This is a genomic window from Vibrio sp. Hal054 (assembly GCF_037162405.1).
GTDB lineage: Bacteria > Pseudomonadota > Gammaproteobacteria > Enterobacterales > Vibrionaceae > Vibrio > Vibrio diazotrophicus.
Genome location: NZ_JARLUT010000001.1, coordinates 1,845,486 through 1,903,156 on the forward strand (window position 1 = coordinate 1,845,486; position 57,671 = coordinate 1,903,156).

Genomic DNA, 57,671 nt, shown 5'->3' on the forward strand with positions numbered 1-57,671 from the left:
TTAACTGCTGAGGAGAAATGCCGCCAACCGCACTAATCGCTTCACAGCCACAATCATTGATGAACGACTGACTAATAAAACTCGAACAGCCAGAGTGCATGCATGCCTTTCTGATTTGTTCCTGACCAGCTTTAAATCCGATTTGAGATATTTGGTTTAGTTTGACACTGCCGGGCATGTTAATCGTAAAGCTCACGATGGGCAGAGAATGGGTCGAAACCCATTCTCTTTGCCGTTCAGCTCGAAGCTCTCGATTCTCTAAGACCTGCTCTAGGGTGATTGCTGGTCCTCGATACACGATTTACTCCTTAACCTGACGAATCACATCAATGACAGAACCGTCACGGTAACGAACATAACCAACGACTTTGTCTAAGTACTCAATCGGCTTTGGTTTGCCTGTTAACGACTCAGCTCGTTGCTGCAACTCATGGATATCGGTGGTCTGAATACCTGCGTTTACTAAACGAGCCTTAACTTCTTCTCTATTTGGATTTACAGCAATGCCATGGTCGGTGACCAATACGTCAATTTGTGTCCCTGGAGTCACAACATTCAATACCGAATGCACAACGGTTGGAATTCGACCACGAATTAGCGGAGCGACAACGATAGTCAAGTTTGCTGCCGCAGCAGTATCACTATGACCGCCAGAAGCGCCTCGGATTACACCGTCTGAACCAGTGATAACGTTGACGTTAAAGTCGGTATCAATTTCTAGCGCACTGAGGACGACAACATCCAATCGATCAACCATCGCACCTTTAGATGAAGGGTTTGCGTATTGATTAGCAGAGATTTCAATGTGATTGGGATTGCGAGCTAACGAATCAGCGGCAACGGAATCGAATGACTGCACATCAAGCAGTGTTTTAATCAACCCTTTTTCGTGCAGAGCAACCATAGTGGCCGTAATACCACCCAGGCCAAAATTCGCCGTGATATTACCTCTAACCATCTTATCTTCTAAAAAGCGTGTTACCGCTAGAGATGCACCGCCAGAACCGGTTTGCAAGTTGAAACCATCTTTGAAATAACCCGAATGCTCAATAACGTCAGCAGCTTTGCGAGCAATTAACAATTCGCGAGGATTGGTTGTCATACGCGTTGCATCACCGCCAATCTTAGAAGCGTCACCCACCTCTACCACTTTCACAATCGCATCGACTTGGTCTTGGGCGATTGACGCTGGAGTATTTGGGAAATCCACAAGAGACTCCGTAAGCACAACCGTCTTTCTCGCATACTGAGCATCAATTTGAGCATACCCAAGAGAACCACAACGAGACTGACCTTTTACAGCATTGGCATTACCAAACTCGTCGCTACTTGAGACACCGACAAACGCGACATCGATATTCAGTTCACCACTTTGAACTAAGTGAACACGTCCGCCATGGGAGTGAATATGAACAGGCTCAGCCAGCAGACCACGAGACACTTCTTCGGCCAATTGCCCACGCATTCCGGATGTGTATATTTTTTTCACTACGCCATTTTTAATATGTTCAACAAGCGGTGAATGAATATCAGAGAGTGAACTTGACGCTAAAGTGAGGTCTTTAAAGCCCATCGTAGCAATCACATTCATTACCATGTTGATGGTTTTGTCTCCTCCTCGAAATGAGTGGTGAAACGAAATAGTCATACCATCAGCAAGACCTACGCCTTTGATTGCCTCTTCTAAGGTTTCAAAGAGTTTACGACTTCTCTTGGTATCTCTGTTTAGTAGATAAGAAGTCAGTTGATGCGCACCAGAATATGGCAACAGTGTTGGACATGTCTCAACATCAATATCTAGTTCACGATCAATTGCATTAGTTATAGTTGTCATCATATTGCCCTACTGTCTGATTCCTGATTTCGCACGTTGTAGTGTCCACCGAGCACGCTCTATGATTGGTGCGTCGACCATCTTGCCGTTTAGTGACACAACGCCTGAGCCTTGGGCTTCTGCCTCTGCCGCCACTTCAATAACGGCATTTGCGTAATCAACTTCTTTTTGGGTTGGAGCAAAGATGTTGTGAATAATTTCGATTTGGCGAGGGTTAATCAGTGACTTACCGTCAAAGCCGAGAGATTTGATGTGCTCAGCTTCGTGAATGAAGCCTTCTTCATTGTTTGCATCGGAATAGACGGTATCAAATGCCATAATACCGGCAGCTCTTGCCGCTTGAAGAATAGAACATCGCGCAAACAAGAGTTCCACGCCTTCAGCCGTGCGTTGAGTTCTAAGGTCGCGAACATAGTCTTCTGCACCCAAAGCGATACCAATCAATCGACTGGATGCTTTTGCAATTTCGACTGCATTATTGATACCCATAGCAGATTCAATAGCAGCAAGCATTTTGGTACTGCCAATTTCACGACCAAACTCCATCTCAGCTTCCGTGATGAGTTCTTCCATATTGTGAACATCTTGAGCACTGTCCGTTTTAGCGAGACGCACAGCATTCACGCCTGCTTTCACCACCGCTTTTACATCGAGTGGACCAAAGTCAGTATCCAAACCGTTAACACGAACAATGGTTTCAATGTTCTTATACATAGGATGTTGAAGGGCATTGAAAACGAGCATTCTTGCCGTGTCTTTCTCACGAATTGAAACAGAGTCTTCCAAATCAAACATGATGGCGTCTGGATTATAGATAAAAGAGTTGCTCAACATCGCGGCATTAGAACCAGGGACAAACAACATACTTCTGCGTAATTTGCTCATTTCAATCTCCCCCAGACAATATCGCTGCCGGCGGTTGCTCGAATTACAGCGGCTTGAACTCTTGCTTTAATGACGCAATCTAAAGCACCTTTGTCGTTGATCTTGACCAACGCAGACTGAACCCCCATTTCTGACAAAGTGCTGATGACCGTATTTTTGATTAACTCTCCAAATTGCTTTTCAACGGAACTGGTAATTTCTATATCCAAACTCTTTGTGGCTGACGGGACTATTTCGACTAGTAAGTCGCTAGATTCCAATGTTCCAGCGTATGATCGCTGATTGATTATCATGTATGCACCTCATGAATCCCATTTCGGATGGCGGAAAATTGAATAAAGGCAAAGAATGCTCAATGCCGAATAACTAACGCCTATTCTCTTTGCTATCCGCTATGTTTTTGGCGATGCTAATCATGTTTAGTCGGAAGCTAAAAACCATTAATGATTTAAATGGTTTAAATTGTTCCGTTTGGTAGGAAACAAAAAAGCGGCTAAAGATATCCTTAGCCGCTTTTCAAATTAAGAAATGATTAATTAGACTTTACATAGACTCGTTCAGGACGGCCCACTCTGCCATGCTCATTTTCAGCATCTAAAAAACCATTAGCTGAACAATACTCTAAATAACGTCTTGCTGTTGTTTTACTTATTCCGACCTGTTCACCTAGTCTTTCAGCTGTATATTTAATCCCAGTATTTTCAATAAAAGTCTGTTTTATTTTATCTAAAGTCAATTCACCAATGCCCTTTGGTAACGTATTGGCAGACTTCTCTCTAGCCTGAATATTAAAAAGGTCATCGACGTGGCGCTGACTAATATTATCATAAGCATTCATTGCACTATGATATTGAACGTAGCGGTTTAATGTATCCTTTAAGCGAACATACGACACTGGTTTCAATAAATAATCAAAACATCCACAGTGCATTGCCTCTTTAACCGTTTCCATTTCGCTTGAAGCGGTGATCAATATAACATCAGGTTTTGAGTCAGACTTGTCTGCAACAATACTTCTTAATAAGTCGATGCCTAAACCATCAGGGAGAAAGTTGTCTAATATAATTAAGTTCGGTTTATTAACCTTCAGCATTGTTTTAGCCATGCTAATAGTATTTGCGATACCAACAGGTCTAAAACGCATCATCTGTCTTAAAAACTGAGCATGTAATTCAGCAATTCCAACTTCATCTTCAACGATTAAAACATCTATAGAGTCCATCATCGGTTACCGTTCTTAGGAATAAAAATAGAAAAAATAGTGCCCTTAGGCTCTGCGTTGTCGACCAAGATGACGCCACCCGCGTTAGTTACATAACGGTTAATCAGATACAGGCCAATACCATGACCTTTATCATCATTTTTACTTGTAACTCCTCGGTTGAAAATGGTCCCTGCTATTTCGGGATCAATACCGCAACCATTATCCCCAATTTCAATAACTAATTCTTTACCTGCATCTGTAATAAGTAACGTTATTACTTTATCGCTCTCAGGGTTTTTAAGCGTTGCTTCAAATGCGTTATCGATCAAGTTACCTATAATTGCAGATAATTCATCATCATCAATATTGTCCGGCAAATTATATAACTGACAGGTAGGATCAAACTGTAACTGAAGTCCCAGTTCTTGAGATCGAGCATATTTCCCAAGTAGAATTCCAGCCACTTGTTTGCATTTTATTCTTGAACGTATGAAATCAATAAGTTGTTGTTTCTTCGTATTTTCATTATTGATTAATGAGAGCGCTGATTCATATTCACCGATTTCAATCAACCCCGATATTGTTGATAGTTTGTTAGCATGTTCATGCCTCATCACTCTTAAATTATCTGTATATTGTTTGATTTGAGTCAATTCTGCCGTTAGCGAATTTATATCATTTTTATGTCTAAAACTAATGACCCAGCCAATTAACAAGTCTCTATCAAAGATAGCTACTCTATTAGCTATGAGTGTTTTCCCGTTAATAGATACGATCTCATCCTTTATATTTTCTTCATAAGGAGTTTGAAAAAAGAATTGGGTATGATTTAGGTATTCCAATATGCTTCTATTCTTTATTTCACTCACTTCTTTATCTGTTCCTAACAAATCGATCGCACTTTTATTAACCGCGAGAATCTTGCCAGTTTTATCGATAGCGATAATCCCTTCATAAACGGATTGAAGAATAGAGCGCTGTAAATAGAGTGCTAACGCAATTTCTGCTGGTTCCATTCCGTTCATTTTCTTTTTGATGTGACTGGAAAAAAGCCAGGCACCGATCAGCGTCAAAAGCAGAATAGCACCCAGCTCAAACGAAACCGGTTTGGCATAAAATACCAGCCATTGGTCAAATCGGTTAAACAGGTAACCAACTGAGACAACCCCAATAATTTCACCATCGAAGTCAACAATGGCACTTTTACCACGAACGCCATATCCCAAAGAGCCCTTGCTAACCGAAATATAGGATTCTCCGTTTTCCAATGCCGCCGCGTTATCCCCTCCTTGCATTGGTAAGCCAATCTTCTCCTTAACCGGATGAGATAATCGAGTGCCGTCATCATCGCCAATAACAATAAAGCTCGCGTCCGATATTTTCGTTAAGCGATTAATAATTCGCTCTATAGCAGGGATGTTTTTGATCCTCACTTCCTGAATTAAGTTCGGGTCGCTAGCAATTTCCTTTGCTTGAATTAACGCTCTTGTTCCAACTTGATGTTCCAACGTATCTAGTAAGGACTGATGAAAGTTCACACCCATGAAAATCATCTGAAGGCTCATAAGAGCAAAAATAAGAAGAAAAACTTTGACGCGAAAAGAAGCTCCAGTCTTCATCTTTTCCATCATATTCATACATTTATTTCCTTATTATTAAGTAGTGCGAACTTATAAAGTGCTCAATTCAGATACGAATGTTAGCCCGTTTCGCCAGCCAAGTTAGTAATGTGTATCAAAAGACAATAAAAACGCAGAGAGGGAGAACTCAGTCTCCCTCCTTAGTTATTGATTTTCGGAAATATTAACCAAGCACATATTTAATCATTACACCGGCGGCAACCGCTGATCCAATAACGCCCGCAACATTGGGACCCATTGCATGCATAAGCAGGAAGTTTTGCGAGTTCGCTTCTAAACCAAGTTTGTTTGAGACGCGAGCTGCCATTGGAACTGCTGAAACACCTGCGGATCCTATGAGTGGGTTAACTTTTTCAACACAAAGTCTGTTCATAAGTTTCGCCATCAATAGACCTGCTGCGGTTCCCACACAGAAAGCAACAATCCCCAGAGCCAATATGCCTAGTGTTTGTGGTTGTAAGAACTTATCTGCCATAAGTTTCGAACCCACAGACAACCCAAGGAAAATGGTCACAATGTTGATAAGTGCATTTTGTGCCGTGTCAGAAAGGCGCTCAACCACGCCGCATTCGCGCATCAAGTTACCAAAACAGAACATACCCATCAGTGGTGTCGCAGAAGGCAGCAACATTGCAATAAGAACCAGCAACATTAGCGGGAAGCATACTTTCTCGATCTTTCCGATTTTGCGCAGTTGCTTCATTTCGATTTTGCGTTCCGCTTCCGTAGTCAACGCACGCATGATTGGTGGCTGAATCATAGGAACCAGTGCCATATACGAATATGCCGCTACCGCTATTGCACCTAAGAGTTCAGGAGCGAGCAGGCTCGATACATAAATAGCCGTAGGTCCGTCTGCGCCACCGATGATGCCAATCGCTGCAGCTTGAGCTACTGTGAAATCCATTATACCCAACTGACTCAGTCCAAGAGCGCCTAATACCGTTGCAAAAATGCCGAATTGCGCGGCGGCACCCAGTAATAGAGTTTTAGGATTGGCCAGCAACGGACCGAAGTCTGTCATCGCGCCAACGCCCATAAATATCACTAAAGGCCCAACCCCAGACGCAATGGCGACATGGTAAAAGGTATACAACATGCCGTCAGAGTATTGATATTGCTCCGCAAGCAAACCCAAATGCATCTTTTGCTCAGGTGTAGCCATTTGCAATGCATGCTTAATAGCATCCGGTGTTGACTCAACAACGTTGAGTATCTGCGCGAATGCTTGCATTACATCTGCTTTACCTGCATGAATGGCGGTATCTACCGCATTAATGGCAAGATTCGCATCAGGCAAGTTTGAAAGAATGCCACCCAACCCGATAGGCACGAGCAACAATGGCTCGAAACCTTTCACGATTGCCAGATAGAGCAAAATCATACCAATGACGATCATCAGAAATTGGCCCCATTGCAGGTGTAGAATGCCAAAATCACTGATTAAGCCGATTACACTGTCCATTTCAGATCCTTATGCCAATGCAAATAGTTCATCACCGACCTGAACCGCATCGCCTTCTGATACAGCCATTGACTCGACTTTGCCGTCACGGAACGCTTTAATCTCGGTTTCCATTTTCATTGCTTCGAGAATTAACAGTGTTTCGCCTTCTTTTACCATATCGCCGATTTTCTTGTGGATCTTCCAGATGTTACCCGCTAGCGGAGCGGAAACTGGTTCAGCCGAACCCGATGAAACAACTGGTTGAGCTGCGGCAACAGGAGCACTCGTTGATGCGGCCAAAACTTCAGGATCAGCACCTTCGTTGATTTGAACCACGTAAGCCTGATTGTTCACGTTGACTGTATATACAGCTTTGTCTGATGGTTTTGCTGCTTTTGCAGGGGCTGCCACTTCAGCAACCGTTGGAACTGGTTCAAAAGCTTCTGGATTATTACGATTAGCCAAAAACTTCCACGCGACTTGGTCAAAAAGAGCAACCGTAAGTACGTCATCAATGGTGTTTTCAGCCAGTTCGATACCTTTTTCCTGCGCCTGATTAACCACCGATTCCATTAGCTGGTCGATTTCAGGTTCAATGAGATCTGCTGGTCGGCAAGTGATCACTTCAGCGCCATCAAGTACACGTTTCTGCAACTCTGAATCAACGGGTGCTGGTGTTTTACCGTACTCCCCTTTTAATACCCCAGCCGTTTCTTTGGTGATGGTTTTATAACGTTCACCCATCATGACGTTGATTACGGCTTGTGTACCAACGATTTGCGAAGTTGGTGTTACTAAAGGGATATAACCGAGATCTTTTCTGACTCTTGGAATTTCAGTCAGTACTTCATCAATACGATCCAGCGCGTTCTGTTGCTTTAACTGACCTTCCATATTGGTAAGCATGCCACCCGGAACTTGAGCAACGAGAATACGTGAATCTGAGCCTTTTAATTGGCCTTCAAAAGCATGATATTTCTTACGAACATCTCTAAAGTAAGCCGCAATACTTTCCAACTTCTCAATATCTAGCCCAGTATCACGCTCAGTTCCTTTCAATGCTGCCACAATCGATTCAGTCGATGGATGACCATAAGTACCGCTCATCGAAGAAATTGCGGTATCAACACGGTCAACACCAGCTTCAATCGCTTTAAGCAACGTCATATCCGCCATGCCCGCAGTGGAGTGGCAGTGAAGATGAAGCTCAACATCCACGAGTTTCTTCAGATTGGTTACTAGCTCGTACGCTTCGTACGGAGACATAACCCCAGACATATCTTTAATCGCAATCGAACTTACGCCACATTCCAGAAGCTGTTCTGCTACATCAACCCAAGATTGCATGGTATGAACAGGACTGGTTGTATAACAGATGGTGCCTTGCGCATGTGCGCCTTGGTTGTTTACCGCTTGGATAGCTCGTTTCATATTACGAGTGTCATTTAATGCATCAAAGATACGGAAAACATCCATGCCATTTACAACGGCGCGTTCAACAAACTTATCAACAACATCATCAGCATAGTGGCGATAACCTAGGATATTTTGACCACGCAATAACATTTGTTGTTTGGTGTTTGGCATCGCCTTTTTTAACTCTCTTAGGCGTGCCCAAGGGTCTTCACCCAAGAATCGAATGCAAGAGTCAAAAGTCGCACCACCCCAAGATTCCAGTGACCAATAGCCAATTTCATCGAGCTTAGATGCTATGGGTAACATATCATCCAATCTCATTCGCGTAGCGAGTAGTGATTGATGTGCGTCACGCAATGCAACGTCAGTAATACCGAGTGGTTTAGCTATTTTAGACATATTAAATTCCTCTAACCTCAAGCCTGAACTTGCTTATTAATTTTTTGATTGTGGTGGTGTAGTACTGCGGAAATCGCGGCTACCAAATTGTCGTCCTGCGCCCCTGCAGAAACCGTTTGTTTCGCAGAGCCAACGGTTTTCTCGGGGGTGAAAACTTAATCGATAAAGTGGACAGCAGGCGGGTTGCAGCGACTAGGAGCGCCAGAAAGCAAAAAACGAATCCCATGCCTAGAAGCATAAGATTGACGCCTTCAAGAATAATTGGACCTTCGTTCATCTTTCGAACCTTTGGATATTGAAAGTCCAAATAGTCTAACGAAATAAGAGGAATGGACTTCGTGAAGCACATCATTCAATTGGAACCATTAAACGTATTAAATGGCGTAAATAAATTTAATTGGTTGCACCTGAATTTCTATTTGAAATTGAAGTAACCATTCGAAGAAATAAATTCATTTAATCCATTAACAACACAAGATTTACCGCAATTTGTATTTCACTCCTCAGTTCCGAGGCAAACCTGTCATTAGCATTAGTGGGATATTGGTCTGAAGAGGAAAACTCATTATGGGGAGTGCTATGTCTCTGTACGATGTTCATCAAATTTCTTTAAATAATCTAAAGCGACAATCTCAATTGACAAGAAAATATGAACTTCCTTTAATTATCGTCAAAACTAATATTTCCAATGAGCTTAATGAAAATGAACAGGCTCGTTTCGTTTATAAGTTGGCGTTAGAAGAAGTGAACAAGAAATTAACGCTCTTGAATGCAATGGTGTTAGAACACGAAGATGCCACTAATCGTTCGAATCTAGAATCGGTCTTTGTGGTTAGAGGTGTCACTACGTCGAACTTAAAACGTGCAATGGTGAAAATTGAAAACAGTCACCCACTAGGCAGTTTGATCAACATTGATATTATTGACCCGCAAGGCTATGCGGTTTCGAGAAGAGGTTCTCAGATGGAACCTAGACGCTGCATCCTGTGCCAGTATCCAGCCAGCTACTGCTCTATGAATCACCGTCATTCTGTTGAGGAAATAAAACACAAAATCAAATCTATCATCGCACAGTATTAACTCTGTGCGAGTTCCCCCAATAAAAACATAACCGCTCTTGACTGGGAACTGGCTGCCGATTATTGAGGTCTTTCAGTTCTCTTCTTATTAAAAATAAACAATGCTATCAGCTTAAACTCAATTGCTCTGCCTGAGCAGTTCTTAGCGCTGCTTGTTTTCTCTTCGCGTGATATGCGGAAGTATCTTCTATAAACAGTTGATGCAGATAAGCGTAAGTCGTTTCTGGGACAATTTTTTCAATCGCTTGCCAGTTGTTTTCAAACAAATACTTTCTGACTAAGGAAGCAGATATTGGTGACTCTTCCTCTTCACAGCGTGGAATTTCCACATAAGTGACTTTAGGACTGTCAATGGTTGGTGTAGACAACCACTGGTGCATTTGCTGATTGTAGAAACGAGTTACCTTACAAATAGGTTCTGTTCCCACATATCGGTGCGTGATACCCAAGGCAGGGGCGATATACTGCCGAAATATTTGCAAATCAACCGCAGTGTGGCAGTAATTAATTACCCCCTCGTCCTTTAGAAAATAACTCGGGAACGTTGCTCTGGATATGATGTAGTCAGAGCCGGCATGAACAGTGACATTGTTAAACTCTTTCACTCCCGCTTTGATCATATTTAGGCGATCTAAATAGGAAAAGAAAGAACGGTCTTCCTTCACAACAAACAGATGTACCCAATCACAGTTTTCTGAAGCATGCTGTACTAAATAGCGATGACCATTAGTAAACGGATTGGCATTCATCACAATACTGCCAATCTTTTCACCAGGTTGAGCGAAGCTACTTAACTTTTCGCAATGTTCTTGCAGTCTTGTTTTGCTGTTTTCCAGAAGGACAACTCTGTCTTTTACGGCGGTAAGCTGATGAAATCCCGCGTCATGGAACATACGGTAGTTATCTGGTTTTGTGTAGATAAATAGGTTGTAACGCCCCATATCATAAGCATGCGTGACAACTTCGGTGAGTAGTTGAGTCGACAGGCCTGTTCCTTGGAAGTTGGGAGAAACCGCTATAGACTTAAGAGTGTTTCCAGCCAGCCCTGCGCATCCAACAATTACGTTAGAATTCAAAGCAATGACAAAGAACTCGACATCAGCATCTATCCCTAACCCCATACTAAGCAAGAACTGCCGCACCTTTTCCATTTGGCTGCTATTTTGAGTGTTAATTTTCTGGAATTGGTATGTATCAAACACAGCGATCTCTCAACAACAAAACGGATAACGAATTATCTTAAGTCCAATAAATAATTTAGTGACTCTCAAGCAATCTATAAAGAAGCATTAAAACTGTTTATGGCGTTTATGAATTTATTCTCACTCAGTGAGTATCTCGCTCTAAATTGAAAACCCATTCATAAACAAAAAAGAGCCAGCTCAGACAAATCCGAGCTGACTCTTGGTTCACTGTTGAGATACCATTTAAGCTACTTGAGCTTGTTGTTTACGGTTACGTAGCATACCAATCAGAGGTAGCGCGATTGACAATACAGTAATAGCAATGAGCACTTGAGCAACGGTTGAGTGAGTAAAGATCGACAACTCTTGGTTTGAAATTCTAAATGCTTGACGGAATGACTGCTCCATCGTGCCACCTACGATACAAGCAAGAATCATCGGCGCTGTAGGCACATGAGCACGCTTCATCACTACCCCTGCAACACCTAAGATAGCTAGGATGTAGAAATCAATCACTGAGTTGCTAATTGCATAACAACCAATGAACGCAAGACCTAACACAATTGGGTAAAGCATTTTTGGTGGAATCGCTAACACACGAACCAATGCACCCGCAAGTGGGATATTCACTACCGCTAAGATGATGTTCGCAACAAACATACTCGCGATTAGGCCCCATGCTGTTTCTGGGTACTGAGTGAATAGAAGCGGCCCTGGTTGGATACCCAACATCAATAACGCACCCATCATCACAGCTGTCGTACCAGACCCTGGAACACCCAGTGACAACATTGGGATCATTGCACCGATAGACGCTGCGTTATTTGCAGATTCTGGTGCAGCTAGCCCCTCAATAGCACCTTTACCAAACTCTTCGCTATTTTTAGATAATTGCTTCTCATTGTTGTAGCACATAAGCGATGCCATCGTACCACCAGCACCAGGTAAAGAGCCGATAATAAACCCGACTGGAGCACTACGTAGAATCGGCCATTTTGAACGAGACCAATCGTCACCGCTGATCCAAATACGTTTGAATTTGGTCTGCGCTTTTTTCGTGCCTTCGCTCAATGAACGGAAGCTCTTAAACACTTCACCTAGTGCGTAGATACCAATGATGACCACAAGGAAATCGACGCCAGTTTGAAGTTCAAGGTTACCAAAAGTAAAACGTTCAACACCGGATTGCGCATCAATGCCTATGGTGGCGATTGCTAAGCCGATCACCATAGAGAAGAAGCCTTTGAGCATGTTCCCTTTCGACATAGACGCTGTCATAGAAAGCGCTGCGACCATTAACAAGAAGTACTCAGCAGGACCAAATTTTAAGGCAAAACTCGCCACAGGCTCAGCCAATAATGTCATCAGAATAGCGGCGATAGTACCGCCAACTAATGATGCTATTGCAGAAATCGCCAGTGCAGATTCAGCACGACCTTGCATTGCCATTGGGTAGCCGTCAAACGTTGCGGCCAAGGCTGCACCGTCTCCCGGAGTGTTAATCAAAATAGAGCTGCGTGAACCACCAAACATCGCACCGATATAAACACCTGTCATGGTGATCAATGCAGCCGTAGGTCCCATCGCAAAAGTCATTGGCAATAGCACCGCAACACCTGTCGCAGGGCCTAAGCCAGGCAACATACCGACGATAGTACCCAGTACACCGCCCACAGTCACAAGTAATAGATGGTAAGGCTGTAAAGCAACGCCAAATCCATTCATTAAGTTAGATAAAATATCCATCATAATAGTTCACCCTATTCCCCGAATGGTAATGGTGGAAGGCTAATACTTAATAGCGTGTTAAATATGAAATAAACACCCACGGAAAATAACAGCGAGATAACAACACTTTTTTTCCACATATCTTTCCCGCTAGTAATAGTCATCATTACAACCATAAATAGAAATGTACTGATAACGTATCCAAGATGTTCAAATATAAGAGCGTAACCAACTGAAAGAATACAGGTATATAAAATACGACGACGGTCATTCTTCTTGCTAGCATCTTCATTTATCAAGTTTTTATATGCTTGTACTGAAGCGTTAAAATTACTTTTAACGAGTAAGAGCACGCCAATTAAAAAAGAAATTGCGGATACACCAAGAGGGAAATAAATTGGATCCATAGGATTACCAAATGCAGCTCTTGGCATCGAATACGACATATATCCGTAAATAACGCCAAAGCCTATTGCAAATAATCCCGTAAATGCGTCCCAGTTAGGACTGACATCATTTTTCTTCATAGGAACAAGACCTTATTGCTAGATTTAATTATTTTTAAATCAAGAATAAGAGGGAATATTCCCCTCTTATGTTGTAGATACAAAACATTATTTTTTAGCGAAAATTTCGTCTAAAATTTCTTTATATTGATCGTTGGTTTTGGCTAAGAACTTAGTAAATTCTTCACCGTTTTGATATGCGCCATCCCAACCGTTACGTTTACGAGCTTCAGCCCATTCAGGTGTTTCAACCATGGTTTTAAGCGTTGTGCCCCAGTAAGCAACCGCGTAATCAGGCATATCTTTTGGTCCGAACAGACCACGCCAGTTTTCAAACGTTGTATCAATACCTTGTTCTTTCACTGTCGGGATATCCGCGATGACACCTTCGCCAACACGCTTGTCTGCGGTTTGTGCTAATGCGCGTAGGTTGCCACTTTTCACCAACTGAACTACGTCACCAAGCCCTGTAGAAATAAGGTCTACGTGCCCACCCAGTACTTGAGCAACCGCACCGCCGTCTTGGAAAGAGATGTAGTCAATTTGATTTAACTTCGGTACACCAGCAGCTTTAGCGACCATTAGGAACTGAATGTGATCCATACTACCCGCAGAAGAAGTACCACCAATTTTCACGGATTTTGGATCCTTTTTTAGAGCATCCATCACTTCTTTAATAGAGGTATATTTGGAGTCTTTAGAAACAACAAACGCGCCATAGTCGGTAATTAATCGAGCGAGAGGAGTGGTATCTTGGTAGCTATATTTACTTGCTCCGGTTAAATGTGTGAGCAAAATTGGTGGAGAGTAAACAGAAATTAAATTGTCCTTACCCATCTGAGTCTGCATGTATGCAAGGTTCACTGCACCGCCGCCGCCAGGTCGGTTGGTAATCGGCATATTAGATTCGACTAGCTTGGTATCTTTCAGCGTTTTTGCGACTGTACGAATGGTTAAATCCCAGCCACCACCAGCACCAGCAGGAGCAATAAAGGACATCGTTTTAGGTGGGTAGTCTTTTGCTACTGCACTACTCAACGGCATAAATGCAACAGAAGCTAGGGCTGTACCAATCATTACACTTTTGATATTCATGTTCATGGAAATTCCTATTATTGTTATTGGAAACTATCCAACGCTTCACTAATTTCTCTTCATCAGTTTTGCGTCGATAAATTAATTATCCATGAGATATGTAATGTTATTTGTGAGTTAAAACTCTTAAGAATAGTTCTTTAATGCTGAAAATGGCGTTAATGAATTTTAGTAATCACCAATCTTCAGAGAACAATTAGTATTTAGGCGATACAAACGATAGTATTTGGCTAAACCATTATTAAAGGTAACACAATGAAACGAACCGCTATTATTGGAGCCGGCTGGTTGGGTCTGCCATTAGCCAAACAGCTAGATACGCTAGGCCATTCGGTGATCGCAAGCAGGACGTCTGACTCAGGTTTGTTAGAACTGGAAAAAAACGGAATCGCTGGTTTTGTTTGTGACCTCAATAACCCTCAAGCTCTTGCTGATACGCTTTCCGAATACAACATTGATACCGTTGTCGGTAGCTTTCCTCCGGGCTTTCGCCGTGGACAAGGCGATGAATACATCACCCAATGGCAAGCCTTAGCTGAGCAAGCGCTCTCTGCGGGAGTCAGTAAGTTGGTCATGATAAGTTCAACCACTGTCTATCCAGACCGCTCTCAAGATATGTATGAACAAGATGCTTCTCTTGAACTGGCTACAAATAATGATGAATTCTCAGCCAATGCGAAGAAGATGTTGCAGGCAGAACAAACTGTAATAGACTCTGGCTTGGATTACGTCATTGTTCGATGCAGTGGTCTTATTGGACCCGATCGCCACCCTGCCCGCTTTGCTTCAAGGTTAAAACAGGTCAGTCGATTGGCTCCTGCAAACATGCTGCACCTTTATGATGCTATCGGAGCGACGGTTTTTGCTATCGAGCACCTCAATCATACGGTAGTCAATGCCACCACTCCTGCGACAGTAAGCAAAGCCGAGTTCTATCAAGCCGCTCTTAAAGCCGCAAATTTGGATGAAGAACTCCCTCCGATTGTTGATGTGGCAGACAAGCGAATTGTCAGCGACAAACTCATTAAAGCGGGATACAAGTTTCATTATTCTCACACTCTGGAGGCCTTGTAAGGCGATGAGTAAACGAATTTATCAGCATTTAGAAACGCTTTGGCAATATATGCAAATGGGCCATCAGCTACAAAAAGCCGATGCCATCATTGTTCTTGGAAGCAACGATACCCGAGTCGCCGAAGTTGCAGCGTCCCTTTATCATCAAGGCTTGGCTCCTTTGGTTGTGTTCTCTGGCGGTCATGGTCGTTTCACTGAAGGGTTGTTTGAGCGTAGCGAAGCAGTAACTTTTGCTGAAGTGGCAAAAGACTGCGGCTTACCAAGTGACGCAATATTGCTGGAGCCTCGCTCTTCTAACAGCGGTGAAAACGTACTTTTCACCTATGAGCTTTTAAAGAAAAAAGGCATCACAGCTAAAAAAATCATCTTGGTTCAAAAGCCGTATATGGAAAGACGAGCGTATGCGACTTTCATGCAGCAATGGCCAGAAGAACTGGAATCACTGCAAGTCACGTCTCAAGCCAATAGTTTCTTTGATTATCTGACTGAAGACCTGACATTAGACTTCGTTGTCGAAGCGCTGATTGGTGATTTTGAACGTATTCAGAATTACCCTGCGAAAGGCTTCCAGATTGAGCAGGAAATCCCAGAGGAAGTGTTACAAGCCTACCAGGCATTAAAGCCTTTGGCGGCTTAATGCAAGCCCTCGTTTATGAACTAAAAAAGGATGGCAATGCCATCCTTTTACTTATCTGTTTTTCGCTATTTACCCAATGCTTCTTTGTAATGCATTCGGCACACAGAGACGTATTTATCGTTACCACCAATCGCAACCTGATCACCTTCGGAGATCGCATTGCCATGTTCATCGGTGCGGATAACCATGTTCGCTTTGCGTCCGCAATGACAGATGGTTTTCAGTTCCACCAGCTTATCTGCCCATGAAAGTAGATACTTACTACCTTCAAACAATTCACCAAGGAAGTCTGTACGCAGGCCATAACACAGCACTGGGATATGAAGCTTATCAACCACTTCTGTTAATTGATAAACCTGCTCTTTAGACAGGAACTGACACTCATCAACCAGTACGCAGTGACGTTTTTCATCTTCATTGAGGCTTTTGATCACTTCAAAAAGGTTTGTTTCGGCTTGAAATAGATGTGCCTCTGCTTCCAGACCAATACGTGAGCTCACTTTACCAATGCCATAGCGGTCATCAATTGCTGCGGTAAAGATAACAGGCGTCATCCCACGTTCTTGATAGTTAAACGACGATTGCAGCAGTGTGGTTGATTTACCTGCATTCATTGCAGAGTAGTAAAAATACATCTGAGCCAAGGGACAAATTTCCTATCTTATTCAAAATCATTTTGTCGGGATTATACAAAGCAAAGAGAATGCTTACTTTGATCCACTATCAGTTAGACAATAAAACTATCAGTTAGACAATAAAAAGGGTGGCTAGTTAGCCACCCTCAAATCAACGCAGAATTTACTCTGCTTTTTCTTTCGCAACAGTTACAGCAATTGCCAGCTCTTCAAGAGCCGCTGGGTTTGCCAAACTTGGCGCATCTGTCATCAGACACGCAGCAGCGGTTGTTTTAGGGAACGCAATAACATCACGGATGTTATCAGTACCACATAGCAGCATCACTAGACGGTCAAGACCGAATGCAAGACCCGCGTGTGGAGGCGTACCAAACTTAAGTGCATCTAATAGGAAACCGAACTTAAGTTGTTGTTCGTCAGCTTCAATACCTAGGATATCGAATACCGCTGCCTGCATTTTCGCATCGTGAATACGTACAGAACCGCCACCCACTTCGTAGCCGTTTAGTACCATGTCGTATGCGTTAGATAGCGCAGCAGTCGGGTTCGCCTTCAACTCTTCTGGAGTCATGTTAAGAGGAGACGTAAATGGGTGGTGCATTGCTGCAACATTACCTTCACCGTCGCTTTCAAACATTGGGAAGTCGATAACCCATAGCGGAGCCCAAGCTGAAGTATCTGTTAGCTCTAGGTCTTTACCTACTTTCAGACGTAGCGCACCAATTGCTTCAGCAACGATGTTCGCTTTGTCTGCACCAAATAGGATGATATCGCCATTTTGAGCACCAGTACGTTCGATGATTGACGCAATGATCTCTTCAGTCAGGAATTTCGCTACTGGAGATTGAATGCCTTCAGCGCCTGCTGCTAGATCATTCACCTTCATCCATGCCAAACCTTTCGCACCGTAAATCGCTACGAATGACGTATATTCATCGATTTGCTTACGGCTCAGTGCAGCACCGCCAGGTACGCGTAGAGCAGCCACACGGCCGTTCTCATCGTTTGCTGGACCAGAGAATACTTTGAAATCTACGTCTTTAAGCAGATCAGCAACATCAACTAGCTCTAGTGGGTTACGTAGATCTGGCTTATCGCTACCGAAACGACGCAGTGCTTCTGAATAAGGCATGATTGGGAACTCGCCCAAGTCTACACCTTTCAGCTCTAACCACATTTCACGGATCATCTTTTCAGTCACAGCACGAACTTGTTCTGCGCTCATGAATGAAGTTTCGATATCGATCTGAGTGAATTCAGGCTGACGGTCAGCACGTAAATCTTCGTCACGGAAACATTTAACGATTTGGTAGTAACGGTCAAAACCAGACATCATCAGCAGCTGTTTGAATAGCTGAGGAGATTGAGGAAGCGCGTAGAAGCTACCCTTGTGAACACGGCTTGGTACCAAGTAATCGCGAGCACCTTCAGGTGTTGCTTTAGTCAGTACTGGTGTTTCGATATCTAGGAAATCGTTGCTGTCTAGGAAACGGCGAACAAAGCTTGATGCTTTTGCACGCAGCTTAATGCGGTCGCTCATTTCTGGACGACGTAAGTCCAAATAACGGTATTTCAGACGTTGCTCTTCTGAGTTCTTCTGGTTGAAGTCTAGAGGCAGCGCTTCACTACGGTTGATAATAGAAAGGCCAGTCGCCAGAATCTCTACTTCACCGGTTGTCATGTCTTTGTTGATTTGGCTTTCTGGACGAGCGCGAACCTCACCCGTCAACTTGATACAGAATTCATTACGAAGTTGGTTAGCAACTTCAAAAACGTCTGCCATATCCGGATCAACAACTACCTGAACGATACCTTCACGATCTCGCATATCAATGAAGATAAGACCGCCTAAATCACGACGACGGTTAACCCAACCGCACAGCTCCACAGTTTGTCCTGCAAGGGACTTGTTCAGGTGACCACAATAATGGCTACGCATAATGAAATTCCCAATCTCTTAATAAGTCATCAAATTCTATGTGACACAGTCAACTCTGTTGAAGCAGTTGTTAACAACAACTTTTCTTCAAGAAAGGACTCTGCCACGGAAAAGTTCCATTTATACGCTGAAAGACGTATAAAATCGACCTTCCAGAATACAATTTGTTGTGTTTTACCCATCGTTGCTGACATTTAGTACAATAAACCGCCATTTTAGCGACAATAGCATCTGCAACATGGAAAAATTGGCGCTGATTATAGCGCTAAAGTATCGTATTCTTCAAAACTCTCGTGACGATAAACAACAAAAAAGAGCAAACAACACTGGCTATGGATGCAATGGAATACCCTCTTCGACTCGGACTGACGATGTGGTCTCACCCTTTCTGGCAGCAGCATTTCTACGGAAGTGGTACTCAAGCATCGCAGCGACTCGAAAAATACGCTCAGGTATTTCATACGGTAGAAGGTAACACTACCTTTTACGCCTCTCCGTCACCCGCAACAGTCAATAATTGGAAAGCGGCAACGCCAGATTCATTCCGATTTACTTTTAAACTGCCGAAATCCATTACTCACCAGAACATGTTGAATGGTTGTCAGGACGAACTGAAAGCCTTTATGAGCTTGATGGAACCGTTACATAACAAAGTGGGTATGTGGACCATTCAACTGCCTGCTGCTTTTGGTCCAACTCATCTGGAGCAATTAAAAAAGTTTCGACGCTATTTCCCTGCTCAGTTTCCTTTAGGTGTGGAAGTGAGACACCCAAGCTTTTTCGCCAAAGGGGAAGCAGAGAAAGCGTTAAATCAATGGCTGAACGAAGAAAACATTGACCGCATCATTATGGATAGTCGTCCTCTCTTCTCGGCAGAACGCACTTCCGAAGCCATTATTGATGCGCAGCAGAAAAAGCCCAGAGTGCCAGTTCATGCGATTTCGACAGGGAATAAACCGATGATTCGTTTTATCGGTCATCCTGAAATGGATGCCAATATGCCCTTCTTCGAACCATGGATTCAAAAGCTGCCAACTTGGATTGCCGAGGGCAAGCAGCCATACGTAATGATTCACACCCCAGACAACAACTACGCTCCGGAATTAGCGCTGGCACTTTACCAACGTTTGCAAAGTGTCATCACTCTGCCGGATTTAGCGGCATTCCCAGCTCAAAGCGATACAAATCAACTACGTATGTTTTAGAAAAAAAATACATCGGCGTTTTAGAAAGAAATACATAAGCTGCATTTAATGACAGACGCCACATTTTTTCATAAAATACGCGCCTTTTCTTGAACCATCTACTGTTTAAGTAGGCATTTTGCTTCGGCGTGAGGTCACAATGAGCCCAAAAGACACTATCTTTTCTGCCCCAATCGATAAGATTGGCGATTTCACGTTTGATGAACGTGTGGTTGAAGTGTTCCCAGATATGATTCAGCGCTCAGTTCCTGGCTATAGCAACATCATCTCTGCTATTGGTATGTTGGCTGAGCGATTTGTGAAACCGAACACACAAGTGTACGACTTAGGTTGTTCGCTTGGTGCTGCGACACTTTCCATTCGCCGTCACATTCAACAGGAAGGCTGTAACATCATCGCAGTTGATAACTCTCATGCGATGGTTGAACGCTGCAAGCTGCACGTCAACGCTTACCGCTCTGACACACCAGTAGAAGTGATTGAAGCGGATATCCGTGATATCGAAATCAGCAATGCGTCTATGGTGGTACTGAACTTCACTTTGCAATTTCTATCACCAGAAGATCGCTATTCTTTGCTGGAAAAAATCTATGCTGGTTTGCGTCCGGGTGGCATTTTGATTGTGTCTGAGAAGTTTGTATTCAATAACGAAAGCGCTCATGAGCTGCTTATCGACCTGCACCATGATTTCAAACGTGCAAACGGTTATAGCGAACTGGAAATCAGCCAAAAGCGCAGCGCGATTGAAAACGTTATGCTCCCAGACTCTATCGAATTACATAAAGAGCGTTTCGCGAAATTGGGCTTCTCCAGCTTCGAAGTTTGGTTCCAGTGCTTTAACTTTGGCTCTATGTTTGCCATCAAATAAGATTTTGGAAGCTGCAGTACTGCCCTTACCTTCAGCTTCTCTTTATTGTTTTTAGGGTCTCAAATTTTTTGATTAGGATTCTCCATGTTGAATTTTGCTAATGTCTATCAATTGCTTGCACAAGACACTCGCCTGCAACCTTGGCTCAATGTCTTGCCTCAACAACTTACTGACTGGCAACAACAACCTCACGGTGACTTGGATCGCTGGTTGCGTACTTTAAACAAAATTTCGAGCTCACAACCTGATCATATAGACCTAAAAGAGTCGGTAACTGTCAGCAACCGTGAACCTCTGTCTGACGGTGAACAGAAAAAACTGGAGAACTTGCTCAAGACTTTCCACCCTTGGCGTAAGGGTCCTTATCATCTGCATGGCATCCATATCGATACCGAGTGGCGCTCTGACTGGAAATGGGATCGTCTGCTTCCGCATATTTCACCGTTAAAGAACCGTTCAGTATTGGATGTCGGTTGTGGTAACGGCTACCACATGTGGCGCATGTTGGGTGAAGGTGCGCACCAAGTGATTGGTATCGACCCTTCTGAGTTATTCCTAGTTCAGTTTGAAGCTGTACGTAAGCTGATGGGTGACAACCAAAAGGTGCACCTGCTACCACTTGGTATTGAGCAACTTCCTGAGCTGAAAGCGTTTGATACTGTATTCAGCATGGGCGTGCTGTATCACCGTCGTTCTCCGATCGACCATTTGATTCAACTGAAAAACCAGCTTGTGTCTGGTGGTGAATTAATATTGGAGACGCTTGTTATCGAAGGTGACGAAAACGCCGTATTGGTTCCGTTTGACCGCTACGCACAGATGCGCAATGTATACTTCTTCCCATCAGCTTTGGCGTTAAAAGCATGGTTAGAAAAAGTAGGCTTTGTTGACGTGCGAATCGTCGATGAGAACGTGACATCTCTTGATGAGCAACGCACAACTGAATGGATGAAGCATAACTCTCTGCCGGATTACATTGATCCAAACGACCCAAGCAAAACGGTTGAAGGTTATCCAGCGCCACGACGTGCGATTCTGGTTGCAAAGAACCCTTAATCAGTTTCTCATCGCACTCTATCCACATAAAGTTTCAGCTCTGCAACTTTATGTGGATACGTAAGCTCAGAAAGAGCTGAAGGAATAAGTAAATCGGGATATTTTGACACAGTTTTAACTCTCTCGTCGTCTTTCAAAGTTATCCTATCTGCAGGATGAAATCGTCATCTTTGTCTCATCAAATATCACAGTAAAAACAAATAAATAAGGCCGTAAATGTTTAAGCGCATAGCACCAATCGTAGCTCTAGGCTTACTTTCTGGTTGTACCCTAATGAATGGTGATGAATATCATCAAGCCACACTTACTGCGATTCAGCAGTCAAATGCCCAAATCACCAACGAAATAACCAATTTACAGCTCCAACTTAGTAATCAGAATGATTATATCGATAGCCTAGAAAGCAAAGTTCTCACCTTAGCGGATGATGTGAAAGATTTAAAAGTCATCGCAGCAGAGAAGCGTGAACCGAAAAGTGTTAAAAAATCTCCAACCTCTAAACAGCAACTTGTGTCTAAGCCACAACCACAACATAAGTTGGTTCTGGGTGAAATCGAACACGTAGAAATAAAAGCGCTTGATCAAATCTTTGATGCCCGTGTAGATACTGGTGCTGCAACCTCTTCACTTAATGCCATTGATATTTCGGAATTTGAACGTAATGGCAAACAATGGGTTCGTTTCCATTTATCCGACGGAGAAAACAAACCTGATGATTCGAATTGGATAGAATCACCAATTGTACGTTATGTACGAATTCGCCAATCGACCAATGAAGAGACTGAAAGACGTGCAGTTGTTCAACTATGGGTTAAAATTGGTAGCATCAACGAAAAAACAGAATTTACACTGGCAGACCGCTCTCAAATGAGCCATCCTGTTTTGCTTGGGCGCGAGTTTATTCGTGATATAGCCGTGGTGGATGTGAGTCGTAAATACATTCACACAGAGACAAATTAATAACAAAAATAAAGGTAACTTATGACGTCAAGAGTTCCATTTTATCTATCAGTATTTTTACTGATTGCAGCTGGGATTGCTTTGAGTGTACTCCGTCATCAAAATTATGGAGTACCTTGGACCCCAGGAGAAACCCGCCAGATTTGGGATATTGAAGCTAGGATAGAGTTTAACGCACTAGGTAAAGAAGCTAAGGTTTCGCTTGCCGCCCCTCATACTCAAAATGGATACACCCTTATCGGCGAAACCGCCTCTTCACCCGGTTACGGTGTTTCCTATGTCAATGACCAATCTGGGCGACGCGCTGAATGGTCTATCCGACAAGCTCAAGGTCCTCAAACGATTTACTACAAAACACAATTCCTTGTAGACCCTCAAGCAAAAGTCACCACAGTTCCTCCAATGCAAGAAGTGGTCAAACCGACTTTTGATGGCCCTGTTGAAACTGCTGCAATTGCACTGATTAACCGCGCTACTGAACGCTCTGCTGACGATATCTCTTTCTCGCGCGAATTAATCAAAAATCTGAACGATTCTGAAAGCCAAAACGCGGCACTACTTACCAATAAGATGAGTAAAGTAGAAGCGGCGGAAAAGCTACTTTCTTATGCTCAGATCCCAAACAAAGTCGTGGGTGTTATTCATCTTGAAGATGGGCGTCGTCGCCAGACCATTCAACACATGAACCAAGTGTGGGATGGCAAGAAATGGGTTCTTTTCAACCCAGAAACAGGGACGCAACCTTCTCATCCAAACCTACTTGTTTGGGATGAATCGAACGTATCACTACTTGATGTGATTGGTGGTCGTAATAGCCAAGTGCACTTCAGCATGATCGCTCAAGAAGTGTCACCACAGCAGGCAACCGACAACAAAGTTGAAGCTGACGGTCTATTAAACCTTTCTATTCACAGCTTGCCGCTTGAAGAGCAAGCGATGTTTAAAACCATCATGCTGATCCCGATTGGTGCACTGATTGTTGTGTTCCTACGCGTAATTATTGGTCTAAAGACATCTGGCACATTTATGCCTGTTCTTATTGCGGTTGCCTTCGTTCAGACACAGTTAACAACGGGTATTGTTGGCTTCCTGCTCATCGTCGGCACGGGGCTTATCATTCGAAGTTACCTATCCAAGCTTAACTTGCTACTGGTAGCGAGGATATCCGCCGTAATCATCGCGGTAATTCTGATTATTTCTATCTTTACCGTTGTCGCCTTCAAGATTGGCTTAACAGAAGGCTTAACCATTACTTTCTTCCCTATGATTATCCTCTCTTGGACAATCGAACGTATGTCTATTCTTTGGGAAGAAGAAGGTGCGAAAGAAGTCGTGCTGCAAGGCGGTGGCTCACTTCTAACGGCAGTATTAATTTACTTGGCTATGACCAACTCTTATGTACAGCATCTGACCTTTAACTTCATCGGTCTACAACTGATTGTTCTAGGCATCATCTTGCTACTAGGTACATACACAGGTTACCGCATCACAGAATTGCGTCGATTTAAGCCTCTTGTAGACGGAGATTAATATGTTTCTTAATCTCTCAGAATACACATCGCCCTTTAAGCTAAAGCGCAAAGGGATTATGGGAATGAACAAGCGTAACCACGCTTATATTGGTCGCTACAACGACCGTTCTAAATACCCATTGGTGGATGACAAGCTAAAAACAAAGCTCATTGCTCAACAAGCGGGTGCAACGGTACCAAAGCTAATTGGTGTGGTGAGCAACCAAGGTGACGTAAAGCATATCCATGAGATGGTCAAAGACTGGCCGGGGTTTGTTATCAAACCCGCTCGTGGTAGCGGCGGTAAAGGGATTCTGGTTATCACGTCACACAAAGATGGCGTGTATACCAAACCGTCGGGTTCAACCATCAACAAAGAAGACGTAGAACGCCATGTGAGTAACGCACTGGCGGGCTTGTTCTCTTTAGGTGGTAAGAACGACGTAGCAGTGGTTGAAAACCTGATTAAGTTTGATGACTGTTTTGACGGCTTCAGCTACGAAGGTGTGCCTGATGTACGTATTATCGTATTTAAAGGCTACCCAGTAATGGCGATGATGCGTCTTTCCACATCCGCTTCTGATGGTAAAGCGAACTTGCACCAAGGTGCTGTTGGCGTGGGTATTGATATTGCGTCGGGTAAAGCGGTACGTGCGGTTCAGTTCAACCGCCCAGTCACACTTCACCCTGATACAGGTAAAGAGCTGAATACACTTCAGGTACCACACTGGCAACGCTTGTTAACTCTTGCGGCAAGTGCTTGGGAAATGACGGGTCTTGGTTATATGGGTACAGATATGGTGCTCGACAAAGAAGAAGGTCCTATGGTGTTAGAACTTAACGCCCGCCCCGGCCTAGCGATTCAAATCGCCAACGGTGCTGGTCTTCTGCCTCGTCTGCAACATATTGAAAGCCTAGGTACGCCGATGATTTACCCATCAGCAGAAGAGCGTGTTGCTTACGCCGCCAAACATTTTGGAGCCAAAGAAGAGTAAACACTCCCCTTCTCCCAAAACACAAAGCCAGAGATTAATTCTCTGGCTTTTTTGTATGGTGAGTGGGTTTTGGACAAAAGTGAGTTAGAGCTATTGCCCTGACTCGTTTCTGTCAGATTAGGAAAAGTAGGTTGATTCCTTGATCGTTTGTTATACACAATTGTTCGGAGTGAGAAGATCCCGGATTGTATTTTTTAGTACTCTCTTAGGCTCGGCAGCTAACCCTTGCCAATTTGCTTGAACTTGGTCACTAAAATTTGAAAAGTCAATTGGGGCGGAGTCGGTGGTCAGTTGACCTGACTTAAACAGATTTTGAGCCACGACATGGTGAGACTTCAGTGTAGCGTGGCTTTTTAAATAACTTGCCAATATCTTCGACAAACACTCAGATACCAAAAGCTCAGTTTTATCATCAACATATATAGCATTATCCTCTAAGCACTCATAAGCCGATGATATCTTCTTGAAAGATAAGTCAAAAGCATCAAATTTTTCTTTAAATGCGTCAAAATACGCTGCTTGAAAGTTATCTGCCGCCTCAAAATTATAGTTATTTTTCAGCTTAGCCCTAGGGATACTAGTTTTCGCGACTGCGGCATATATTTTTTCTAAAGCTGATTTTTTGGATTCTTCATATTGAGAAAACTTTAGCTTTAGATGCTCCGCATTGATGCTTAACTCAGTCTGTAAAGACTGTTTTCGTAAATCTAACTCATGTTGATGATGCGCCAAGGATTTCTTAAACGCATTATTCACCAGAGCTTTACTCAGAAAAACAACTACCGCAGCCCCAGAAAAGCCTCCCGTAATTATTGTTACCCAGATATCGCTCATATTACCTCTTTGTGTATAACGAATGAGAATAGTTGCAAAAATATATGGCGCTATATTTTGGGTACCAAAATTCGTGACATATATTTTGTCAATTTATTCGTCTTGTTATCACTTAACTCACTAACCTTTTAAGTCTATCTCATCAGTTTCTAAACTAAATAAGTCATTCTCATTGCTTTCAATAAAGTCTAATTCTATATATTCATCTCTGATAATATGTAGTTGATTAGCATAGTTTTTGGCTCGTGGAAAAACGCGCCAAGAAACGAAGCCATCGGCATGCTTTTTAATAGCACCTTTACTCAATATTAACAATTTATTATCTTTCTCAATAATAGTTCCAAATGCAGCAGTTCTAGCTCGCTCTATATTGGCATCTAATGAACCAATGTTATGCTCTATCAATTCTGAATTATTTGTAAAACCAGTATATATAGAACCATTTTTACCAATGGCGTATACCTTATTACCAGCCACCCAAGCATAAGAAAGTGAATCTAAATAGTTAGTTTTGGGTTTCTCTTGTTTGACTCTATTAACCAAATAAAAATAATCATCTCGTGTTAAATCGTCTGAATTTTCTGGCATTGGACTAAAATCACAACGTACAATCGCATCATTTACTTCTGCAAATAAGGTTGTTGATTGCCAATCTAGATCAATACATGTGGACTCTATTATTGGCTTTATATGGTCACGGTTAAAATATCTACTAAATGGTGTATAACTTAAAACCCCCGATTTCCCCGCAGCTATAGCAAAACGACCAAAAGAATTTGGTGACAATGTAAAAACCATTTCATCAAACATTTTTGTTGCTTTACTCAATGTTCCATTAGAGTATTCAAATTTCAGATGAGTCACACCTAATTCAGAAGAAATATACAAGTTATTAGAAAATATATTTATATCCGTAGGCCAAACACCTATTTCATAACTATCTGTTAAATGCTTTGCTAACGTTTCCTGTTTTATTGTTATATTTTTAGTAACATTTAAACTTATCTTTTCTCGACTATCATTAGTTATTCTTTCTATTGATTTTTTATCCTTTGAATCTACCCCTAGTAGCGAATCACCAACTAAATCACTCCATTTATAAACTGAAAGTTTATAATTTGAATCAACGACAAATAAATAACCAGAATAAATATAAGAATCGACAAAATCACCAAGGATATTAACCTTAAAACAACTCATAGCGTCACCATCTTCCTCGATTTATTTTTGCTTGTTTGGCTTTATTTATGATTCCTCTATCTTTCCAATCATCAAGAATATGAGTAGGTGGTCTATCTGCATCTTTTACAGGGCACACTGGGTAACCATGCCATTCACCATTATGGTCAACAACATATTTTGCCATATACGCATCATTCGTACCTGTTGTACCCAATTTTGTCCATTTGTCTATAAAACCCTCTATAGACCATACATTGTTTTTATCATCGATCCATTCATTATTTTTTCCATTTACAAATAAGTTAAGTTCAACCCATTCTGATACTAGCCATTGCGTACAATCTTCTTTTGGCTTTTGTTTACGATGTTTGGGGTTTACCTTATATCCACTTAATTTCAAAATAACTTTCCTTTAGTTATAACAGTGTATTTTCAGCAGACTGAATCGTTTTTATAATATTTTCAGAAAATACAGATATCATGACAGTAACATACTGTTATATTAAGCTTATTTTCCCTAATGCTCACAAATTACAGATCATGTCTATATAGTTGCAAATGATCAACTATGCTCATAATCTGCTATTAGGAAATGCAGGTCAAGAAGTGACATGAGAAAATGGTCAGGAATCGGGTGCTGAATGATTTTGGGGCAATTATTGCGCAGATAATAAGTGTTTTAACAAGACTGATAATTAATTAATAGACTCAGTATACTGCCCTTTCATCCAATCAGACTGGGAGTATATTGGTGAAAAACTGGCTATTCTTAACCATTGCAATACTTGGTGAGGTGATTGCGACCACAACATTAAAGTCTACAGATGGTTTCACAAAGTTAATTCCTTCATTCATAGTTTGCTTAGGCTATGGCATTTCTTTCTACTTTCTAGCGTTATCCCTTAAATCGATACCAGTTGGCATAGCATATGCCGTATGGGCTGGCTTGGGTGTGGCTTTTGTTACTGCAATTGCTTGGCTTGCCTATGGACAGAAAATGGATACATGGGGATTTGTTGGGATTGGATTAATCGTATGTGGTGTTGCTGTACTGAATCTACTATCCAAAACTAGCGCTCATTGATTGAAGCGAGTGCTATAAGATTAAGTAAGGCGAAATCATATTCGACAATAAATCTTAGCGTCGTTACTAGCAAAGAATGGGGCATTTTCGACTTAGATTGTGCCTACTGTAACAGTTCTAGAACGGCGTATCCCTGATGTTTTAAAGCGTTTTGCCAAATTGGCGAAAATAGTACTGCTTCATCGTAATGAATAGATTCGATGTATATTTCACTAATCTCAATAGGGATTTATCAATGGTGTGAGATAGGTATGCACCGAGCTACTGTTCTCTCTCAAATGCAGTGATATGATGATTTTACTGTTTTCAGACATTGTAGATGAGTTGACTTAACGCATGGAAAGCAAAAGTAACTACGACCATTTGGTCCATATCAAAAGCCACGACGAATTAGCTTTGTATGAACTCATTCCTAATGTGGTGTGGTTTTTTGACCTTGATAAGCATGGTTGGTGGTGGGGAAATCAGGCCGCCGTCGACTTTTGGGGTTTAGAGAATGTTCAACAACTTATTGATAAAGACCTCTCTGGTGACACTCAAGGTGCAAAGGATAGAACGGCGCAGACATTTGAGCTGGCGGCTAAAAACGGTCTAACTATAGATCCATGGACAACCTACCCAAACGGAAAACCCAAAACTGTCTTTATGATGCACAGAGCAGTGTTATTGGGGCCTGAAAAGCATCGTGGAATCATTGCTTTTATTAACGAAAAAGTGGAATTGGGCCAGCAGCCCGAAAACTTATTGTTGGTAGAAGCGATGCGTTATACACGAGTCGCTGCTACCACCTTTACTGATGCTGGCGAAATCGTAATTGAAAATCCAGCCGCCACAGAAACTTATGCCCATTTACACAGCAAACCAATACCCGAAGGACAGAGTGTGTTCGTGGCGCGTTTCGTCTCTCCAGAACAGGGGCGAGAATGTCTGGCGAAGGCAATCGAGGAAAAAGGCGGTCGTTGGGATTACATTATGCGCACGGCCGAAGGTGATCGTCAGCATTCACTTGATATTAGACGCACTCGCCACCCTTTAACTGGAGAGTTTTTGTTGCTGGTGGTTGAGTATGATGTGACCGAACTTTATGAAGCATTAGTGGAACTAGAACAGGCACATGAAAACTTACACCATATCGCCATGACCGATACTTTGACTCAAGTTTCTAGCCTGCATCATATGCAAGAAGCCGCAAAGCAGTTTTTGAACGATGCCACGATACATGGAGAAAGTGTGCGAGCACTGTTTATTGACCTTGATGGGTTTAAGCAGATCAATGATAAACATGGCCATGATATTGGGGATGAAGTACTAAAAATTGTTGCACAGCGTATTAAGTCTGTAATTCGCCAATCGGATATTTTGGCTCGTGTCGGTGGTGATGAGTTTGTCATACTTCAACTCGGAGCCAACGATACAGAGAGTATTGCTAAGCGTACGCTGAGTAGTTTAGCTGAGCCTATTTCGCTGCCTAGTGGAATGGTTAAGGTGAATGCCAGCATCGGTATCGCTTCATATCCGGAAGATGCTGATAACCTGAAAGATCTGCTGAAGATTGCCGATGATGCTATGTATAAGGTGAAGAAATCCGGCAAAAATGCCTTCTCGTTTGCAAAGTGCTAGGGCTTAATTTTTAAGCGATATTCTGAATCTTATACACATTAAGCTTGTTTAACGCTTTGAGCATTGAGTTAAGTAAGAAAAATCACAAGCTGGGTGAACGATAAAGGCGGAGGTTTCCGCCTTTATGATTGAAATGGTTGTCTTCCCACCTAAGATTCTGAGCAGGTTTTAGATTCGCGTTTAAACAGTGAAATACGTGGCAGCAATAGGCCTGTAATCACGATGGCAATACCAAGCAGTTGTAATTCTGTCACCGCTTGACCGAGCATATACGAGGTCAATACAGAGAAGATGGGTACAAAGTTGAAAAACAGTGCCGCATTGGCAGAACCTAAGTGTCGCACACCGTTTAGCCACAGCAGATAACCAGCAACGGTGCCAAATACCCCTATATACAATACTTCTGATATACCCAAGAAAGAGCTATTCCATAACTCGGCAAATGGATGCACCTCTGGCGTTGCCAAACACATCACACCAATAACTGCAGCCCCACTTAACATGCCAACGAAAGTATAAGGGATCACTGGCATCCAACGACTGATGCCTTGGCTGAAGTATGTGTAGAAACTCCAAGCCAGCATTCCGAAGAATATCAGCTTATCACCATGGTTGATTTGCATTGAAAATAGCGCCTCAAAATGTCCGTTGGTGATCACCATCAGAACACCCGTCAAACTGACCAGCAGGCTAAAACACTGCATAGCAGACGGCAGAGTTCGCAACGCAACACAGGCGATAAGAGAGGTCATCAAAGGACTAAGCGCCATAATTAATGAGCCGTTAGTGGCATTAGTAGAAGCCAAGCCTGTAAACAAACCGAGGTTCAAGCCCCCTATTCCCACGGCGCTGACGGCGATAACCCAAACCCATTGATTCGAACTCAAGTTCAATTTGGGTATGCGCACTGCCTTGAGATAGACAGCCAGACACAAGGCCGCAATAACGAAGCGCCAGAACACCAAAGTAAGAGCATGAACTTCCTCTAAAACGTGTTTGCCAATTGGAAAGCAACTACCCCAAAAGAAGGTACAGATAATAAGAAGGATCACTGCTTTCATCGTTGAATCAGATTTCATCGTCACTCCAGATGACTTGTCAAAATGTATTCCTTAGTGTATTGATTTCAATAGTTGGATAAACAAGCAATAACAAGACGGTAAATGCCAATAATGAAACCAAGCTATTCGTTAGACGACCTGCGCTGTTTTTGTACTGTAGCACGTTTGGGCAGTTTCAAAGACGCTGCCCAGTCTTTGAGTATGCCGCTCTCAACTTTGAGTCGCCGCATCCGACAGCTGGAAACCGATTTGCAACTTCGTCTTCTTAATCGCGACGCTCATCGCGTCGTTCTGACCAATATCGGTGAGCAATATTTTCAACGCTCGGTCGCCCTGTTTGATGAACTCAACGATATTGACGAAGATCTGCATCGGGATAAGTATCAGCCTCAAGGAAAAATCCGCATTTCCGCCCCCATCAATGCAGGCTCTCAGTTTCTGCGTGCCATTTTTTATGAGTTCTTGCTGAAATATCCCGATATTCAGCTAGATCTTAGTTTTTCCAACACCTTGATTGATATTGAAGCGGAAGGCATGGACGTGGTGTTTAGAGTCGGAAACACTGTGGTCGACAACTGGATTGCAAGGCCGTTAAAGCACATCCACTTCATTTTGTGCTCTCATCCTGACTATGATATTTCCGGAATAACCACACCAGATAAGTTGTCCGGTCATCCCACTGTCATTTGTCGCCCTATGATACCTTGGCAGTTGGTACACAAAGAGAGTGGCGAAGAGTTTGATTACCACCCGAATAAGGGGGTAAGACTGGAAGTGGATGAAATTGTAATGCTAACTCACGCCATCAAAACAGGGTTGGGTATCGGATACGTGCCAGATTACTTTGCGCTACCTATGATAGCTCAGGGTGAAATGAATCACGTGCTACCCGACTGGAGTAGTAAAGCCCGCACATTACACATGCTGTATCGCGACCGCGACAACCTGCCAATGCGAGTGCGTCTGTTCATCGAGTTCGTGCTATTACACTTTAAATAGAAAACACTCGGCCAGCGTTTAAATAGCTGGCCGAGTGTTGGAAGTTATCTTTTAAGTGTTTTTTGCACTGCCGCCTAGCTGACGGTATTGAAGCGACTAATCACGGTTTAAGAAAGGGTATTCGAGACCAATTTGTCGGCGAATTTCATCCATGGTTTTCATGGTATTAATACTGTTCTGCCAGCTGATAACGTCACTTTGCAGTTTGCCTTGAGCAATGCAGTTCATCACCTCTTCGATTTGATATTCAAACCCTGTTGCTCTGAAAGGTAACTCTATCCCCTGCTCTTCTTCGCCTTTAACTTTGAGAACTGCTTTGGTTGCCCCCCAGAACATAGAATCAACGGCAATGTTTCCGTTACTGCCATAAATGGTAAAGCTGTTGTCCAAAGTGGCATTGAGTCCACACGTGAACTGACTGGCTATGCCATCGTAATCAAGAATCACGCTTGTACGCTCATCCACATTGGTTTCGCCGATCAAGCCATTGGCGACGATTGAGCTTGGCTCACGCTGCAATACAAACTGCGACATGGTGAGGTTGTAAATCCCCGTATCAAGCAAGGCACCACCAGCAAGTTCATTGTTTAACAAGCGGTCATTCTCATCACGCGGAACATTAAATGAGAAGGAAGAACTCAATACGCGCAATTCGCCAATACGCTGTTCGTCAAGCCACAGTTTCACTTGCTGCCAAACTGGCAAAAAGCGAGTCCAGACCGCTTCCATCAAAAAGGTTTGATGCTTCTGCGCTAACTCTACCAATTCTTGAACTTGTGCTTCATTGACGGTGATGGGTTTTTCACACAGTACCGGCTTACCCGCTATCAGGCATTTTTTTGCACACTCAAAGTGAAAGCGATGTGGATTTGCTATGTAGATAGCATCAACTTGAGGATCATCAATCAGAGTTTGGTAGTCGTCGTAGGCATGCTCGCAATCGTACTCTTGGGCGAAGGTTTTCGCTCGCTCTAGGTTAGAGCTGGCTACCGCATACAAACTTGCATTGGGTACCACTTTAAGGGCTTTGGCAAAGTTGTGAGCTATTCGGCCAGGGGCAATAATCCCCCAGTTAAAGGTAGTTTCAGACATAGATGTTCCCTGTTATTTTTTGTTCCCAAAAAGCAAAATGAAGAAGCCGACTGAAGCCAGCTTCTCCAAGTTATCTACGAGTTTAAGGTTTAGCACGTATAATCTAAACCTTAGCCTAGCTTTCCATTGAGTAACAGAAAGAGTAAGGCGTCACAGACTTTTCAGCGCAGCGGCTTTACAGACGCTGAGTCGACTGAGTATCAAAAATCGAGCATTTGGTTGCTTCAACTTTCACTTTGAATGAATCGCCTACAGAAAGTTGGTCTTCTGATGTCACTCGGTGAGACAGAGTGTGCTGCTCGGTAAACTTGGTCCACACCAAGGTATCAGAACCCATCGGCTCGACCAACTCCACTACCCCTTGAATAACGTTGTCGGAGGCGTCTTCATTAAGCTCTGCAATTAAGTGTTCAGGACGAACACCTAACGTCACTGCGGCACCATCTACAGGCTGTTCAACAAACGGGTATCCACTCACATCAATGTTCAAATCTGCTGATTTAAAAAGCACTTTATCCGCATTTACGCTTAGATGCCCTTTAATGCAGTTCATTGCTGGAGAACCTAAGAATGTCGCAACAAACAGGTTTTGTGGCTTGTTGTAGACATTATGAGGGGTATCCAGTTGCTGAATAATACCGTCTTTCATTACTGCAATGCGGTCAGCTAGAGTCAACGCCTCAATTTGATCGTGTGTAACATAGATCATTGTTGATTTGAGCGTCTTATGTAGTTTCTTGATTTCTAACCTTAATTCCGCACGTAGTTTCGCATCTAGATTCGATAAAGGCTCATCAAACAGATAAATATCCGCATCGCGAACTAAGGCTCGACCTATCGCAACACGTTGGCGTTGTCCGCCTGAAAGTGCTGACGGCTTACGCTTCAGTAAAGGCTCTAGTTGCAACAATTTGGCAGCCCAAGCAACTTTCTTATCGATAGTCGCTTTATCTACGCCTGCAATGCGCAACCCGAAAGACATGTTTTTCTCAACGCTCATAGTTGGATACAGCGCATAAGACTGGAATACCATGCCAATGCCACGGTCTTTTGGATCCGCCCAAGTCACGTCTTTGCCATCAAAATGGATGCTTCCGCCACTGGTATCAATCAAACCACCGATCGCATTAAGTAGCGTAGATTTCCCGCAGCCTGAAGGGCCAAGCAATACGAGAAACTCACCATCATCAATAACTAGGTCTAACTGCTTAACGATTTTTGTCGACTCATAACTGATGTCGAGCTTACTGATGTTTACGATTCCCATAAAATTACCCTTTTACTGCACCAGAGGCGATACCACGAACAAACCAACGCCCTGAAGCGACATAAATGATTAGCGGTACAAGTGATGTAAGAATAGTAGCGGCCATATTGACGTTATAAGCACGCTCGCCTGTTGTTGTATTCACGATGTTATTGAGTTGAACGGTCATTGGCAGGTTGTCGTTACCCGCGAAAACCAAACCGATTAAGAAGTCATTCCAGATATTAGTCACCTGCATGATCACCGCCACGATGATAATTGGCACTGACATTGGCAGCATGATATTGAAGAACACCTTAAAGAAACCTGCTCCATCTATGCGCGCAGCATTAAACAGTTCCATCGGTAGAGTGCTGTAATAGTTTCTAAACAGCAGCGTCATAATTGGCATACCGAAAATGACGTGAGATACCACTACACCAGTCAATGTGCCGTAAATACCAATATCTGCATAAACTCGAATCAAGGGATAGATAAACACTTGATAAGGGATAAATGCGCCTAACAGTAGGCAAGCAAAAAGCAGGTTCGCGCCCTTAATTTTCCAAAATGACAGCGCGTATCCATTGATGGCACCAAATAGCACTGAGATAACCACACTTGGAATTAAGATACGGACTGAGTTCCAAAAACCGACTTGTAGACCATTACACTCCAAGCCAGTACAAGCGCTGCTCCATGCCGTTTTCCATGCATCCAACGAAAAGTTTTGCGGTAGAGCAAAAATAGAAGATAGACGAATCTCGTCCAGTTCTTTAAATGAGGTCACCAGCATCACGTAAAGAGGCAACAAAAAGAACAGTGCTGTAATGATTAAAAACCCATAAACACCAAAGCGTCCCCATTGTGCTTTGACTGACATCGGTCGCTCTGATGCAGTCAATTTCATTGTAGGTGAATGTGTCGCAGACATAAGTTACCTACCTTATTTCTTAATGTAATTTGAGTAGATGAATGGCGCGATTAAGCACAAGACAGTCGTTAGCATCACGGTCGATGCTGCCGTCGCCAATCCGATATTGGCGCGTTCAAATAGGTTATCCATGATGAACTTAGCTGGAACTTCACTTGCCACACCGGGGCCTCCGCCAGTCATCGCGACAACGACGTCATACATCTTGATGATGCTGATAGAGAGTAAAACGACAGTAGTAATAATCATTGGGCGCAGCATAGGTAAAATAATGCTGATATAGACACGCCAAGTTGGGATACCGTCAATTTTGGTCGCTTTCCATAAGTCTTCATCAATACCACGAAGACCAGCCAGAAGCAGCGCCATGACAAGACCAGCGCCTTGCCACACCGCAGCAATCACAACGGTATAAAGCACCATGTCGGGGTTAACAATCCAATCAAAATAGAAAGACTCCCACCCCAAAGAGATCATGGTTTTTTGGATACCTAACTGTGGATTAAATATCCACTGCCACACTAATCCAGTGACGATAAACGACATGGCATAAGGGAACAAAAATACAGTTCTGAAGAAGCTCTCAGCTTTGATTTTTTGATCTATAAAAACAGCCAATAAAAAGCCCAGCACAAAACAGATTGCGAGGAACAAAAAAGCAATGACCAGTAGGTTTTCCAGCGAAGTCACCCAGCGGGAAGTACTGAATAGTCGCTCATACTGAGCGAATCCAACGAAGTCACTTTTAGGCAACATTCTTGAACTAGAAAACGAAAGACGAACCGACCAGAACATAGTGCCCATATAGGCAATCAACACGGTCAGTGCCATGGGTAAGGCTGCCAAATAGGCAAGTGCGTTACGTTTTAGGTGTCTTTGCACCGCAGCAACATTCATCGATGCACTCCACGATAAGTCAAAATAAGAGAGACATTCTTTAAAAAGGCGCACATACGTACGCCTTGTCAGTGAAAGTAATATTAGTCACGAAGCGCTTGAGTAAAGATAGTGACAGCTTTATCTGTCGTCATCTCTTGCGCGTTCCATACTTCTGTCACTGCATCTTTAAGTGAACCGTACAGATATTCTTCCATCAGCATTGAACCATCTGGTACCTGACGTTCTGCCACTTTCAGGATCGCCGCACCTTTCTGTGCACAAATATCCATGCTTGAAACATCGATATCGGTACGAACTGGGATCGAACCTTTCAGGTTGTTGAACTTAACTTGCGTCTCAGGGCTGAGCATTGATTCAACCAGTTTGTTTTGAACTGCGATTTGCCCTTTATCGTCGGTTTTCGGGAATACGAATACGTCACCGCCCACGATGTAAAGAGAATCATCACCCAAACCTGGGAAACAACCGTAATCTTGACCTGGGATCTTGTTGGCTTGAGTGAACTCACCCTTCGCCCAGTCACCCATGATTTGAATACCTGCTTTATCGTTGATAACAAGGCTGGTTGTATCATTCCAGTTACGACCTGGAGAGCCTGTATCTACGTATGGCTTAAGTTTCAAGAAAGTATCAACAACATTTCTAAACTCAGCTGAATTAAGAGTTTCACTATCACGTTTACCTAGCGCATCAAGGTAAAGTTGCTTGCCGCCTACATTACTTAGAACCGTGGCGAACATTAGGTTTTCTTGCCAGTTTTGACCACCAAGAGCCAGAGGGATATAGCCAGCAGCTTTGAGCTTGTCTAGAGCAGAAAATAGTTCATCAACAGTGGTAGGCTCTTTCTCAATACCTGCTTTAGCAAACGCCTCTTTTGAATACCAGAACCAACCCGGCATGTGAATGTTCACAGGAGCAGCATAGAAATGACCATTAACTTTGATGGCATTCAACGTTGGTTGCGGCAAGATTGATTCCCAGTTATTGGCTTTCGCTACTTCATCGATGTTGTTCAGCATGTCTTCTGCGATCATCTCGTGGTACTGCTGAGAAGTATTAAATAGAGCAGCTGTCGTTGGGGAACCACCAATCATACGGTTGATTGCCGCGCTACGAGCATTTGAACCACCCGCTACTGCGCTATCTTTCCAAGTTCCACCTTGAGCTTCAAATGAATCAGCCAAGACTTTGATCGCTGCGGATTCGCCGCCGGAAGTCCACCAGTGCATAACTTCTGCTTCTTCCTTAGCAAAAGCTGGCGTGGTAGCGAGGGTTATGGCGGCAGCCAGAGTAAGTTTCTTAATCATTGGGGGTACCTTTAGAGTTCGTTATTGTGTCTATTAATAATAATTAACGCTGAATCTTAATGGTTCAAAATGGAATCGATTCCATTTTTATATTTTATATATCTATATATTGGACTCTTCTAGAAGATCTTTTATTAAATATATCAATATGAGGATTTGATCACTAATTGCATAAATTAATGGTTTTAGGCAAAAAAATCTGTAAATATGCAAAATATGGCTCTACCATGGGCTTAAAGCAGTACTTTAGGTAAGTGAGTAGAGATCTATGGCGACTATAAAAGATGTAGCTAAGTTAGCTGGAGTCGGAGTCGGAACCGTTTCCAGACATCTATCTGGAAACGCTTCTGTTTCACCCAAAACAGCCAAAAAAATCGCTGCAGCTATGGCTGAATTAAACTATCGCCCAAATAGTATGGCGCGCTCATTGTCGTCAAAGCGTTCAGATATTGTTGGCCTTTGGGTGCCCTCTTTCTCTGGCTCATTTCATAGAAAAATGTTGCAGACCATAGAACGAGAACTACGCAAACGGGACAAGCACATCATTCTGGCCAACGCTGAAGATGCGCAAAACGATGAAGAGCGAATCAAGTGCCTCGATTACTTGATTGAACGTGATTGCGACGGCATTTTGATGTCCTGCCCTGAGCTATCTGTTATCCAGTTAGCGAAGATCGAAGCTCGCTACCCTAAAGTTGTGTTTATTAACCGTGATATCGAAGAGTTAATAGATAAGACCTTCTGCGCCAATCATTACCAAGGTGGTCGCCTAGCGGCTGAACACCTCATTGAACTGGGCCACACTGAAATTGCCATCGTCACTGGACGTATGAATGCACAAGATGCCATCAGCCGTCATCAGGGCTTCATAGATCGACTAGCGGAATCTGGCATTGAGGTGAAACCAGAGTTAATTGAATCCGGCGGCTACAGTTTTGAACTGGGTCGTGCTGCCACTCAACGTTTGATTGATAAAGGCATTCCATTTACCGCTCTATTTTGCGGTAACGACAACAGCGCCATGGCGGCAATTTCCACACTGAACGAACAAGGTATCGTAGTCGGTAAGCAGGTATCGGTGATTGGTTATGACGATATTGACTTGGCAGAATATGCCTCACCATCGCTAACCAGTGTGCGCATTCCACTAGAAGAAATCTCTATCAATGCTTGCCATCAAATTCTCAATTTATGTTACGGCGAATCGCTCCCGATAAAGACTCGTTTTGAACCGACGCTATCCATCCGCAATTCAACACACTCAGTAAAACAGTTGAAAACTAAGTAGTATTTCAGAGGGCTATTGAATGACACACTATATTGACTCCGGCAAACGCTTCTTACTAGATGACCCAACTCTAGTACCCAACAGCGCGGGATATTTATGGAATAAGAAGATGATGATTCATGTGAATTGTCAAGGTTACGCTGTAGCTCAATATATGAATCCTGAGCCTAAAAAATACGCTCACAACCCGAACATGGCTGCCATCAGTTTTATGCAGCCAGAGCAACCATATTTCGCTCACCATCCTGGTCGCTTTTTCTATCTGAGAGATGATGAAAGTGGTGAAATGTTCTCAGCGCCTTTTGCACCAATGAAGAAAGAATTGGATAGCTATCAGTTCCTACCAGGACTCAATGATATTAAGTGGCATATCAAGCACTTGGGTATCGAAATGGAAATGACGCTGACCCTTAGCGCCGATTTTGTTGCTGAGCTTTGGAAGGTCAAGGTTGTGAATCGTGATAGTAAGACGAGAAAAATTTCGCTCGTCCCTTACTTTCCGGTTGGCTATATGTCTTGGATGAACATGGCGGCTCACTATGATGAGACGCTGAATTCAATCGTTTGTACCTCGATCACGCCATATCAAAAGCTTGAAGACTACGAAAAGAACAAACATCTTAAAGACATCACATACTTCGCCTGTGATGTACGCCCGACTCATTTTGAAACCAGCATTCCTCGTTTCGAAGGACAAGGTGGTTTACATAATCCAACCGCCCTTCAACAAGGTAGTTCATTAAGCGATCAAGCAAACTACTATGAAATGCCTGCGTCCATTATGCAGTTTGCATTAGACCTGCAATCTGAAGAAGAACAAGAGTTTAACTTTGTATTCGGCCCTGCATTGAATAAAGCGGAGATCAGCCACACCCTAGAACAGACTCTGGGTGCGAATAAGAACCAGACTGTCGCTCGCTACGAGAGTTATATTGAGTCAGGTAAAGGGGTGTTGCAGGTATCAACACCGGACAAAATCTTTGATCAGTTCGTTAATAACTGGCTGCCTCGTCAAGTGTTCTACCACGGGGATACGCATCGATTAACCACTGACCCACAAACACGTAACTATTTGCAAGATGGCATGGGCATGGCTTATGTAAACAGCCAAGAGACTAAACAGGTTATTCTCACTTCTCTGTCACAGCAGAAACGCGACGGCGAAATGCCTGACGGTATTCTGTTAACACCAGAAGCCGAATTAAAATATATCAACCAGATCCCTCATACTGACCACTCAGTCTGGTTAACACTCATTCTTGAAGCCTATTTGAATGAAACCAATGATTGGGCGCTGCTGGATGAACCTGTCCCTTGGGCGGATTCTGATGAGAAGAGCAGCGTATTGGAGCACATGAACCTTGCCATGGAATATATGTGTCACGCCCGTGATGAACGCGGCTTGCCTTATATTGCGCAGGGAGATTGGTGTGACCCAATGAACATGGTGGGTTACAAAGGCAAAGGAGTTTCAGGCTGGTTAACCCAAGCATTAAGTTTTGCTCTGCAATCTTGGATTCGCCAATCACGCGGTGTTAATCACAGCGAGAAAATCGAGCAATTCCAGCAAACCGTCGATGAGCTAGCAGTTATTGCCGACGAGTATTTATGGCAAGGCGACTGGTATGCTCGTGGTATCACTGACGATGGTGTGACCTTTGGTGTTCCACAGGACAAAGAAGGACGTATCTTCTTAAATACGCAAAGTTGGGCTTTCCTAGCCAATATGCCTAATGAACAACAAACCGCACGAATGCTCAAGGCCGTCGATGAACAGTTGGATACGCCTTATGGTGTGATGCTATGCGCACCTGCATTTACGGCTATGCGAGAAGATGTTGGCCGTGTGACCCAAAAATGGCCTGGTTCCGGCGAAAATGGTTCTGTTTATAACCATGCCGCGGCTTTTTATGCTGCGAGTATGTACAACATTAAGCAGTCCGACAGAGCCTTTAAAACTCTGAGAAAGATGTTAGCCGATCCAGAAAATGAGTCCTTTGCTCAACGAGGTCAGCTACCTGTATACATTCCAAACTACTATCGCGGCGCATACTACCAGTTCCCTGAAACCGCAGGACGCTCAAGCAACCTGTTTAATACAGGTACAGGTGCTTGGTACTACCGCTTAGTGATTGAAGAGCTATTTGGCTTGAAAGGCTGCCAACAAGGTCTTGTGATTGCACCGCAATTACCTTCTGACTGGAAACATGCTCATGTATTGCGTCAGTTCCGTGGTGCCACATTCGATGTTGAATACCAAACAGTAAGCAGTGACAGTGAAGCAGGCATTTTTGTAGACGGCAACCGGCTGTCTTCGAACGTGATTGAAAATATTGCTGCGGGCAAAACTTACGAGGTGATTGTTCGCATTTTCCATCGCTAGCAATCCAACCTAAGAACCACCACATAGGTCAGAAATAATCACTCTGACCTATGTTCCAGCCTCATCAATCAAGCCTCTAACAAAAACTAAAATCAATTTGAGTCAAACTATGAGCGATAACAAAAACCAACATTCCGCGGTGTTCATCATCATGGGCGTATGCTGCACGGGTAAATCAACCGTAGGTGAGCACTTCGCAAAAGCCATTAACGGTAAGTTTATTGATGGTGACGATCTGCATCCTAAAGCCAATGTAATTAAGATGTCTCAAGGTCAGGCACTGAATGATGATGACCGAGCCCCTTGGCTAGAACGAGTCCGTGATTCTGCTTTTAGCATCGAAAAGAAAAACGAAATCGGCGTGATAGTGTGCTCGGCACTAAAGCAGACCTATCGCGACAAAATCCGCGAAGACAACAACAATGTGGTGTTCCTGCATCTTCATGCCGACAGAGAAGTCATCGCACAACGAATGCAAAACCGTGAAGGGCACTTTATGCCGCTGTCACTGCTCGACAGCCAATTCGCTACTCTTGAAGTGCCTTCATCACAAGAACCAAATACTCATCAAATTGATATCACGGGTTCCATTTCTGACGTCGTTAATCAGTGTGTGTCTGTTAGTAAGGCTTATTTAAGTTAACAAATACAACTTCGTTTGAGGTTTATTACCTTTAAACCTTGTGTGATTAGAAACAAAAACGCCTTCTTTTAAGAAGGCGTTTTTTATTAGGTTTTCGTTATTAACTGAGTTCTTCAGCTAACAGCTGTTCTTCCGACTTTGTTTTTTCAGTTTGTCCGAAGCCTCTCAAGCCAACCACGTGAACGTGCTCATGATCTTTGAACACCTTACGCACCAGTTTATAGGTTGTCCCCTTCTCTGGGCTGATGTTTTCAGGAGCCGCAATCAGAAGCTGCATATCTAGGCGATCACACAGCTCGAACAGCGTTGCTATTGACTTAGAGTCTAGACGCGCAGCCTCATCCAAGAACAGCAGACGACATGGAACGATGTCTTTGCTACGCAGACGGCGAGACTCTTCTTCCCAGCTTTGAACCACCATCAACAGAATTGATTGACCAGTACCAATCGCCTCACCGGTAGACAGTGCGCCAGATTCCGCTTGCAACCAGCCATCTGAACCACGGCTGACCTCAACGCTCAGTTCTAAGTAGTTACGGTAATCCAGCATCTCTTCGCCCAGTACCTGAGCAGAGCGCTGACCCATATCGATATGTGGGTTCACACGTTGGAATAGCTTCGCCATCGCTTCTGAGAAGGTGTAGCGAGAGCTTTCAAACAGATCTCTGTGCTGCTCATGGTTGTCTGACAATCCTGTTAATAGGATTTCATGGCTTTCACGAACTTTCACATTCAGACGAACGCCTTTCACCTGACCAAAGGCAATGTTTGACAAGCCTTGGTTCAGCATACGGATGCGGTTCTGTTCACGCTGAATGGTTTTGCGAATAATGCTCGCCACCGATTCAGAGCTTATAGCCAAACGGTTCTCACGCTGAGTCAGCTCTTCGGTTAGACGTGCCAGCTCCACTTCCATCTCTTCGATAGCTTCAACTGGGTCGTCAGTACGAATGATGTCTTGACGAATACGTTCGCGAAGGTGCTGATAAACCGCAATGTAGAACAATACTTTACGTTCAGGGCGAGCATTGTCTTCCGACTGACGTAGCGCATCACGCAGATCTTCATTGTTTGCTACTGCAAGACGCAGTGCACCTAATGATTTATCTGACATAGAGCGCAGTTCATCCGCAGACAGGTACGCAAGTTCACGTTTGTGCAGACGACGCTCTACATCATTTTCGCGCGCTAAACGCAGTACAGAGCACCAACCCGCTTTCGCGTTGACGACAAACGTACGTAAGTCACGGTAGTCTTTCTCAACTTTCTTTAGACGCTTGACCAGCGCTTTCATTTCAAGGTCAGTTGAAGTGATAGTACGTTCGTATTCACTCTTACGAGCTCGAGAAGTATGCAGACGTTCATACAGTTCATCACGACGATGCTGTGCACGCTCTAACGCACCTTCATCAGCATGAACACCGAACTCTTGCAGTTCTTGCTTAAACTCTTGAACCGTTTCAAGTTTTGCCTGATGCGAGCTCTTCAGCGATGCCAATACCTGATTGTATTGACCAATTTGCGCTTGAGACTGTTTCAGTTCTTCACGAGTGCGATTACGGGTGCTTTCCGCTTGCACTAGCTTCGCTTTCAACTGCTCACTTAATTCACTGCTTTGACTCAACATATCCACTGAGTCTGAATAAGCGAAGTGATGGCGACGTTCAACCAAATCAGATAATGCGAAGATCTGCGCTTTCAATTGTTGAAGTTGTGTATCCGCTTGCTGATATTGCTCTTCCAGTGCGTCGAATTGCTCTGGGTCTGCGTCTAGCGCGTTGACCACTTTCTCTAGCTCAGCGATGGTTTTTCCATGAGCCGAAATAAAGCTTTTCGATTCACTCAACTGAGCAATCTTTTGCGCGATTTCTTCCACTCGTTCCGCTAAAGAATCGTCTTCAATCAGCAACATGTTCGGCGCAATTTTATCCAGTGCGGAAATCGCTTGTTTGCTGAGCTGCACCTGACTGCGTTGTTGTTGATCCTGACTGTCTAACTCAGCCAGAGTACGAGCGATTTGGTTACGTTTATCACGCGCCACTTGAATTGCTTGCTCTGGGTCTGCATCAAACGCAACGTGCAGATGCTTGGCGACAAACTCATTGAAGCTAGTGTATAGGCGTTGCAGCTTTTGCGAGTCAAAAGCAGCTTTCGCGTGTTGTTCCACCACTTCTTCACGTTCAGAACGTAGTAGTTCCAAACGTTGCTCACGGGCTGCGCGACCAAACAGAGGAATAGCTGGCAGACGTGAATAACGAATCTGACGATCATTGAACTGAACACAAACAGCGCCATCCAGTTCTTCAGCATTGAATGAACTATCGTCAAACGCGTCTACATCACCTTCAATCAGGTAGAGATCTTCAGGACAATCATCCAGTTCAATGAGCTTTTCTTTGATACCTGTGAGGTCAGAAACCACAATCGCGTGACGTGCAGGACCATACATCGCACTGAAATATGGTGCATCTTCAATGGTGATATCGTCATAAATTTCCGACAGCAACACACCGCCAAGCGTATCGGCTAAGCCTTTCAAGCGAGGATCGTTCGAACCACTTGGAGACGCTAAACGTTCAATTTCTTGCTCTAGAACATCACGACGCTCAGCAAGCTTATCTTTCGCGTTGGATTGGACTTTTTCCTGCTCCAATACCTGCTGCATTTCTGCCATAACCGATTGGCTGTTAGCCAGCTCAGCACCACTTTGCTCACGAAGAATTTCTAGTGCATCGTTGGCTTTAATCCAAGCAGGAGCGATAGCTTCAAGCTGAGTGATCTTCTGCACTTGGTCTTGCTCTAGACGACGCTGTTCACTGCGTTTTTCACGCAGTTCTTCTTGTGTCGATTCTAAGTTTTCCAATACTGCTTGATGACGTTCTAGCTCTTGCTCAACCGCCATTTCATTACTCAAAGTGACGTTGTGTTGTTTTTGGTACTCATCAACAAGTTTACGAACAGCGGTTTGTTGCTCTAAGCGACGTTCTAAATCTCGTTGCTGCGCATACCACTGTTGTTCGTTTTGCGTCACTTGTTGTGCTTCATTCGCACGACGAATCAGTGTTCTTGCTTCTTGAGCTGCATCTTGGCGTTCAACATTGCCCAACACGCGCTTCACTAAGCTAAACGCATTCTCAAACTGAGACGCTGCCGCAGACGACATATCGAGTTTGTGTTTCAGAGACAGTAACTCTGAAGTGCGCTCTTCCTGCTGCTGCTTAAGCTCTGCCACTTTCGCTACGGCGTTTTCAGCACTGATGGCTTCATCACCCAATAGCTGCTGCGCTTTATCTAGCGCTTGCAATGCTTGTTGGTATTGCAGTGCACGGGTTTGTTGCACATCCAGTGCTTGTTGGTAATCGGCCAGTTGCGTCTTGAGGCTATCCACCTCTTCTTCCGCAACTGTCGCCTGCTCTTCAGCTTCTAATAAGCGCTCTTGAGCTTCTTCAACCACCATCATCTGTTCTTCAAGACGCATGTTCAGCTCTTCAAGATCATCCTGATAGCGTTCAATCTTCTCTTGCTGACGCAATGCGTTTTGAACCAGTTGCAAATGGTCAGAAGCACCTTGATGGTCTTGCTCAAGTGCAGACTCTTGTTCAACCAACATCTCAAGTTCTTCATGCACTCGGTTAAGCAAACTGTTTTGCTCAATCAAGGTTTCACGAGAGCTCATTAACTCTTTACGCAGTTCAAGCGTCTGACCAACTTTATTGCGACGATCGTTTGCATGACGCATATAGTCAGCCGCAACGTAGTTGGTCGATTCCGTAATCAGATGTTTAAACAGATCGCGGTCGGCTTGGGTTGATTTGATCGCTTCAAGCGTCATGCGGTTTTCACGCAACGCCGATTCCATATCTTGGAACGCTTTCTTTACCCCGCCATTTTGTGGCAATAGGTAATCACGAAGCGAACGAGTAATCGCACTTGAAATACCACCGTATAAAGACGCTTCAATTAAACGATAGAATTTAGAACGATCACCACTGCTGCGCAGTTTCTTTGGCAGAACGCCAAACTCGAACATTTGCGCGTGGTAATCCACGGTAGAGCTGAACGCTTTGAAGTGTGCACCTTCAATCGCAGAGACTGCGGCTTTCACATCGTTGATTTGACGTACGCGCGCATGCTTGTCTGAAACCGTTTCGATTAGGATATCAGTCGGTTTGATATGACTTGGCAAGCCTTGAATAAGGAATGGTTTGATATCCACTTTCTTATCACGACCCGCGACTTGTTGCAGCTTCACGCCAAACAATAAGCGCTGTTTGCGAGAGTTCACCACATCAAGCGCCGCGTAACAGGCACCCGGTTGTAATTTACCGAACAGACCTTTGTCACGAGACGCTTGCGAGCTACCTGCTTCTGTCGTATTGCGGAAATGCAGTAAGCTTTGGTCAGGGATAAGCGCAGTGATAAACGCTGCCATAGTGGTCGATTTACCAGCTCCGTTACCGCCAGATAGTGTCGTTACTAAGCCATCAATATCAAATGTACGAGCAAAGAAGCCGTTCCAGTTGACCATGGTCAGCGATTGATACTTACCTCTTTCAATCATGCTTCACCTTCCAATTCTGTATCATCGACTTGCTCTTGATCTGTTAGGGAATCCTCGTCTAACAAGTCTTCCTCTAATGAACCTTCATCCAACAAACTATGTTGATTCGGTTCCTGAGTATGCACAACAGCTTCACCATCGCGGATCAAGCGCAGCTGCGCTTCACGCATATCGTCACCTACTCGTACATCGGCACCGAAACGGAATACCGCTTCACTGATACTGAATTTTGAGGTTTCGCCGATATTGATAATCATGCCAAGACGACGTAAACGACGAAGTGATGCTCGAACTTTTTCAAATAACTTCTCTTTATCCAAATCCGAACCGTTGGCTCTGTTCGTCACTAACTTCATGAGCTTTTTCTCATCGGTTAGCGCAAGCAGCTCTTCATACAGCTCTTGATTGGTAAAGATACCCTCATGAGCCAAACGCTCAGGGCTAAGATAAAGGAAACACAACACTTTACCCACCAGCATGTCCAGCTCGGACAAAATACTGCGGTTGATAAGTGTTGTAGAACGCGGACGTAAGTAGAAGAAGCCTTCAGGGGCGCGTACCAGTTCGGTGTTGTAACGTTGGTAAAATTGCGCCAGTTCCGTTTCAAAATCCGATAGGAATGCGTGATTATCTAAATCGTCGCTGGAAACATGTCGACCCGCACGCAAGGCACTGTCCAGTGCAGGGAAAAGCGGATTGCTGATCGCTTTCGCCAGATTCTCTGGCATGTATTCATTAATATCTGTCGATGACATTTGCTTGTACCTTTGCACCAAAATCGTTGATTGCTTGCCAGTCCGGCTGAATCGCGCGGTAGTCCGATTCGGAGTAACCGAGTCGAACGGCTTGATCAACAACTATTCGTGCTAAATCAAAATGATGAGTTTTTGGATGAGTGGCGAGGTAATCGCGTAATACAGCACCCAAATCTATCGCTTGTCCTTGGTCTTTATGCACTTGCAGCATTGCGCCAATTCTCTCAGCAAGTTCATCGTTTACTTGCTGGAATTCTTCGTACTCTACTTCGTCAGGAACGCTACCTGTCACTTCATCATCGCGAAGCACTAACGCTTCATCACGAAGATCCATCAAACGCTCAGCATCGGCATAGGTTAAATACCAAGGTTGCTCAAAGTAGTCATTGAAGGATTGACGCAGACGTTGGCTAAACGCACGGTTTTGGTCCATATCAATAGCGGTACGAATGAACTTGTGTACGTGGCGGTCATAACCAATCCACAAGTCAATCGCCTGCTGACCCCAACTCGTGATTCGGTCGAGTTTCATCTGCAAGCTGAATAAGGTCTCTTCAATAAACTCAAGTTCAGGATTGCCATACACAATCTCCTGAATGTCTAAAATCTGAGTTTGAAGATCATCGCCAGCGGTTTGCAACGTATCTTGCAGCTCGCGCAATGTTGAAGATGTTTCTGAAAGTAGCTCTTCACAGTTATTGATGGCTTCACGCCAATCTTTATTCAGAAGCTCTGCGATTTGCTCTTTTACGGATTGCTGCTGCTCATCCATAACACGTTGGTTTAAATCAATACGGTCAAAGATTTCGCCCACAGAGTATTTCAGCACACCGAAAACGTTCTTTTTCCAGTGTCCAACTGAGCCACCTTGCTGTGCAGATTCGACAGCTTTTGCCATTTCGTCAGCCAACATAGAGAGTTGGATAGACAGCTTCAGCTTAGAGAACTCTCGGTGACGAACGTAGTAATCGGTTATGCCTATCGCCAGTGGCGACAGTCGATATATGCTCGCCCCTTCAGTGAGTTCGCTGGTAAAGCGACTGATAAGACGTTGTTTAACTAGCTCATTAATGGCGTTGTTAGCACGAAAAGCCGACGCTTCACCTGTATCTTCAAACATTCGAGTGACTATAGTGAATGCATCGTGCAACTCGCCTTCACCGAGTTCTTCATCAAATCTTTCGTTACTCAGCACTGCAATTGCAATGAGAAATGCGAGTCGCTCAGTCGATAGATTTAATGAGAAATCATGCTGTTTTACCCAGCTAACCAATTCATCAATAGGTTGCTCAACAGCTTTCTGAGTTAACTCACCCATTGTTATTCCTGTTATTGTTTTTTCTTAGCCCATACATGTATGTATCGGCCTAATGAGAGGTATGGCTCCTGACGACAAAATTTTCGTTCTAAAGCCAATACATCATCGTATTGGTATTCGCCCATGTTTTTCACATTGCCAATATAATCACTGAAACAGCGAATACCCGATTTTCCTTGTATCTCAAACCCTGCGTCCTCTATCCATTGGTACACTTCCGTAGGAAGTAATCCGGTTTGAGGTTGGAGCTTGAATCGTTTTCGATGCGGCATCCCCTCTAATACATGAGGAATATTGCCACAAACCGCATTTTTATATACCAGCCCGTGATAGTTGTAGAACATGATAGACGCCATCCCTCCCGGTTTAACCTGTTCTAACAAGTTTTCCAATGCGGGTTTAGGGGCCGCCAACCATTCCATCACAGCGTGAAACATCAACACATCGACGGGTTCACTCAAATGCTCCTGAATATTTTGCACAGGAGAATGAACCAGATGATATTGATCAAGCAAACCATGATTGGCAATATCCTGTTTGGCTAGATTGAGCATTTCAGAAGAAAGATCACACAAGGTGACACGATGCCCAAGTTTGGCGATCTTCTGTGACATCTGTGCGAGTCCACCTCCTGCATCAAGTACATGCAATGGAGCTTCTGACTGGTCAAAATTTGTTAACATCTGTGTGAGATCTTCCCAAACAATGACTTGGCGGATTTCTCCTTTGTCAGAGCCATAGATGTTTTTTGCAAATTTGTGGGCAATATCGTCGAAATTGCGATCTTCTGTCACGGCGGCTTGAGTTATGATAACGAATTCGTGCTGCTATTTTGTCATAGGAATAGCAGGAATAAAGAGGGTTTCTCCCTTTTTATTATCAAGTGCTGTTTTTTCGGACTATTTTGTTTATGTTTGAGCTGAAAAAGATTGTTTCATCCTTTTTAATGCCCTTGCCAGCACTGCTGATTGTGGGATTCATCGGCTTAATGCTGATTATGTTTACTGCCAAGCGTAAGACTGGCAGCCTAATCGTTTTATTTTCACTCACCAGTCTTTTCCTTATTTCGTTCCAACCAATATCAACTCGCTTATTGATGCCACTGGAGCGTCAATACTCTGCTTTCCTTCCTGTGGAAGGGGCAATTGACTATGTAATGGTGTTAGGTAACGGCCATGTTGTTGACGACGATATACCGCCTACATCGGAACTTTCTCGTACTGCACTAATGCGTTTAGCCGAAGGTATACGCATCGTTCGCATGTACCCGGGGTCTAAACTGATTCTTTCTGGCTATTCCGGCGGCAGTGAGTTCAGTCATGCTCGTATGCTGGCGCGTGTTGCTTTGGCTCTTGGCGTCGCAAAATCCGATATCGTGTTGTTGGAAACAGCTAAAGATACATGGGAAGAAGCAAGACAAGCCGCAGCTTTCGTGCAAAACAGAAAGCTCGTATTGGTTACTTCGGCTAGCCACATGGAAAGAGCAATTAAAGAGTTTGAATCGGCTGGGCTAAACCCCATTCCAGCGCCAACCAACTTTCTGGCGCAAGTAAACATCGCGCAACCTTGGGAAAAGTACACGCCTAAAGCACGCTATTTGGAACAAACCGAGCGATTCTGGCACGAGAGTTTAGGTCAGCTTTGGCAGAGTCTGCGTGACTATGTTGCTGGTTATGAAGAAACCGTAACACAAAACCAGTAGTAATCATCACACTCTGTTAAGACCCGCCTAGTGCGGGTTTTTTCTTATCTTTACAGCACAATTTCCAAACAAATTAATCAGTAAATTTCATATAAAGCGCAATTATTGCTTAGACTTAGAAAAAGGCTGAACCGGAGCTAAGCGATGAAAGAAATTAAAGCATTCAATGACAAACGTGCTGAAATTTATTGGTGGCTTTCAGGTCTGTTTACTCATGAGCTCACTACACAGGAGTTAGCACGTTATGACTCCCCAGAAATTCATAACTTCCTAGCAGGTCTTGGTGAGAATGCGCATTTAGCAGAACCTAGCCAAAAGTTCATTTCTGTCCTCGACCGACTCCTCAAGCAACAGGATGCTCAAGTTCAAATAGCCAATAGCTTTGATCATCTATTTTCAAAATGTGATGAAAATTCTGCACTACCCTATGCTTCACTCTATTTTGATAAATCTAAGCTTGTTGATATATCCCCAGCACAAGCGATTGCGGATCTGATGGAACAAAATGGCGTTCATGTACAGAAACAGGCAGATGAGTCTTATGATCATCTTTCTATCGAGTTGGATTTTCTTGGCCACCTAATTATCCGTTCGAATGAACTGGAAAAAGAGCCGCATATGGAGAAAGCACTTCAGTTTCAAGCAGACTATATCCGTAATCATTTACTGAGCTGGGTGCCAGAATTTTCTCTTCATTGCTCAAGTGTGGACAAATTAGGGTTTTATTCTTCAATCTCCGTATTATTAGTTGCTTTTCTACAACTTGATTTACATTACCTTACTGGCGACTGATTCTCGCCGACAGCTCATTTTAGGCAATGAATTGTGACTACCGTTGAGTTTGCGCTTATGATTTGTCGTTGCGAGCTAACCGTTTGCGGTTTAAACTCAACAGCAAAAATATGATTAATCATTATTTAAAACGCAAACCGCTGTTTCAAAGCGGTTTTTGTGTTTTAGTGACTTTAGGCTAGAAGCTTTTCAACTTCGCCGCTGCTGAATCCGGCCAGTAATCGGGTTTGTTTGACCTAATAAAATTTAGCTAAAATCAGCAGTCAAAACAGGACAAATCTATGGCTACGATTAAAGACGTTGCTCGCTTAGCAGGCGTATCAACCACAACCGTATCACACGTTATTAATAAAACTCGCTTTGTAGCAGAAGCAACTCAAGAGAAAGTTCTTGAAGCAGTAAAAGAGCTAAACTACGCACCAAGTGCGGTAGCACGTAGCTTGAAATGCAATACAACACGTACTATCGGTATGTTGGTTACTCAATCCACCAACCTATTCTTCTCTGAAGTTATCGACGGCGTAGAAAGCTACTGTTACCGCCAAGGTTACACGCTAATTCTGTGTAACACGGGTGGTATTTACGAGAAGCAAAGAGACTACATTCGAATGCTGGCTGAAAAACGTGTCGATGGTATTCTGGTGATGTGTTCTGACTTCACTCCTGAACTATCAGAAATGCTTAATGCACATGCTGACATTCCAAAAGTTATTATGGACTGGGGTCCAGAAGCGTCTAAAGCCGACAAGATTATCGACAACTCTGAACTAGGTGGCTACTTAGCAACTAAGTACCTTATCGACAGAGGACACAAAGACATCGCTTGCCTCAGCGGCCATTTAAACAAACTGGCTTGCCAGGAACGAATCGCTGGTTTCCGTCGCGCGATGGGCGAAGCCAATCTAGAAGTAAATGATAACTGGATTCTAGAAGGCAACTTTGAGTGCGACACTGCCGTTTTAGCAGCCGATAAGATCATCGCAATGGATAAAATGCCAACCGCAGTGTTCTGTTTTAACGACACCATGGCGCTGGGGCTAATGTCTCGTCTGCAACAGAAAGGTGTTCGTGTACCTGACGATATTTCTGTCATTGGTTACGACAACATTGAATTGGCTGAGTACTTCTCACCACCACTGACAACTATCCACCAACCGAAACGTCGTGTGGGTAAAAACGCTTTCGAAATCCTGCTTGAACGCATTAAAGACAAAGAACACGAACGCCGTATCTTTGAAATGCATCCAGAAATCGTTGAACGCGATACAGTAAAAGATCTCACAAAAGAATAAGTTACACTTAATAGAGCCCTAGAACTTCCTAGGGCTTGCGAGAAATCTCTCGCAAAATTTTTCGATTGTAATAAAAACAGTAAACATAAAGTTCATTTTCTGAACTAAAATCACATTTAGTGCACATAAATGTGATGCTAATTCAAGTTTTTGATTATTATTTTCAGTCTAGTGTCACGCACAGGGCAAACCATTTGAAAGGATGGGACGCAAAGCCTCCGGCCTAAACCAAACGATGTTCATTCATCACTGGTAGGTAGCGGGGTTGCCGATGGCAAAAATCTATACATGAGTTGACTATTGATTGACATACTTCATGTATTTTTTTGCTATTCTCTCGGACCTGAATTTGGTGGCGTATTAGTTAATACACCGAGACTAACAGCATGGATAAACCAGTACTAAAAGACTCAATGCGGCTTTTTGAGCAGCTAGGATGTGTGAAATCACGTTCTATGTTCGGAGGGTTCGGCATTTTCATCGACGACGCGATGTTCGCTCTAGTGGTTAACGACCGACTGCACATTCGCGCAGATGATCACTCCTCAAAAAATTTCCAGCAACAAGGATATGAACCTTACGTATATAAGAAACGTGGTTTCCCTGTTGTTACAAAATATTTCGCTTTACCTGAAAATGCTTGGGAAACCCCAGAGCAGATTATTGAAGAGGCGAAACAGGCTTTAGAAGCAGCAAAGCAAGAACGTGAAACTCAAGCGAAAGCAAAACCCGATCGCCTTAAAGATCTGCCTAACATGCGTCTGGCTACAGAGCGTATGCTGAAAAAAGCAGGCATCGATTCTGTTGATATGCTTCAACAAAAAGGTGCACTCGCCGCGTTCAGAGCGGTACAAGAGACTCACAACACAACTGTTGGTTTAGAGTTACTTTGGGCATTAGAAGGTGCAATTGAAGGTAAACACTGGTCGGTGATTCCTCAATCTCGTCGTGACGAGTTAATGCAGAAGCTTTAAGTTAAAAACTTACCTTAAGTTTAAAAGCACTCTTTACGAGTGCTTTTTGTTTTTCAGCAGCTTTCTGTATTTAAGAAAAGTGAACCCAGATTGAAATTAAAAATCGACTTTCCCTTTCTTATTAACCATAGATGAAGGACATTTAATAATAATGAGCCGACTATTTTGGAGTAATTAATGAGTCGTAAACTGATACTGGGTTTAGTTTTAGTCGCTGTGGTTGTTTTTCTCGGTATTGAATTTAGCCAATATCTAACTCTTGAGAATGCAAAAGCTCAACAAGCAAACCTTTCTCACTACATTGAGCAAAACCTTCTCTACTCAGCGCTGATATATTTTGTTGCTTATGTGGTTATTACCGCCTTTTCCATTCCCGGCGCAGCGGTTGTCACTCTACTCGGAGCCGCTTTGTTTGGCTTTTGGTTTAGCCTTGCGTTAGTCTCTTTTGCAAGCACCATAGGGGCAACGCTCGCTTTTCTCAGCAGTCGTTACTTACTTAGAAATTGGGTTCAACAACGCTTCAGTGACAAACTCAACGCGATCAACACAGGTGTAAAAAAAGACGGTTCTTTCTATCTCTTTACACTAAGACTAATTCCCGTGTTCCCGTTCTTCCTTATCAATCTACTGATGGGGCTTACACCTATTTCAACCGCTCGCTATTATTTAGTGAGTCAACTGGGCATGCTTCCGGGTACCGCTGTTTACCTTAACGCAGGCACACAGTTAGCCGAGATAAAGACACTTGCAGGCATTGTTTCGCCAACGGTGTTGCTCTCTTTCGCCTTATTGGGAGTATTCCCTTTCATAGCTAAATGGTTACTGTCTAAACTTCAAAAGAGAGCGATCACCAACGAGTAGTATGAAAATATTCATAGCTCAGCACCCTGCTGAAGCACATATCGTGTGCGGATTATTACGTCAGCAAAGCATTCCCTGCGAAGTAAGAGGGGAAACCCTTTTTAGCGTTCGTGGGGAAATTCCTTTTGACGAGTCTTCATCACCTTATGTCTGGCTGCTGAACCTCAGCTTCATAAAACAATCAGAAGCCATTGTCCGTGACTACTTGCACCCTATAAACGGAAATGAGCCTGAATGGCGTTGTGAGCATTGTGGGGAACAAAACGAACCACAGTTCGGATTATGTTGGAACTGCGGCTCAGAGAACAATTAGAGAACGGCTACGCTTTCAGCGTTAACTGTTTGTTGATGAAGTCGATAGAAACGCGGTTAAAGACTTCCGGCTGCTCGATATTACATACGTGGCCGCAATTGGGAATTTCCCAAAGCTCACTTTTCTCATGCATAGCAACCATATCTTTAACTGGCTGAATAAACATATAGTCACGCTCCCCCATCAAATATAGGGTTGGAATCGGTAACTCTTTGTCACGGAAGCAACGCATCATTGGATTGATTTCTGCGGCAAGCGTAAACCAGCGCTTAAACTCCTTCTGGCAGAGTTTCTTTGCTTCTCTAACGAATAAATTGCGAGATTGCTTTTGGCTACGCTGAGGCATCACGATGTAAGCAAATAGACGATAGAGCCACATGTACGGCACGAAATTCTTACTTATATGCCCGAGCTTCACCAGTATTTGCGAACGTACATTTAGACGAGTAACAGCACCACCCAACACCATAGAACTGACTCGCTCAGTGGCAAGCTCTGCAAGGTTGCGAACAATAATGGTACCCAATGACATGCCAACAAAATGCGCAGATTGAATTTTTAGGTGGTCGAGCACTCGCAACACATCCAATGTCACTGACTTAAACGTGTACTTGTTGCGGATTAAGTCTTTGATAAGCTGGGGTGACTTACCGTGACCACGCAAATCGACGAATAGCAAATTGAAGTGCTGCTTATACGCTTTAATTTGCTTAAACCAAATGGCCGAACTACCTCCAGCACCATGAACAAATACCACCCACTCTTTACTCGTAGGATGATGGTAAGTTTTATGAAAAAGCATGCTTTGAAGCATTGATACCACTTAATTTAAACCAAAGAAGATGGCACGAGGTTACCACAGACTGACCTTTCAAGGTGATTGGAGTTGTTAAAAAATGTCTTCCAAAGTCGACCAGATCAAAAACAGAGCGCTAAGGCTCTGTTTTTATTCAAGTGAACTTTTAGTCAAAAATTGCGTAGTGATACATTTTCACATATTCCAACGCGGATTCTCGCCAACTAAAGTCACATCTCATCGCTCGTTGCTGAACTTCTAACAGTAAATCTGGATGTTGCAGATAGAACAGCAGAGCTCGTTGCATGGTTATAAGCAGAGCCTCTGGTGACGGTTCTTGGAAACCAAACCCCGTCGCTTCGCTAGGGTATTTGTCATAGTCTAATACCGTGTCTTTGAGACCGCCGACTTCACGTACGATTGGCAGCGTGCCATACGCCATGCTGTAGATTTGGTTTAGACCACACGCTTCAAATTCAGAAGGCATTAAGAAGAAATCCGAACCTGCTTCAACAAGGTGTGCATATCGGTTGCTGTACGCCTCAACAAACGCAAATTGCGTAGGGTGAGCGCTCGCTATTTTGTGCAGCTGAGCAGCCACTTCTGGCTCCCCTGTACCCACAATGACCAACTGAACATCGTTGTGCAGAAACTTCTCCAAAATAGGAAGAATGTAGTGAAAACCTTTCTGGTGAGTAAGCCGACATACCATACCAAACATTGGGACATCACGCTGCGGTAGCTGCAACTCTTCTTGCAATACTTTCTTGCTGGCAAGCTTACCCTTCTTCAATGATTTCGCATCATCGGAGTAGACTTCAGGCAAGTAGGTATCGGTTCTTGGGTTCCACTCGCTATAGTCACAGCCGTTAACGATGCCATGTAAATCACGGGCACGGCGCACAAAGTCATCAACTAAACCATGAGAGCCAAGAGGAGTTAGAAGCTCTGACGCGTAATTCGGACTTACCGCGTTTACTTTGTCTGCAAATGCAATACCGGCTTTGAGCATACTGATATGATCGTGACCATATTCAAGAAATTCCATACCAGTGAGGTTGAGTTCTGGAATCACTTCCAGTTGATGATGAGAGAATACACCTTTAAACATCGCATTGTGGATGGTAATGACGCTTTTCACACCAGCGAAATACGGGTCATCTTTGAAGCGAGTCTTCAATAGAAAAGGCACTAGACCAGTATGCCAGTCATTGGCATGAATGATGTCTGGCTTGATTCCTAACTTAGGTAACACATCCAAACAAGCAGAAGAGAAAAAGCCAAAGCGCTCCCCGTTGTCGTGATAGGCTTGATTACGCTCTGCATACAGCTCAGGGCGGTCAAAGTAGGCATCGCAATCAATAAGATAAATTGGTACGCCTTCCAGTTCTGTTTGGCGAACCTGATAACGAATATGAGGCCAATGAGTGAGTTCTGTTTCGAGAATCACTGGCGATGAGTTTTTGTCTGGTACCGTGCGGTAGCCAGGTAAAACAATGGCGACTTCATGACCGAGTTCCAGCAAGGCTTTTGGCAGAGCCTTGGCTACATCAGCCAAGCCTCCACTTTTTACTAGTCCTTGAACTTCTGAAACGGTAAACCACACATTGAGTTGTTCCTTTCTAGAATCCAACTTTCGTTCCTTTTGCTATGACGACGATTCCGTCATCAGATACATGGAATCGTTGTCGGTCCAATTCTAAATTTTCACCAATGACAGTACCGGGGGCGATTTCAACATGCTTGTCGATGATGGCACGCTTAATTGAGCAACCCGCCCCTACTTTCACATCACCCAAGATAACAGATTCACTAATCAAAGAGCCAGCCGCAATATTGCTTCTAAATCCCAAAACTGATTTGTAAATGGTTGATCCTTGGATATAACTACCGCCAGAAATTAAACTGTCTGTGATTTTAACCTTACGCTCACCAGAATCAACAAAAGTTGCAGGTGGTAGCGGTGGATAGTAGGTGTGTAAAGGCCAACTACGGTTGTACAAAGAGAATGGCGGGTTCTTAGACAGAAGATCCATATGTGCCGACCAATACGATTCTATCGTACCTACATCACGCCAGTAGGTTGTTTCAATCTCTCCTTTGATTTTATTTTGAGAAAAGTCATACACATAGACACCACCATGGGGAAACATCTTCGGAATAATGTCTTTACCAAAGTCATGGCTTGACTCTGTATTCACGGCATCTTCTCTCAACTCATCACACAGTACCGTCGATTTAAAAATGTAGTTACCCATGGAGACCAAACACCAGTCTGGGTCTCCCGGAATTGGCTTAGGATTCTCAGGCTTCTCTTCGAAGCCAATCATCTGGCCTTCACTATCCACTTCTATTACGCCAAATTTCGAAGCTTCTGTTCTTGGCATTCGCAATGCTGCTACCGTCAGCTTTGCTTGTTTTTTAAGATGAAACTCCA

General features: G+C 43.5%; 51 protein-coding genes, 2 pseudogenes and 1 riboswitch (2 of these 54 cut by a window edge). Of the genes and pseudogenes, 22 read left to right on the top strand and 31 right to left on the bottom strand.

Features of this window, described 5'->3' with window-relative positions:
- The 9 genes from citX (P4S58_RS08560) to P4S58_RS08600 form a co-directional block, all read right to left on the bottom strand.
- A protein-coding gene (citX, locus tag P4S58_RS08560; protein WP_042482063.1) for a citrate lyase holo-[acyl-carrier protein] synthase crosses the window boundary here: on the bottom strand, positions 1-298 show its 5' portion. Its footprint begins 224 nt before the window's first position; 298 of the gene's 522 nt are visible here — the first part of the coding sequence; its start codon is at positions 296-298; its stop codon lies beyond the left edge, outside the window.
- Between the two features lie 3 nt (positions 299-301).
- The gene (gene citF / locus P4S58_RS08565) at positions 302-1,771 is read right to left on the bottom strand and encodes a citrate lyase subunit alpha (protein ID WP_102953150.1); all 1,470 of its coding nucleotides are present in this window, start codon (positions 1,769-1,771) and stop codon (positions 302-304) included.
- A 72-nt stretch (positions 1,772-1,843) separates the two neighbouring features.
- Positions 1,844-2,719, bottom strand: coding sequence for a citrate (pro-3S)-lyase subunit beta (gene citE / locus P4S58_RS08570; protein ID WP_042482061.1), 876 nt, complete (start codon positions 2,717-2,719; stop codon positions 1,844-1,846).
- Positions 2,716-3,012: a citrate lyase acyl carrier protein gene (citD, locus tag P4S58_RS08575; RefSeq protein WP_042482059.1), complete on the bottom strand. Its 297-nt coding sequence runs from the start codon at positions 3,010-3,012 to the stop codon at positions 2,716-2,718. Before citD ends, citE begins: the two co-directional genes overlap by 4 nt.
- Positions 3,013-3,251: 239 nt before the next feature.
- Positions 3,252-3,944, bottom strand: a complete 693-nt coding sequence (locus tag P4S58_RS08580; RefSeq protein ID WP_042482057.1) for a response regulator — start codon at positions 3,942-3,944, stop codon at positions 3,252-3,254.
- On the bottom strand, positions 3,941-5,560 hold the full coding sequence (locus P4S58_RS08585) for an ATP-binding protein (protein ID WP_146029083.1): 1,620 nt from the start codon (positions 5,558-5,560) through the stop codon (positions 3,941-3,943). The genes P4S58_RS08580 and P4S58_RS08585 overlap by 4 nt, the downstream gene beginning before the upstream one ends.
- A 166-nt stretch (positions 5,561-5,726) precedes the next feature.
- The gene (locus tag P4S58_RS08590) at positions 5,727-7,028 is read right to left on the bottom strand and encodes a sodium ion-translocating decarboxylase subunit beta (RefSeq protein ID WP_337163609.1); all 1,302 of its coding nucleotides are present in this window, start codon (positions 7,026-7,028) and stop codon (positions 5,727-5,729) included.
- 9 nt (positions 7,029-7,037) lie between these two features.
- The gene (gene oadA / locus P4S58_RS08595; protein WP_102965964.1) at positions 7,038-8,825 is read right to left on the bottom strand and encodes a sodium-extruding oxaloacetate decarboxylase subunit alpha; all 1,788 of its coding nucleotides are present in this window, start codon (positions 8,823-8,825) and stop codon (positions 7,038-7,040) included.
- A 79-nt stretch (positions 8,826-8,904) separates the two neighbouring features.
- Entirely contained in the window at positions 8,905-9,177 is a 273-nt protein-coding gene (locus tag P4S58_RS08600) for an OadG family protein (RefSeq protein WP_337163611.1), read from the bottom strand.
- Positions 9,178-9,404: 227 nt separating this feature from the next.
- Between P4S58_RS08600 and citX (P4S58_RS08605) the strand changes: the two genes are divergently transcribed.
- Positions 9,405-9,905, top strand: a complete 501-nt coding sequence (gene citX, locus P4S58_RS08605) for a citrate lyase holo-[acyl-carrier protein] synthase (protein ID WP_167828592.1) — start codon at positions 9,405-9,407, stop codon at positions 9,903-9,905.
- 106 nt (positions 9,906-10,011) lie between these two features.
- Here the strand turns inward: citX (P4S58_RS08605) and citC are convergent, their stop codons facing one another.
- The 4 genes from citC to P4S58_RS08625 form a co-directional block, all read right to left on the bottom strand.
- Complete coding sequence (gene citC, locus P4S58_RS08610; protein WP_337163613.1) at positions 10,012-11,106, bottom strand: [citrate (pro-3S)-lyase] ligase; 1,095 nt, start codon at positions 11,104-11,106, stop codon at positions 10,012-10,014.
- Between the two features lie 225 nt (positions 11,107-11,331).
- Entirely contained in the window at positions 11,332-12,837 is a 1,506-nt protein-coding gene (locus tag P4S58_RS08615) for a tripartite tricarboxylate transporter permease (protein ID WP_081878659.1), read from the bottom strand.
- A gap of 11 nt (positions 12,838-12,848) precedes the next feature.
- Complete coding sequence (locus P4S58_RS08620) at positions 12,849-13,343, bottom strand: tripartite tricarboxylate transporter TctB family protein (protein ID WP_042482047.1); 495 nt, start codon at positions 13,341-13,343, stop codon at positions 12,849-12,851.
- Positions 13,344-13,430: 87 nt separating this feature from the next.
- Positions 13,431-14,423: a Bug family tripartite tricarboxylate transporter substrate binding protein gene (locus tag P4S58_RS08625; protein ID WP_337163615.1), complete on the bottom strand. Its 993-nt coding sequence runs from the start codon at positions 14,421-14,423 to the stop codon at positions 13,431-13,433.
- Between the two features lie 249 nt (positions 14,424-14,672).
- Between P4S58_RS08625 and P4S58_RS08630 the strand changes: the two genes are divergently transcribed.
- Positions 14,673-15,491 carry an NAD(P)H-binding protein gene (locus P4S58_RS08630; protein WP_337163617.1) on the top strand — a complete coding sequence of 273 codons (819 nt, stop codon included), beginning with the start codon at positions 14,673-14,675 and terminating at the stop codon, positions 15,489-15,491.
- 4 nt (positions 15,492-15,495) lie between these two features.
- The gene (locus P4S58_RS08635; RefSeq protein ID WP_102963317.1) at positions 15,496-16,128 is read left to right on the top strand and encodes a YdcF family protein; all 633 of its coding nucleotides are present in this window, start codon (positions 15,496-15,498) and stop codon (positions 16,126-16,128) included.
- Positions 16,129-16,193: 65 nt separating this feature from the next.
- Here P4S58_RS08635 and P4S58_RS08640 read toward each other — a convergent pair whose 3' ends face one another.
- Positions 16,194-16,772, bottom strand: coding sequence for a thymidine kinase (locus P4S58_RS08640; protein ID WP_102963316.1), 579 nt, complete (start codon positions 16,770-16,772; stop codon positions 16,194-16,196).
- 154 nt (positions 16,773-16,926) lie between these two features.
- On the bottom strand, positions 16,927-18,702 hold the full coding sequence (aspS, locus tag P4S58_RS08645; protein ID WP_042482043.1) for an aspartate--tRNA ligase: 1,776 nt from the start codon (positions 18,700-18,702) through the stop codon (positions 16,927-16,929).
- A 341-nt stretch (positions 18,703-19,043) separates the two neighbouring features.
- On the opposite strand from aspS, the gene P4S58_RS08650 reads away from it, so the two are divergent.
- From P4S58_RS08650 to P4S58_RS08675, 7 genes and pseudogenes are all read left to right on the top strand, one after another.
- Positions 19,044-19,907 carry a DUF72 domain-containing protein gene (locus tag P4S58_RS08650; protein WP_337164544.1) on the top strand — a complete coding sequence of 288 codons (864 nt, stop codon included), beginning with the start codon at positions 19,044-19,046 and terminating at the stop codon, positions 19,905-19,907.
- Between the two features lie 139 nt (positions 19,908-20,046).
- On the top strand, positions 20,047-20,775 hold the full coding sequence (cmoA, locus tag P4S58_RS08655) for a carboxy-S-adenosyl-L-methionine synthase CmoA (RefSeq protein ID WP_042482041.1): 729 nt from the start codon (positions 20,047-20,049) through the stop codon (positions 20,773-20,775).
- A gap of 84 nt (positions 20,776-20,859) precedes the next feature.
- Positions 20,860-21,831, top strand: a complete 972-nt coding sequence (gene cmoB, locus P4S58_RS08660) for a tRNA 5-methoxyuridine(34)/uridine 5-oxyacetic acid(34) synthase CmoB (protein ID WP_337163620.1) — start codon at positions 20,860-20,862, stop codon at positions 21,829-21,831.
- A gap of 216 nt (positions 21,832-22,047) precedes the next feature.
- Positions 22,048-22,237: pseudogene (locus P4S58_RS23685) on the top strand (ATP-dependent Zn protease); the annotation flags it as partial.
- Between the two features lie 125 nt (positions 22,238-22,362).
- Positions 22,363-22,791 (top strand): annotated as a pseudogene (locus P4S58_RS23690) (ATP-dependent zinc protease family protein); the annotation flags it as partial.
- A 21-nt stretch (positions 22,792-22,812) separates the two neighbouring features.
- Positions 22,813-24,321, top strand: coding sequence for an inactive transglutaminase family protein (locus tag P4S58_RS08670; RefSeq protein WP_102953009.1), 1,509 nt, complete (start codon positions 22,813-22,815; stop codon positions 24,319-24,321).
- 1 nt (position 24,322) lies between these two features.
- A complete protein-coding gene (locus P4S58_RS08675) occupies positions 24,323-25,297 on the top strand; it encodes an alpha-L-glutamate ligase-like protein (protein ID WP_042482032.1) in 975 nt (324 codons plus the stop codon).
- A gap of 150 nt (positions 25,298-25,447) precedes the next feature.
- Here the strand turns inward: P4S58_RS08675 and P4S58_RS08680 are convergent, their stop codons facing one another.
- From P4S58_RS08680 to P4S58_RS08690, 3 genes are all read right to left on the bottom strand, one after another.
- A complete protein-coding gene (locus P4S58_RS08680) occupies positions 25,448-26,131 on the bottom strand; it encodes a hypothetical protein (RefSeq protein WP_337163621.1) in 684 nt (227 codons plus the stop codon).
- Positions 26,132-26,251: 120 nt separating this feature from the next.
- Positions 26,252-27,331 carry a hypothetical protein gene (locus P4S58_RS08685; RefSeq protein ID WP_337163622.1) on the bottom strand — a complete coding sequence of 360 codons (1,080 nt, stop codon included), beginning with the start codon at positions 27,329-27,331 and terminating at the stop codon, positions 26,252-26,254.
- Positions 27,332-27,335: 4 nt separating this feature from the next.
- Positions 27,336-27,713 (bottom strand): hypothetical protein, encoded by a 378-nt coding sequence (locus P4S58_RS08690; RefSeq protein WP_337163623.1) that lies wholly within the window; start codon positions 27,711-27,713, stop codon positions 27,336-27,338.
- Positions 27,714-28,064: 351 nt separating this feature from the next.
- Here P4S58_RS08690 and P4S58_RS08695 point away from each other — a divergent pair, with 351 nt between their 5' ends.
- Together P4S58_RS08695 and P4S58_RS08700 are read left to right on the top strand one after the other, a co-directional pair.
- Positions 28,065-28,397: a DMT family transporter gene (locus tag P4S58_RS08695; protein ID WP_337163624.1), complete on the top strand. Its 333-nt coding sequence runs from the start codon at positions 28,065-28,067 to the stop codon at positions 28,395-28,397.
- A 336-nt stretch (positions 28,398-28,733) separates the two neighbouring features.
- Positions 28,734-30,017, top strand: coding sequence for a GGDEF domain-containing protein (locus tag P4S58_RS08700; protein WP_337163625.1), 1,284 nt, complete (start codon positions 28,734-28,736; stop codon positions 30,015-30,017).
- A 149-nt stretch (positions 30,018-30,166) separates the two neighbouring features.
- Here P4S58_RS08700 and P4S58_RS08705 read toward each other — a convergent pair whose 3' ends face one another.
- Positions 30,167-31,096, bottom strand: a complete 930-nt coding sequence (locus P4S58_RS08705; RefSeq protein WP_337163627.1) for a DMT family transporter — start codon at positions 31,094-31,096, stop codon at positions 30,167-30,169.
- A 93-nt stretch (positions 31,097-31,189) separates the two neighbouring features.
- On the opposite strand from P4S58_RS08705, the gene P4S58_RS08710 reads away from it, so the two are divergent.
- Positions 31,190-32,077: a LysR family transcriptional regulator gene (locus tag P4S58_RS08710; protein WP_337163628.1), complete on the top strand. Its 888-nt coding sequence runs from the start codon at positions 31,190-31,192 to the stop codon at positions 32,075-32,077.
- Between the two features lie 96 nt (positions 32,078-32,173).
- Here the strand turns inward: P4S58_RS08710 and P4S58_RS08715 are convergent, their stop codons facing one another.
- The 5 genes from P4S58_RS08715 to P4S58_RS08735 all read right to left on the bottom strand — a co-directional run bounded on the left by P4S58_RS08715 (position 32,174) and on the right by P4S58_RS08735 (position 37,556).
- The gene (locus P4S58_RS08715; protein ID WP_337163629.1) at positions 32,174-33,169 is read right to left on the bottom strand and encodes a Gfo/Idh/MocA family protein; all 996 of its coding nucleotides are present in this window, start codon (positions 33,167-33,169) and stop codon (positions 32,174-32,176) included.
- Positions 33,170-33,344: 175 nt separating this feature from the next.
- The gene (locus tag P4S58_RS08720; RefSeq protein WP_337163631.1) at positions 33,345-34,436 is read right to left on the bottom strand and encodes an ABC transporter ATP-binding protein; all 1,092 of its coding nucleotides are present in this window, start codon (positions 34,434-34,436) and stop codon (positions 33,345-33,347) included.
- 4 nt (positions 34,437-34,440) lie between these two features.
- On the bottom strand, positions 34,441-35,349 hold the full coding sequence (locus tag P4S58_RS08725; RefSeq protein ID WP_102953002.1) for a carbohydrate ABC transporter permease: 909 nt from the start codon (positions 35,347-35,349) through the stop codon (positions 34,441-34,443).
- A 12-nt stretch (positions 35,350-35,361) separates the two neighbouring features.
- Entirely contained in the window at positions 35,362-36,246 is an 885-nt protein-coding gene (locus P4S58_RS08730) for a carbohydrate ABC transporter permease (protein ID WP_337163633.1), read from the bottom strand.
- Between the two features lie 83 nt (positions 36,247-36,329).
- Positions 36,330-37,556: an ABC transporter substrate-binding protein gene (locus P4S58_RS08735; RefSeq protein WP_337163634.1), complete on the bottom strand. Its 1,227-nt coding sequence runs from the start codon at positions 37,554-37,556 to the stop codon at positions 36,330-36,332.
- 268 nt (positions 37,557-37,824) lie between these two features.
- On the opposite strand from P4S58_RS08735, the gene P4S58_RS08740 reads away from it, so the two are divergent.
- From P4S58_RS08740 to P4S58_RS08750, 3 genes are all read left to right on the top strand, one after another.
- Positions 37,825-38,844, top strand: a complete 1,020-nt coding sequence (locus P4S58_RS08740; RefSeq protein ID WP_042482012.1) for a LacI family DNA-binding transcriptional regulator — start codon at positions 37,825-37,827, stop codon at positions 38,842-38,844.
- 19 nt (positions 38,845-38,863) lie between these two features.
- Complete coding sequence (locus P4S58_RS08745) at positions 38,864-41,227, top strand: GH36-type glycosyl hydrolase domain-containing protein (protein WP_337163635.1); 2,364 nt, start codon at positions 38,864-38,866, stop codon at positions 41,225-41,227.
- A gap of 109 nt (positions 41,228-41,336) precedes the next feature.
- Positions 41,337-41,870, top strand: a complete 534-nt coding sequence (locus P4S58_RS08750; RefSeq protein WP_337163637.1) for a gluconokinase — start codon at positions 41,337-41,339, stop codon at positions 41,868-41,870.
- A 100-nt stretch (positions 41,871-41,970) separates the two neighbouring features.
- On the opposite strand, the gene mukB is transcribed toward P4S58_RS08750, so the two are convergent.
- The 4 genes from mukB to cmoM are packed head-to-tail and all read right to left on the bottom strand — an operon-like array spanning position 41,971 to position 49,298.
- Positions 41,971-46,431 carry a chromosome partition protein MukB gene (gene mukB, locus P4S58_RS08755; protein ID WP_337163638.1) on the bottom strand — a complete coding sequence of 1,487 codons (4,461 nt, stop codon included), beginning with the start codon at positions 46,429-46,431 and terminating at the stop codon, positions 41,971-41,973.
- Positions 46,428-47,186 (bottom strand): chromosome partition protein MukE, encoded by a 759-nt coding sequence (gene mukE, locus P4S58_RS08760; RefSeq protein ID WP_180980513.1) that lies wholly within the window; start codon positions 47,184-47,186, stop codon positions 46,428-46,430. Before mukE ends, mukB begins: the two co-directional genes overlap by 4 nt.
- A complete protein-coding gene (mukF, locus tag P4S58_RS08765; RefSeq protein ID WP_337163640.1) occupies positions 47,167-48,504 on the bottom strand; it encodes a chromosome partition protein MukF in 1,338 nt (445 codons plus the stop codon). Before mukF ends, mukE begins: the two co-directional genes overlap by 20 nt.
- Positions 48,505-48,515: 11 nt before the next feature.
- Positions 48,516-49,298, bottom strand: coding sequence for a tRNA uridine 5-oxyacetic acid(34) methyltransferase CmoM (cmoM, locus tag P4S58_RS08770; protein ID WP_337163642.1), 783 nt, complete (start codon positions 49,296-49,298; stop codon positions 48,516-48,518).
- Positions 49,299-49,387: 89 nt separating this feature from the next.
- Between cmoM and elyC the strand changes: the two genes are divergently transcribed.
- From elyC to P4S58_RS08800, 6 genes are all read left to right on the top strand, one after another.
- Positions 49,388-50,206, top strand: a complete 819-nt coding sequence (elyC, locus tag P4S58_RS08775; RefSeq protein ID WP_102963519.1) for an envelope biogenesis factor ElyC — start codon at positions 49,388-49,390, stop codon at positions 50,204-50,206.
- Positions 50,207-50,350: 144 nt separating this feature from the next.
- Positions 50,351-50,998, top strand: coding sequence for a molecular chaperone TorD (gene torD / locus P4S58_RS08780; protein ID WP_337163646.1), 648 nt, complete (start codon positions 50,351-50,353; stop codon positions 50,996-50,998).
- A gap of 281 nt (positions 50,999-51,279) precedes the next feature.
- The gene (gene purR / locus P4S58_RS08785; RefSeq protein ID WP_042481999.1) at positions 51,280-52,290 is read left to right on the top strand and encodes an HTH-type transcriptional repressor PurR; all 1,011 of its coding nucleotides are present in this window, start codon (positions 51,280-51,282) and stop codon (positions 52,288-52,290) included.
- Positions 52,291-52,464: 174 nt separating this feature from the next.
- Positions 52,465-52,563: riboswitch (cyclic di-GMP riboswitch) on the top strand.
- A gap of 113 nt (positions 52,564-52,676) precedes the next feature.
- Positions 52,677-53,264 (top strand): TfoX/Sxy family DNA transformation protein, encoded by a 588-nt coding sequence (locus P4S58_RS08790; protein WP_042481998.1) that lies wholly within the window; start codon positions 52,677-52,679, stop codon positions 53,262-53,264.
- A 177-nt stretch (positions 53,265-53,441) separates the two neighbouring features.
- Complete coding sequence (locus P4S58_RS08795; protein ID WP_042481996.1) at positions 53,442-54,125, top strand: TVP38/TMEM64 family protein; 684 nt, start codon at positions 53,442-53,444, stop codon at positions 54,123-54,125.
- A gap of 1 nt (position 54,126) precedes the next feature.
- A complete protein-coding gene (locus P4S58_RS08800; RefSeq protein ID WP_102965980.1) occupies positions 54,127-54,438 on the top strand; it encodes a DUF7577 domain-containing protein in 312 nt (103 codons plus the stop codon).
- A gap of 7 nt (positions 54,439-54,445) precedes the next feature.
- On the opposite strand, the gene P4S58_RS08805 is transcribed toward P4S58_RS08800, so the two are convergent.
- From P4S58_RS08805 to glgC, 3 genes are all read right to left on the bottom strand, one after another.
- On the bottom strand, positions 54,446-55,252 hold the full coding sequence (locus tag P4S58_RS08805; protein WP_102952989.1) for an alpha/beta fold hydrolase: 807 nt from the start codon (positions 55,250-55,252) through the stop codon (positions 54,446-54,448).
- 148 nt (positions 55,253-55,400) lie between these two features.
- Positions 55,401-56,867 carry a glycogen synthase GlgA gene (gene glgA, locus P4S58_RS08810; RefSeq protein WP_337163648.1) on the bottom strand — a complete coding sequence of 489 codons (1,467 nt, stop codon included), beginning with the start codon at positions 56,865-56,867 and terminating at the stop codon, positions 55,401-55,403.
- Positions 56,857-57,671 carry the 3' portion of a glucose-1-phosphate adenylyltransferase gene (gene glgC, locus P4S58_RS08815; RefSeq protein ID WP_042481987.1) on the bottom strand. 403 nt of this gene lie beyond the right edge of the window, so the window shows 815 of its 1,218 coding nt (coding positions 404-1,218); its start codon lies off the right edge, out of view; its stop codon occupies positions 56,857-56,859. The genes glgA and glgC overlap by 11 nt, the downstream gene beginning before the upstream one ends.

Coding starts and splice junctions, on each gene's coding strand:
- citE (WP_042482061.1), bottom strand. CDS start 2,719: ATGAGCAAATTACGCAGAAGTATGTTGTTTGTCCCTGGTTCTAATGCC.
- citD (WP_042482059.1), bottom strand. CDS start 3,012: ATGATAATCAATCAGCGATCATACGCTGGAACATTGGAATCTAGCGAC.
- P4S58_RS08580 (WP_042482057.1), bottom strand. CDS start 3,944: ATGATGGACTCTATAGATGTTTTAATCGTTGAAGATGAAGTTGGAATT.
- P4S58_RS08585 (WP_146029083.1), bottom strand. CDS start 5,560: ATGAATATGATGGAAAAGATGAAGACTGGAGCTTCTTTTCGCGTCAAA.
- P4S58_RS08590 (WP_337163609.1), bottom strand. CDS start 7,028: ATGGACAGTGTAATCGGCTTAATCAGTGATTTTGGCATTCTACACCTG.
- oadA (WP_102965964.1), bottom strand. CDS start 8,825: ATGTCTAAAATAGCTAAACCACTCGGTATTACTGACGTTGCATTGCGT.
- P4S58_RS08600 (WP_337163611.1), bottom strand. CDS start 9,177: ATGATGTGCTTCACGAAGTCCATTCCTCTTATTTCGTTAGACTATTTG.
- citX (WP_167828592.1), top strand. CDS start 9,405: ATGTCTCTGTACGATGTTCATCAAATTTCTTTAAATAATCTAAAGCGA.
- P4S58_RS08615 (WP_081878659.1), bottom strand. CDS start 12,837: ATGATGGATATTTTATCTAACTTAATGAATGGATTTGGCGTTGCTTTA.
- P4S58_RS08620 (WP_042482047.1), bottom strand. CDS start 13,343: ATGAAGAAAAATGATGTCAGTCCTAACTGGGACGCATTTACGGGATTA.
- P4S58_RS08625 (WP_337163615.1), bottom strand. CDS start 14,423: ATGAACATGAATATCAAAAGTGTAATGATTGGTACAGCCCTAGCTTCT.
- P4S58_RS08630 (WP_337163617.1), top strand. CDS start 14,673: ATGAAACGAACCGCTATTATTGGAGCCGGCTGGTTGGGTCTGCCATTA.
- P4S58_RS08635 (WP_102963317.1), top strand. CDS start 15,496: ATGAGTAAACGAATTTATCAGCATTTAGAAACGCTTTGGCAATATATG.
- aspS (WP_042482043.1), bottom strand. CDS start 18,702: ATGCGTAGCCATTATTGTGGTCACCTGAACAAGTCCCTTGCAGGACAA.
- P4S58_RS08650 (WP_337164544.1), top strand. CDS start 19,044: ATGGAATACCCTCTTCGACTCGGACTGACGATGTGGTCTCACCCTTTC.
- cmoA (WP_042482041.1), top strand. CDS start 20,047: ATGAGCCCAAAAGACACTATCTTTTCTGCCCCAATCGATAAGATTGGC.
- cmoB (WP_337163620.1), top strand. CDS start 20,860: ATGTTGAATTTTGCTAATGTCTATCAATTGCTTGCACAAGACACTCGC.
- P4S58_RS08670 (WP_102953009.1), top strand. CDS start 22,813: ATGACGTCAAGAGTTCCATTTTATCTATCAGTATTTTTACTGATTGCA.
- P4S58_RS08675 (WP_042482032.1), top strand. CDS start 24,323: ATGTTTCTTAATCTCTCAGAATACACATCGCCCTTTAAGCTAAAGCGC.
- P4S58_RS08680 (WP_337163621.1), bottom strand. CDS start 26,131: ATGAGCGATATCTGGGTAACAATAATTACGGGAGGCTTTTCTGGGGCT.
- P4S58_RS08685 (WP_337163622.1), bottom strand. CDS start 27,331: ATGAGTTGTTTTAAGGTTAATATCCTTGGTGATTTTGTCGATTCTTAT.
- P4S58_RS08700 (WP_337163625.1), top strand. CDS start 28,734: ATGGAAAGCAAAAGTAACTACGACCATTTGGTCCATATCAAAAGCCAC.
- P4S58_RS08705 (WP_337163627.1), bottom strand. CDS start 31,096: ATGAAATCTGATTCAACGATGAAAGCAGTGATCCTTCTTATTATCTGT.
- P4S58_RS08710 (WP_337163628.1), top strand. CDS start 31,190: ATGAAACCAAGCTATTCGTTAGACGACCTGCGCTGTTTTTGTACTGTA.
- P4S58_RS08715 (WP_337163629.1), bottom strand. CDS start 33,169: ATGTCTGAAACTACCTTTAACTGGGGGATTATTGCCCCTGGCCGAATA.
- P4S58_RS08720 (WP_337163631.1), bottom strand. CDS start 34,436: ATGGGAATCGTAAACATCAGTAAGCTCGACATCAGTTATGAGTCGACA.
- P4S58_RS08725 (WP_102953002.1), bottom strand. CDS start 35,349: ATGTCTGCGACACATTCACCTACAATGAAATTGACTGCATCAGAGCGA.
- P4S58_RS08730 (WP_337163633.1), bottom strand. CDS start 36,246: ATGAATGTTGCTGCGGTGCAAAGACACCTAAAACGTAACGCACTTGCC.
- P4S58_RS08735 (WP_337163634.1), bottom strand. CDS start 37,556: ATGATTAAGAAACTTACTCTGGCTGCCGCCATAACCCTCGCTACCACG.
- P4S58_RS08740 (WP_042482012.1), top strand. CDS start 37,825: ATGGCGACTATAAAAGATGTAGCTAAGTTAGCTGGAGTCGGAGTCGGA.
- P4S58_RS08745 (WP_337163635.1), top strand. CDS start 38,864: ATGACACACTATATTGACTCCGGCAAACGCTTCTTACTAGATGACCCA.
- P4S58_RS08750 (WP_337163637.1), top strand. CDS start 41,337: ATGAGCGATAACAAAAACCAACATTCCGCGGTGTTCATCATCATGGGC.
- mukB (WP_337163638.1), bottom strand. CDS start 46,431: ATGATTGAAAGAGGTAAGTATCAATCGCTGACCATGGTCAACTGGAAC.
- mukE (WP_180980513.1), bottom strand. CDS start 47,186: ATGTCATCGACAGATATTAATGAATACATGCCAGAGAATCTGGCGAAA.
- mukF (WP_337163640.1), bottom strand. CDS start 48,504: ATGGGTGAGTTAACTCAGAAAGCTGTTGAGCAACCTATTGATGAATTG.
- torD (WP_337163646.1), top strand. CDS start 50,351: ATGAAAGAAATTAAAGCATTCAATGACAAACGTGCTGAAATTTATTGG.
- purR (WP_042481999.1), top strand. CDS start 51,280: ATGGCTACGATTAAAGACGTTGCTCGCTTAGCAGGCGTATCAACCACA.
- P4S58_RS08790 (WP_042481998.1), top strand. CDS start 52,677: ATGGATAAACCAGTACTAAAAGACTCAATGCGGCTTTTTGAGCAGCTA.
- P4S58_RS08795 (WP_042481996.1), top strand. CDS start 53,442: ATGAGTCGTAAACTGATACTGGGTTTAGTTTTAGTCGCTGTGGTTGTT.
- P4S58_RS08800 (WP_102965980.1), top strand. CDS start 54,127: ATGAAAATATTCATAGCTCAGCACCCTGCTGAAGCACATATCGTGTGC.
- P4S58_RS08805 (WP_102952989.1), bottom strand. CDS start 55,252: ATGCTTCAAAGCATGCTTTTTCATAAAACTTACCATCATCCTACGAGT.